This window comes from Rhizobium sp. 1399 (assembly GCF_031455475.1).
Taxonomy (GTDB): Bacteria; Pseudomonadota; Alphaproteobacteria; order Rhizobiales; family Rhizobiaceae; genus Rhizobium.
This window is the reverse complement of the sequence record NZ_JAVDSU010000009.1, coordinates 219,565-272,975: the sequence shown is the minus strand read 5'-3', so window position 1 is coordinate 272,975 and position 53,411 is coordinate 219,565. Positions and strand designations below refer to the sequence as shown.

Below are 53,411 nucleotides of genomic sequence, written 5' to 3'. Positions count from 1 at the left end.
TGCTGGAAGACATCGCTATCCTCACGGGCGGCACTGTCATCTCCGAAGACCTCGGCATCAAGCTCGAGTCCGTCACCCTCGACATGCTCGGCCGCACCAAGAAGGTCTCGATCTCCAAGGAAAACACCACGATCGTCGACGGCGCTGGCGCCAAGTCCGACATCGAAGGCCGTGTTGCCCAGATCAAGGCCCAGATCGAAGAAACCACCTCCGACTACGACCGCGAAAAGCTGCAGGAACGTCTTGCCAAGCTCGCTGGCGGCGTTGCCGTTATCCGCGTTGGCGGCTCGACGGAAATCGAAGTGAAGGAAAAGAAGGACCGCATCGACGACGCTCTCAACGCGACGCGCGCTGCTGTCGAAGAGGGTATCGTTCCTGGCGGCGGCACGGCCCTGCTGCGCTGCTCTATCGTTCTTAACGTCAAGGGCGAGAATGACGACCAGAATGCCGGCGTCAACATCATCCGCAAGGCGCTCCAGTCGCTGGTTCGCCAGATCGCCGAAAATGCCGGTGATGAAGGCTCGATCGTCGTCGGCCACATTCTCAAGAGCAATACAGACAACTACGGCTACAACGCCCAGACGTCCGAATATGGCGATATGATCGCCATGGGCATCGTCGACCCGGTCAAGGTCGTTCGTACGGCGCTGCAGAATGCGGCTTCGGTTGCCGGGCTTCTCGTGACCACGGAAGCCATGATCGCCGATATACCCAAGAAAGATTCCGCAGCAGGCGGCATGCCTGACATGGGCGGCATGATGTGAAGAAGTCGTTCCAGAAGCGCGTTCGCTGACACAAGACGTTGGCTGACACAAGGCAAGGGGGGCTCCGATTGATCGGGGCCTCCGACGTCCGGTTGGGCCGGTCGTCGTGCGCGGCCGTAGCGCTCCGGCAGATCGCGCCATGGCGCACTGGACCACAGCACCCGAAAGATGCCGTTCGTGGGGGAACTCGTGATCGCCGCCTGTGTTGTCGCGCTCGTTGCCTGGGTTGGGGCGCTGAAGCCGTTTCCGGGGTAGGGCACATTGCTGAAACCCCAGACGACATGGGTGCAACGCGGCGCTTGCTGACCTTCTCGCTTTCCGCACGGAATCCAGTTAAACGGGTGGGAACAACACGTTGCGAGGTTGTAAGCGATGGCTGGAAAAGCAGAATATACCGTGTTCCAGGGACGCGCAGGCGATCACAACGACCTGGCCATGCCGGGTGCGAAGGCGATCGGCGAGGAATTGGAACGCCGAACCGGCATTTCTCCTGCAGTGATCGGCACCCCGGAGCCCGCCGTGAATGGCGGATGGCGCGAAGAGCTCGATGCGGCCCTGCCGTCGCTCAGAGAGTTGCAGTCCCGGTTTGACGAGGTGTTGGCCGCAGGCGCGGCGTCGATCGCCGCCACCAGCCGGTGCGCGGTTTCGCTGGCAACCCTTCCAGCCGTTGCGAAGCACCATCCCGCGGCCTGCATCGTGTGGTTCGATGCACATGGCGATCTAAATCCACCAGAGGCCAGCCCCACCGGATATCTCGGCGGGCTGGCGCTTGCGGGGCCACTTGGCCTTTGGAATTCCGGTCTCGGTGCGGGTTTAAGCTTTGATCAGGTTGTTCTCGTCGGTCAACGTGACCTCGATCCGTATGAACTGGATCTGATCGCGAAACACGACATTCCGCATATCAAACCAGGAGCCGATCTCGCGACCGACCTTGGGAGCGCGATCGCCGGCCGCTCCGTCTATGTGCATTTCGACTGCGATGTCTTGGAGCCCGGCATCGTGCCGACAGATTACGAATTCGAAGGCGGCCTGTCGCTGGATGATGTGCGAGCCTGCTGCAAGGTTATCGCAGAACATGGCTTCGTCGGGATGGAAATTGCCGAGTTCCAGAACTCCTGGAAAGCTGGCGGGCCGCCAGTATCGCCGAGCGCTCTGCTCGATGCCTTGGAGCCAGTTTTGACGAAGGGCTCTCACTAAGCGAATGGCAGCTTAGGCCCTGAATCCTATCGCCTCCCTGCTGCGTGGATCATCCTGAAAGCAGACGTGCGAGCTCGCCTTCGATGGTAAGAGCCTGATTTCGTTTCTTGTTTGAACGGCGTGCCGGCTCTTTTGGCAACATGATCGAAAGGCGACATACGGTCAGCCGCCGCGTCTTAAACGTAAGTTTGGATTACGGGCGCCTGAGGGCGGCTGTAGTTGTTAGGGGCCGCCACCAAAGAGCGCTCGAAAACGGAAACGTCTGGAAACGTGAGGTTCGAGCGCCGGATCCATGCTGGTATGCGACATCCGCGTATTACCGAATGGACAGTGACAGGCTGGTGTCCACGCAACACAGGAGCGCGTCATGTCGCAGTTAGAAACAAAAGCCCGTAGCACGGGTCCGCAACAGACAAATATGTCCTCGCAGAACAGTTCGGCTCCCGGTGGAGCAAAGCCCGGCGAGCTGGTTCCGTCGCGCTATGCGCTTGATATCGGCGACATCGAGGTGATGGTGGTCAGCGATGGGGTTCTGCCGCTGCCAACCGCGATGTTGGGACACAACGCCGACCCGAAGGTGCGGGCCGGCTGGCTGGGCGACATGTTCCTGCCGCCGGACGCTTTCGACTGGTCGCTGAACGTGGTCGTGGTGCGTAGCGGCGCACAGACCATCCTCGTCGATGCGGGGCTCGGGATCGACCCGGACTTGAACCTGCCGCGGGCCGGACAGTTGATCAAGCGACTGGAGGCCGCAGGCATCGATCTTGGTTCCGTGACCGACGTTGTGCTGACCCACATGCACATGGACCATGTTGGCGGGCTGCTCGTCGAAGGGGTGAAGGAACGGCTGCGTCCGGACCTGCGCATCCATGTGGCCGCCGCCGAGGTCAAATTCTGGGAGGCGCCCGATTTCTCTCACGTCTCCATGCCGCCGGGCTTTCCGGACGCGCTTCGGGCAGCCGCCAAGCGGTTCGCCAAGGAGTACCAAAACCAGCTGCGGCTGTTCGATGAAGAATACGAGGTGGCGCCGGGTGTCGTCGTCTCCCGCACCGGTGGCCATACCCCCGGGCATAGCGTGGTCCGCGTGGCCTCCGGCGGCGACAAGCTGATGTTTGCCGGCGACGCCGTATTCGCGGTGGGCTTCGAACATCCCGACTGGTTCAACGGTTTCGAACACGACCCCGAAGAAGCGGTCCGCGTTCGGATCCGACTTCTGCGCGAACTGGCGGCGACCGGCGAACTGTTGGTGGCCACGCACCTGCCGTTCCCGTCCATCGGCCATGTGGCGGTCGACGGCGAAGCCTTTCGCTGGGTGCCGATCTTCTGGGACTACTGACGGGGTCGTGTCACGCCGCACCAGCTGAGTGTGGCACATATCCGGCTCAATCAGCGAGGCCCGGCGAATGCCCGGGCCTCGTTTCATTTTGGTGGCCGTATGCCGCTGGAGCCGTTCCGGGGCAGGAGCGCTCGCCTGGCATGACCTCACTTTGTCGGCTCGAAGCGAAGTATGCCGGCGACCCTCGCCTTGGTGCCGGAATCGGAGGGGTGGGAGACGCCATCCATGACCTGCACCTCCGGAAAGTCGAAGGGGCTGATGCCCTCGATGCAGGCGACATTGATGCCGAACTGGTTCGGATTCGAGCGGCGCTGGTGATGGGTATAGATGCCGCAGGTCTTGCAGAAATAATGCTTCGCCGTGCGGGTATTGAATTGATAGAGCGTCAGGTTGTCTTCGCCCTCTACGAACTCGATATCCGCAAGCTCAGCCGAGACGGCGATGGCGCCGCGCATGCGGCAGTAGGAGCAGGTGCAGCGGCGGATCGTATTGAATTCGTCCGCCAACCGGAGCCGGAATTTGACGCGGCCGCAGTGGCAGGCCGCATTATGCTCATGTCTCTCGTCGCTCATGATCCGCTTGTCTCTCTCAATGAAATCCCAAACTAGGCCCAGCGCTCGCAGAAGGCTTCGATATCGCTGGACTGAAAATCGGCGAGCCGTGCCATGATGGTCTCGAACGGCCAGTCCCACCAGGCGATCGCGGCAAGTTTTTCCGCAACGTTTCGCGAGAAGCGCTCGCGCAGGAACCTGGCGGGAACGCCGCCGACGATCGTATAGGGCGCAACGTCCTTGGTCACCACCGCGCCTGCCGCGAGCACGGCGCCGTCTCCAACCGTCACACCCGGAAGCACGATGACGCCGTGGCCGATCCAGACGTCATTGCCGATGATGGCGCGGTCCGCCTTTCGCTCGGCGAAGAAGGAGTGATCGCGCACGGCATCGGCGGAGTAATATTCCGGGCAATAGGTGAAGCGGTGCATCGACGGGCGGTCCATCGGGTGATTGGGCGCGCCGATCCGGACTTCCGCGGCGACGGCGCAGAATTTCCCGATCCTGGCATCACCGACGATGCAGCGCTGGCCGAGATAGGAATAATCCCCGAGTTCGACCGTGTGCAGGGAAGTATTCTCCAGGATCTCGCAGCATTTGCCGATGCTGGAATCCCTCAGGCTTGCCGTCGGGTGGATGACGGTCTCGGCGATCTTGGGGCGGTTTGGCTGGGTGGTCGAGTCCATGGGCAGTCTCCGGATTTCGGTCTGCCTAATCGGGAACGGTGAAGGATATGTGACGCAAGAACGCCGCGATGATCGGCGCACGTGTTCAATGGGCCATGGGTTGCCAGTCCGCCGACCGTGCCGAAGATTTCTGCGCAGAAGGCGTGATCCGCGTCCATTGCGCTCGCGCTATTCCCTCACAGCCCGAAAATGATCTGGCAGGTCGAGGTGTTCGACGGAAAGAACCCGTCTTCGCCAACCGGAACGACCCTGTCGCTCAGCGGCTTCACCCGCGTGATTATTCCGGATTTTGCGGTGACGGCGACGGTGCAGGACACTTCCTGATCATGTTCCGGTGAGAAGATCCGCTTGGTGAGGACCATGTTGCCGATGTATTCCGTCTGGTCATAGGTTCTTGCGGGTATCCGCACCATGCGCGATCGCTGCCAGGTCAGCACGGGCGCTCCGCCTGCAACGCTGCGGTCCGTCGGCGCCCCGAACTTGTCTTCGAATTTCGCGATCGGTTTGCCGCGCCACTGGCTGTCGATCTTGGTATAGGGGGCGGTCAGGGCGGTCCCGAGGTCATCCGAGAGCTTGGCGGCTCCAGCCTGAAGAGATTTGGCTGCGCCGCAGCCGCAAAGCAGCATCGGCAAGGCGGTGACGACAACAAGCTTTTTCAAAAGTCTCATTTCAAAATTCCGACTTCATAATGATTTCGATCACAGGGATTTTGGCCACAGGCATTTGCGATGACGACCGAATAGCAGCCGGCTATTAACAGGCGCCAAAAACTATCGGTAAAATTGAATATCGAAAAATACGTATAACTTCTGGCGGTATAAATGCCTCTGGCCAAGCCCTATGCCCTTGCGTTTGCACAGCCCGGGCGCTTCCTGTGCTCGGCAGGTTTGGCAGTCCGCCTCAAAGCTCAGTCTGCTTCGGGCCCACAGGTGTTGGAGCGTCGCGATACGCCATGCCAAAGGCGGTCATTCATCCGTCCCCTTTGCGACAAAACTCTATGAATTTGGCAAAATCCGCGCATATTCATCCAACGGTATGATACGCCGCCGGAGCAATCACTGCTGTGGATCGAAAGCTCGCAGCCATCCTTTCCGCCGATGTTGCCGGTTTCAGCCGCCTTACGGCGCTGGACGAGGAGGGCACGGTTCGTGCTCTCAACGCGTGCCTCAGCCAGATCGCCGAAATAGTGGGCGAGCATGACGGCCGCATCTTCGGCACTGCGGGTGACGGGTTTGTCGCCGAGTTCGCAAGCGCTGTTCAGGCTATCCGGTGCTCGGTCGAAATCCAGCGACGCCTCTCGAGCAATCCAAAAGACATCCCCGGGGATCGCCGCCTGGAGTTCCGCATCGGCGTCAATCTGGGTGACGTCATTGTGTCGGGTGACGATCTGGTCGGCGACGGCGTCAATATCGCCGCGCGCCTGCAGGAGATGGCGCCGCCGGCAGGCATATGCATTTCCGGGTCGGTACGCGAGCATCTCTATGGCAAGGTGCCGTTCACGCTGACGAGCCTTGGCGAACGCTCTATGAAGAATATCCCGAGGCCGATTTCCGTCTTTCGGGTCGACTGGCAGGAGGCGGCTGAAAGCGGGGAGGCCGGGCCAGGGCTAACGCCGTCACTTGCGCCGCGCTTCGGCAGAGACCAGCCGTCGATCGTCGTCATGCCCTTCGACAATCTCAGCGGTCAGGGCGATGAGTATTTCGTTGATGGGGTCGTGGAGGAAATCACCGCGGCGCTCTCGCGCGTTCGGGAGTTCTTCGTCATCGCGCGCCAGTCCGCCTTCACCTACAAGGGACGCTTCGTCGACGTGCGTGACCTCGGACGGGAACTCGGCGTCAACTACGTGGTCCAGGGTACGGTTCGGCGCGGAGGAGAGCGGCTGCGGATATCCGTGCAGCTGGTCGATACCGAGACGCGCATGCAGTTCTGGTCAGAGCGTTATGAGGGCGCGGCCGAGGACATATTCGAGCTTCAGGACAGGATCGCGGCTCAGGTGACCGGCGCCATCCATCCGGCCATCCAGAGTGCCGAAACCGAGCTGTCGAAGCGCAAGCCGCCCAGCAGCCTGCGCGCCTATGATCTCGTCATGCGCGCCTACCCGTATCTCTGGGGCCAGAGCAAGGCGACGAACGAGCGGGCAATACCGCTGCTTCTGGATGCCATCGCGATCGACCCTGCTTACGGCCGCGCCCACGCATTTCTGGCATGGTGCTACGCCCAGCACCTTGGCTACATCTGGACCGAGGAACCGGAGCGGGATCTGGAGCGGGCTTTAAAATCTGTCGAAGCCGCAGTGGGCTCCATCGATGATGATCCGACCGCCCTGACCGCCGTCGGCGGGGCACTCAGCCATTGCGGCGATCAGGAGCGGGCGGCGGCCTATCTTGAACGGGCGCTGGCGCTCGCCCCGAACAATGCCTGGGCATGGGCGCGCTATGGCTGGGTTGCAAGCTACAAGGGCGAGACTGGCGCTACGGAGCGGTTCGAACGGGCGCTGACGCTGAGCCCGGCGGATCCGCTTGCGTTCAACATGCGCATGGGCATGGCCCTGTCGCTCGCCATGGCCGGCTCCCTTTCGCAGGCCGTCGCAATTGCCCGGGAGGTCGTCAACAAACATCCCGATGTGACCTGGTGCTACCGGATGATGGCGGCCTGGGCGGCGATGAGCGGTGACGTGAAGACGGCCCGGTGGGCTGCGGGCAAGCTCATGGAGATCGAGCCGCATTTTACGATCGAGCGTTATTTGTCGAGGCCTGTGTTTCGGGGGGTGCCGCAATGGGCGGCCCAGACCGCCGAGGGTTTGCGACAGGCGGGCTTGCCTGAGCGCTGAGGGTGTTTTCGATCTTGCGGGAAACCGATGGGACGGGAGCGGACTTCGCGCCTCGTCCACGATCCGCCGGAAGCGACATCGTGTCCCTAGGCGTCGCTACTTTCGGTCATTGCCAGCGACACCGAATGACTTATGTTTCGTCGCTGTATTTTCGTTCGAAAGCGGGAATGTTTCATGTGCCGCGCATTGCTCCGCCTGCCATTCGCCGCCTTCCTTTTTCTTCTCGGCTGGACGGCCGCTCATGCCGATGAAGTTCTGACTTACAAGTGGCAGGGCGTGGACCGCACGGCGATCCTGCATATTCCCAAGGGAGCGGAAGGACACCCCGCACCGCTTGTCATCGTGATGTATGGGTCAGACGACAAGGCCGCCAACTTCCAGAAAAACAGCGGATTTGATGCTGTCGCTGACAGCGAGAACTTCATCACCCTTTATCCGGAAGCGATCGACGGCGCCTGGAATATCAAAAACAGGAAGCCTGTCATCAATGGCGAGCCGGTTGATGACATCGGCTTTTTCCGCACCATGATTGACGATCTGGTGAGCCGGAAGATTGCCGACGGCACAAGGGTCTATGCCACGGGCTTCTCGTTCGGCGCGCTGATGACCTATACGCTGGCCTGCGCGCTTCCTGACAGGATATCAGCGATTGCTCCCGTCGCCAGCGCGATAAACGAAGCGCAGGTCGAAGACTGCAAGCCCGGCCACACCATGCCGGTCATGATGGTGAACGGCACTGATGATGACGTGCAGCGCTACGATGGTTATATCCGCTCCTTCGGCAGGCTGCTTTCCGTTCCGGAGACAACGGAATATTGGCGCCGGATCGACGGCTGCACCGGGGAAAATGCCACGGCGCTGCCGCATCTCGACCCGCATGACCTGACCCGCGCCAGCCTGGTTCAATGGTCCGGATGCCAGGCCGATACGGGGGTTCAGTTGTATCGTATCGAAAACGGAGGCCATTGCTGGCCCCGTCTCGCCAAGTCCGATACCAGCTCCGGTCATGATGATCCGGTAGATGGACCCCGTTTCGGCGGATGCAGCAACGATATCGAGACAGCGGTTGAGGTGTGGAACTTCTTCAGGGAGTTTCACCGTTGATGATCGAGACATTCACCACGGGTTCTCGTGCTCATCAGAACCAGCGGCACCGCGATCGCGTAGAGGGCGATCACCGAGAGCCAGATGCCGCCCGGCCAGTTCTGTCGCGTCACGAAATAGAGGGATGAAAAGCCGAGCGGCGCGATGATCGAGGCGAGGGAGACGGTGGAGGCGAGCACGCCCTGCAGCTCGCCTTGGCGATCGGGCGCGACCGTGCGGGTGGCGAGCGCCTGGAAGGCGGGATTGCCGATGCCGACGAGGGTGAAGACCGGCATGATGGCGAAGATCATCCAGCCCTGGCTGGCCAGTGCCATCACGAGGAGGGCGATCGCGGCGGCGGCGATGCCTGTCATGACCGACCAGCGCTCGCCGAGCAGGCGGGTTGCCGGCCCCGGCAGGAAGGCTTGGCAGAGTGTCTGGCAGATGCCGAAGGCGCCGAGCGACAGGCCGATCCAGAAGCTGTTCCAGCCGAAAGTATCGAAGCCCCAGAGCGCCCAGCAGGTGCCGTAGGATTCGCCGGCGGCGCTGAAGACGAAATAGACCAGCACGATGGGCAGCAGTCCTTTCATCGAGACGATCCATTTCAGCGGCCGCAGCGGGTTCAGCGTGGCGAGATCGATCTTCCGGCGAGACGGTGTGCAAGATTCAAGTGTGCGGGATTCTGGCAGGACGAAGAGGGCAAGCAGCAGATTGCAGGTGTTGAGTACGGCGGCGGCGATGAAGGGCAGGCGCAGCCAGTAATCGCCGAGCAACCCGCCAAGGACCGGGCCGATGATGAAGCCGGCGCCGAACATGGCGTTGAACAGGCCGAAGCGGCGCGCGCGCTGATCGGCAGGTGAAATATCGGTGATATAGGCCGAGGCGACCGACATATTGGCGCTGGTGAGGCCGGCGATGGCGCGGCCGATCAGCAGCAGAGTGAGGGATGGCGCAAAGGCCATGATGGCGTAATTGATCGCGGCACCGGCAAGCGAGATCAGCAGCACGGGGCGCCGGCCGATCGTGTCGCTGAGCGCGCCGAGCACGGGGGCGAAGACGAACTGCATGGCGGCATAGAGCGCCGTCATGAGGCCGACATAGAAGGCGATGTCCTGCGTCTGGGTCACGTCCTGAAGAAGGTGGGGCAGGATGGGGAAGATCAGCCCAATGCCGACGGCATCGAGGCAGATGGCGGTGAAGATGACGACGAGCGGTTTGTTCATGCCAGATTTGTTCATGGGGGAGCTCATGGAGAAATGACGAGTTTGCCGGTGACACGGCCGGCGGCGCTGACGATCTGTGCTTCGGCCGTCTTCTCCAGCGGAAAGGCTTGCTCGATGCGCAGGCGGAAAAGACCCTTGGAATAGAGCCGGGCCACATCGGCCAGCACCCGCTCCGGCTCTTTCGGCGGGCCGTGCGAGAATTTCGCGCCGTACTCCTCGGCCGAGAAATCGGCGACGGAGAGAACGTGGGCGGGATCGCCTGTGATCGCGATCAGTTCGGGGATGATACCGGAGCCGGCGACGTCGATTGCCGCGTCGATGCTATCGGGCGCAAGCTGCCGCACCCGCTCAGCGAGGCCGGGCCCGTAGGCCGTCGGGATGGCGCCGAGTTCCCTGAGGTAATCGTGTTTCTGCGGGCTGGCGGTGCCGATGACGGTGATGCCCCTGATGCGGGCAAGCTGGAGGATGGCGGAGCCGATGCCGCCTGCGGCACCGCTGACCAGCAACGTCTCTCCGGCTTTGACGCAGAGTTCGTCGAGGCTGCGCCATGCCGTCTCCGATATGGCGGGGAGGGCGCCGGCTATCTCGAAGGGCAGGTCATCCGGCTTGTGGACCCAGTGCGTGAGGACGGCATGTTCGGCCATCGTGCCGTTGCCATAACCGAAGACGGCATCGCCGACATAGGTATTGGAGACATCGGGGCCGACCTCATCGACGATGCCGGAGGCTTCGACGCCGAGGGCTGCGGGAAAGTGCACCTCCTCGAAGGCGCGATATTGCCCTTCGCGGCGTTTCCAGTCGGACGGATTGACGCCGGCGGCGCGCACCGCGATCCGCACTTCGCCGGGGCCGGGATGCGGTGCCTCGATCTCGACGATTTCGAGGACTTCAGGGCCGCCATAGCGGCTGAATTGAACAGCTTTCAAGTGTTTGTCCTTTCGGGGGCAGCGGATGCAGGGCACAGCCATGCCGTTCGCGGTCACGAGCACGGCAGCGCGCTTCCACGGGGACAGGTTTAACGGATTTATGCTGTACTTCATCCAAATATGTACTGAGTACAGTAATAGGATCTCGGACACTCGCTGTCAAGATTGATGTACTCAGTACATAAATCCTGCTATTGAGAGCGCCATGCCGAAGCCATCAGATAAAACACCCTCAGCCCCTTCAGATGTGGAAGTCTCGGATTCGGGGCCGCTGGACCGGCGATCCCGCAAGCGCCTCGCCACGCGGCGCGCCATCTCGCTTGCCGCCGACCGGCTGTTTTTCGAGCGCGGTTTCGAGAATGTGACGGTCGATGAGATCGCTGCCGCTGCCGATGTCGGGCGGATGACCGTGTTCAACCACTTCCCGCGCAAGGAGGACATGTTCTTCGACCGCGACGAGGAGGCGCGCGAGACCCTGCGCGAAGCGCTGCGGCAGCGCGACGGCAGTGTTTCACCCATCGAGACCTTGCGCCTGCTCGCGCATAAACTCGTCAGGCAGCAGACGCCTTATCTGTTATTTTCCACGGCGAGCCAGGGCTTCATCGAAACGGTGGAGAACAGCGAAACGCTGAAGGCGAGGGCGCGGGCGATCCGCGACGAGATTGCTCGGGAATTGGCGGTGGCGCTCGCCGAATCCGTCGGCCAAGACCCCGCTGATACGACCGCCAAGCTCGCGGCCGCCATGCTGTTGGCGAGTTGGAGCGTCGCTTTCATCGAGGCGCACCGGACTTTTCGGCAGGGGCGGGATACGGTGAAGGCGAAGGCTGTCTTTCTCGCGCTCGTCGATCAGGGGAGTGCAGGTGTGAAGGCGGCCATGGCGGGCACGGCTTACGCCTGATTCTGCTGGAATAAAAATGGGTGCTCCACGTCTGCGGGGGAGCGTCCTTGTCCTGTGAGCTCGGCTCAACCGACGTCGATACCAAGCGCAAGTCTGTTTTCAGGTGAAGCCGCCGCATCAAGGTCTTGACCGGTCGCGTCAGAAATTTTCGACACTACCTTGTATAAACAGATAGCTTGTTATATCTAATCTTTAGAGCAGAGGTATCCATGACCGACTCGATCCAAGTTCAATTGCGGAAAGGCGCCCTCGACCTATGCGTACTGGCCGTGCTTTCACGCGGCGAGAGCTATGGCTACGAAATCGCCAGCACACTGGTCGATGCCGTCGGCATGGGGGAAGGCACGATCTATCCGCTGATGCGCCGGATGCAGAATGACGGCCTGGTGGCCACCCGTATCGTCGAGTCGAGCAGCGGGCCGCCGCGCAAATATTACCGGCTGACGCCACTCGGCCAGACGATATTCGAAGCTCATCGCCGTGACTGGCGCTCCTTCGCTGACGCAGTCGATAAACTTCTCGAGGATTTGCCATGACGAGGGATGCCTTCTTACGCACGCTGAGACTGGGACTTGCCGGTCTGCCGCCTCAGGAGATCGAAGAGATCGTCGGCGACTACGCCGCTCATTTTGCCGAATCCAATGCCTCTGGCCGCAGCGATGAGGAGGTCGCGGCTGCGTTGGGCGATCCGGCCAGAACTGCCAGGGAATTGCGCGCCGACGCCGGACTGCGCCGTTTCGAAGCGCAGTGGAGCCTGTCGAACCTTGCGGCGGCCGCGATGGCGCTTGCCGGCCTTGCGATCGTCGACATTCTTTTCCTGCTGCCGTTGCTGATCGTAACCATTGCGGTTGCGACCGGCCTTGCAATCGGGCTGGCAGTCATCGGCGCAGTCGGTGTGAAGATCATCTTCACCACGTTGCTGTTCCAGTTCGGTGAACCAGTGACGGCAGTCGTAGCGCGCCTGTTTATCGGCGCCGGGCTTTTGAGCTGCCTGCTGGGTGGCGGTGCGTTGCTGCTGATGGGACTGGGCGCGGGCATTCGCGTGCTTGGCCACTATGCCCGGCTACACTTCCGCCTGGCTCAGGTGGATCAGGGCCGCGTTTGAACATTCATCACAATGCTTGAGGGAACTGGACAATGATCGGAAAATTGGCATTCGTCGCCACGGCGGGAACGATTGGTGCAGCCGTCTTTTTGGCGCTGGGTATCGGGCTTTCCGGCCGGGATTGGACCGATGCAAGGCAATTGTGGAATGCGACGCAGTCCACCTGCGGATCGACCGCCTCTATCAGGCAGAAGATTATTTTACCGCTTGCCGCCGGCGACGGTTTGACGATCGATTTGCCAGCTTCAGTGCGCTATCAGCCCGGAGATACTGCGGAAGCTGTCGTGAGCGGCGATCCAACGCTTCTCGACCATGTGCGGCTCGAGGGCAGCAGGCTGAGCCTGGATTGTGATCCGGGCTGGTTTGCGTCCGGACTCGATGTCAGCGTCTCGGGACCGGCGATTACCGATTGGAAATTGCTCGGCAGTGGCGACCTGACTCTATCGCAGATCAATCAACCTCAACTGCGGCTGAGCATCCGCGGAAGCGGCAGCGTTGCCGCGACTGGAGCCGCCGATACGGTCGGCGTGGATATTTCCGGTTCGGGAGCGGCGCGGCTCAAGGATCTGACCGCCAAGTCCGCACAGATCCTGATCCGCGGCAGTGGCGACGCGCAAATGACCGCAAAGGCGGATGCGGATATCTCGATATTCGGAAGTGGCAATGTCGAACTGTCCGGTAACCCAACCATTCGACGTTCGGAGATAAGAGGCAGCGGCCGCATCGTGCAAGCACCGTGACAAGCGTGGCCTGATGGTACGGCCCTCCCGCCCATCGGCCGGAATCAAAAGGGCGCTCAACCCCTGCGGGGAGCGCCCTTGTCCTGTGAACTCGAACGCGGCTCGACCAACGTCGATACCAAGCGCAAGTCCGTTTTCAGGTGAAGCCGGGATATGATACGCGGCGAGGCGGATTGCAAGGGGCGAAAGCTGGAATCTCCGATATTTCCTGCTTGCGTGTATCGCTGCAACAATCAGCTGGCGGCCGGCGAGTGCCGCGGCTCTGGCGCTGAGCGAGCGGCCGCGGAAATCGGCGGATCGTTCACACGGTGGTCGTTCAGCCGCAGCACTTGGCGGCGCTGGTCGGAGCGCAGCAGGAGGTCGATTGGCTTTGTTCGGCGAGCCACCGATCGCGCGGCTTGCAGCTCGCCGGGCGTGGTGCAAGCTCGACATGGACGGCGCCGGCGCGAAGGGTCGGCATTGCCGCGCAAAAAAGCTGCATCGGCTGCACGCCGTCGCTGACTTCGAATGTCAGCTTGGCCGAATCATCAAGCTTCACATGCTCGGTGACCTTGCGGATGATCGCATGGAATTTGCCTGATGGCATATGGGTGCGATCGTCCTCTTCGATATCCCAAAGCTGAATGAAGATCTCGCTCCAGGCTTCCGGATTGGCCCCGCAGTCCAGCGCTGAGAACTGCCCGGCCTTGACCTCGGTGACATGATAGCTGGGCTTCACCGGGCGGCCGTCATAGTAAAAAACCAGCGGTGAATCCTTGGCGCCGGAGAGGATGCTCATGAGTTCGCCGAGGGTGATATCGTCCTTCTGCATTTTGCTGTTGTCGATCGCGTTCATCTGCGTTATTCCTCGTTTCAATTATTCAAGGATTGTTGAAATATGGATCAACGTCAAGCCCTCATCGCATTCGGCGCATTGTCGCAGGAGACGCGACTGCACATCATCCGCATGCTTGTCGTCGCCGGCCCTGACGGCATGGCGGCCGGCGCGATTGCGGAAAAGCTCGAGGTGTCGCCGTCGAATGTGTCCTTCCATCTGAAGGAACTGGAACGCTCCGGCCTGATCGCGCAGCAGCGGGAATCCCGCTCGATCATCTACACGGCGAATTATGAAGCGCTCGGCGGCCTTATCCGCTTCCTGATGGAAGATTGCTGCTCAGGTCATCCGGAAATCTGCGCGCCTGCCGCTGAGGTTGCGGCCTGCTGCACCCCTAGAATGGAGGAGAAACTGCAATGACCACAGACCGCGTCTACAATGTGCTCTTTCTCTGCACGGGCAATTCGGCCCGTTCGATCCTGGCGGAATCCATCCTCAATACGGAAGGCAAAGGTCGTTTCAGGGCTTATTCGGCCGGCAGTCAGCCGAGGGGCGAGGTCAATCCGCATGCACTGAAGGAGCTTGACGCGCTAGGTTATCCCACAACCGGCTTCCGCTCGAAAAGCTGGGATGAGTTTGCTGAAGCGAATGCGCCGGAGATGGATTTCATTTTCACGGTCTGCGACAGCGCCGCCGGCGAGGCTTGCCCGGTCTGGATCGGCCATCCGATGACCGCCCATTGGGGCGTCGAAGACCCCGCCGCCGTCGAAGGCAGCGAAGTGGAAATAGGCCGCGCCTTCGCCCAGGCAGCCCGTTTCCTCAAGAACCGCATCATGTCCTTCATCAGTTTGCCGCTCGCCTCGATCGACAAGCTCGCGCTGGAATCGCATCTACGCCAGATCGGTTCGCTGGAAGGCGCCAGCATCAAACAGCCCAGGGCAAGCTGATGGGTCTCGATCTTAATCAGCAGCCCTTGGAAGGCCATGACGAAAGCCTGCGCGCCGCACTTTCCGGCGCCGGACTTCCGGTCGATGATCTCACAGATGCCGGCCGTAGCTTCTATCGGTTTTCGCGTGATGGCGAGACGATCGGCTTCGGCGGGCTGGAACTCTATGGCAAGGCGGCACTCCTGCGATCCGTCGTCGTGCTGCCGGATCGGCGGGGTTTTGGTTTCGGCCATGCAATCACGCTCGGCCTGCTCGATGAGGCTCACAGGAAAGGTGCTGATGCTGCCTATCTGCTGACGGAATCGGCCGCTCCTTTCTTTCAATCGCTCGGCTTTCGTCCGATTGCTCGCGATGAAGCGCCAGCCACCATCCTGATGACGCGCCAGTCCGCAAACCTGTGCCCGGCATCCGCCGCCCTGATGGTCCGGAGCCTGCCGGCATGAGTGCGGTATTTCCTCTGTCGCGGCGGTTGGTCGCCGAAGCGCTCGGCACCATCCTGCTCGTGGCAACCGTCGTCGGTTCCGGCATCATGGCCGATAGCCTGACGGACGATACGGCACTTGCGCTGCTCGGCAATACGCTGGCAACGGGGGCAATGCTCGTCGTGCTGATCACCATTCTCGGCCCGATCTCCGGCGCGCATTTCAACCCTGTTGTTTCGATGGTCTTCGCGCTCCGGCGTGAACTGCCAGCCTCGTCGCTTCCGGCCTATATCATCGCCCAGATCGCCGGCGGCATTGCCGGCACGATGCTTGCGCATGGCATGTTCGCACTGCCCTTGCTGCAGGCTTCGGAAACCGTACGATCAGGCGGGGCGCAATGGCTCTCCGAAGCGACGGCAACCTTCGGCCTCGTCTTCGTCATCCTCGCCGGCATCAGGTTTCGCGCCGATGCCGTGGCATGGCTGGTCGGCCTCTATATCACCGCTGCCTACTGGTTCACCGCTTCCACCAGCTTTGCCAATCCGGCAGTCGCGATTGCCCGATCGCTGACGCACACGTTTTCCGGCATCCGCCCGATCGATCTGCCGGGCTTCATCATCGCCGAAGTCCTCGGCGCATTGCTGGCGCTGATGCTCGCGGGATGGCTGCTGATGGATGCCCGCAATCCTGAAACCCTCACCAAGACGGAATCCGCCTCATGACCATTGATGTTACGATCTATCACAACCCGGAATGCGGCACCTCGCGCAACACGCTGGCGATGATCCGCAATGCGGGCATCGAACCATCAGTCATCGAATATCTGCAAAACCCGCCGTCGCGCGAACAGCTAATCAAGATGATTGCGGATGCCGGTTTGAGCGTTCGCGAAGCGATCCGCGAAAAGGGCACACCCTATGCCGAGCTCGGCCTCGACAATCCCGATCTGACGGACGAGCAACTGCTCGATGCGATGCTGAAAGACCCGATCCTGATCAATCGCCCCTTTGTCATCACGCCCCTCGGCACGCGCCTCGCGCGGCCTTCGGAAGTCGTGCTGAACATCCTGCCGGACACACATAAAGGCCCGTTCACGAAGGAAGACGGCGAGCAGGTTCTCGATGCTGATGGTAAGCGCCTTGTTTGAACGCGTGCCGGTCTCTGCCATTATCGCACTCGGCATTACCCAGATCATCGGCTACGGCACCCTCTATTACAGTTTCAGCATTCTCGCTTCCGATATGGCGGCTACGTTCGGCTGGTCGAACGAATGGATTTTCGGGGCGCTTTCGGTGGCACTTTTGACCGGCGGCCTGACGGCGCCGTGGCTCGGCGTGCTCATCGACAGGATCGGGGCAGGGCGGGTGATGACATCGGGCTCGGCCGTTGCCGCAATCGCGCTCGTTGCCTGCGCCTATGCGCCCGGCAAGGCTTCCTATGTCGCAGCCCTCATCGCCATCGAGGTTGCCGCCAATTTCGTGCAGTATGGGGCTGCCTTCGCGCTGCTCGTGCAGCTCAGGCCGCGGGTCGCCTCGCGCAGCATCACCTATCTGACGCTGATTGCCGGTTTCGCCTCGACGATCTTCTGGCCGGTTACCACGGCGCTGCATGCCGCCCTTTCATGGCAGAATGTCTATCTGGTCTTTGCCGCCCTCAACATGGCCGTCTGCGTGCCCCTTCATGCGTGGCTTTCACGGGGTGCGGCCGAGCGGCGGGCAACGGCATCAACAGCTGCGCCGCATGTGGAAGGCATTCTGCCGCCGGAGCGCCGCCGCCTTGGATTCGGCCTGATGGTCACGGGCTTTTCGCTGATGTCGCTCGTCGGTTCGGCGATGCTGGTGCATATGGTGCCGCTCTTGTCAGGACTGGGGCTTGGCGGCACCGCAGCGCTGGTGGGCACCTTGTTCGGCCCCTCGCAGGTCGGTAGCCGGCTGATCAATATGATCTTCGGCAAGGGGCTGCCTGCACTCTCGCTGGCGCTGATTTCGGCAGTGCTGATCCCCGGCGGCGTGCTGGTGCTTCTGCTGACGGCACCATCAGTGGCGGGCGCGATGCTCTTTGCCGTCATTTTCGGCATGGGCAACGGCCTGCTCAGCATCGTCACCGGCACGCTGCCGCTGCAGCTTTTCGGCAGTGATGGCTACGGCAAGCTGCAGGGCAAGATGATGGCGGCGCGGCTGATCCTTTCCGCACTCGCTCCCTTCGTCCTGGCCTTCGGCATGGCAAATATCGGCATTGCGCCATCGCTCGGCATCACTGCTGCCCTCGGAGGGCTCTCCATTATTGCCTTTCTTCTCATCGCAGCGGCGCGGTAGCGGCATCTGCCGAACACCACCTCTTTGTGATCACGGCAGTCGCAATCCTCCCATTATGCTTTGGCATGCCACTTGATGCCCTGCTATTGTCCGTCGTCAATGCGTTGATCCTGACATGTAGATCAGGGCTGAGAACGATGCTCCATCTCTTTGTTTTCACGCGATTCCGGACGCAAAACCGCTGCGCACTTTTGCTGGAACCGCTCTAGGACCATTCCATGCCCGACCGGTCTGAACTCGTTTTATCGGCAGCTCCATCTCACCTCAGATGGATCGGCTTTCTGGCGATGTGCCTCGGCATGTTCATGGCGATCCTCGACGTTCAGGTCGTCGCGACATCGCTTCCGACCATCCAGTCCGCGCTCGATATCCATCCGGATCAGATGAGCTGGGTGCAGACCGCCTATCTCATCGCCGAAGTGGTGGCGATACCGCTGACGGGGTTTCTCACCCGCCTGCTGACGATGCGCTGGCTCTTCGTGACGTCGCTGTCGCTGTTCGTGATCGCCTCGGCGGGCTGTGCCATGAGCGACAGTTTTGGCGGGCTCGTCGCCTGGCGGGTCATTCAGGGCTTTTCCGGCGGCACTCTCATCCCCTCGGTGTTTTCGGCTGTGTTCATCCTGTTTCCCGATGAGCGCCAGGCGCTTGCCACGACGATCGCCGGCGTTCTTGCGGTTCTGGCGCCGACCGTCGGGCCGATCGTCGGCGGCTGGCTGACAGAGACCTATTCGTGGCACTGGCTGTTCCTGATCAATATCATTCCCGGCATTGTGGCGGCACTCGTCGCCATGCGCTCGCTTCCGCGGGAGGGCGTCAACCTCTCCGAGCTGTGGCATCTCGATGCCCTGTCACTGCTGCTGATGGCGGGAAGCCTTGCCGCACTGGAGATCGGCCTCAAGGAGGCGCCGACGAGCGGCTGGACCTCGCTTTATGTCGCTGGCCTTATCGGCCTGTCGGCGGTCTCGGGATTCGTGTTCGCATGGCGCTCGCTGCGCCGACGCATACCCCTGGTCGAGCTCCGGAATTTCCGCGACAGGAACTTTCTGGCCGGCTCGGCAATGAGCTTCATTCTCGGCATCGGCCTCTTCGGCTCGGTCTATCTCATGCCTGTGTTTCTCGCCTTCGTGCGTGGCCACAATGCTCTCGAAATCGGCATGACGATGCTGGTGACGGGCATTGCCCAGCTCGTCACCGCGCCTATCGCGGTGGCCCTGGAAAAGCGGATGGATGCCCGGTTGCTGTCTGCGGCGGGATTTACGCTCTTTGCCATCGGTATCGGCATGAGCGCCTTTCAGGACCCGCAGACCGATTATGACGCGATGTTCTGGCCGCAGATCATCCGCGGCATCGCCATCATGTTCTGCCTGCTGCCGCCGACCCGACTGGCGCTCGGCACCCTGCCGCCGGAGCGCATTCCCGATGCCAGCGGCTTGTTCAACCTGATGCGCAATCTCGGCGGCGCGATCGGCATCGCGCTGATCGACACGATCGTCTATACGCGCTCGGGACCGCTCGGCGACGGCCTCTGGGAGCGGCTGAAGGCGGGGGATGTGAATGCAGCAGCATTCGTGGGTGCGCCGCTGCAGGCGATTGCCGGGCATAAGGGAGAGTTCGATGCGGATACGACATCCATGCTCGATCCGCTGGTGCAGACAGCGGCGAGTGTTCAGGCGATTAACGAAGCTTGGATGGTGGTTGCAGTGCTGACGGCTTGCGCGCTGCTGTGGGTGCCTTTTGCGAAGAAAGTGGCTGCGACGGCGGGGTGAAAGGTTGAAAAACCGCAGGCCGCATCACGGCAAATCAGCGCTCGTAATTTTATCGAGATTGGCGATCAGTCGCGTCAGCAAGGCGACGAGTTGTTCCGTTTCCGCGTGTGAGAAGCCATTGAGCGCCTCACGATTCCCCTGAAACAAGGTCTCGATTGCCTCGGGCATGCGTTCCTGTGCGGCCTCCGTCAACATGATGCGGCTGCTTCGGCCGTCCGCCGGGTCCGGTGTGCGCTCGATCAAGCCATCCCGCTCCATGCGGGCGAGCATTTGCGCCATTGGCGGCTGTTCCACCTTGGCGAAGCGGGCGAGGTCGCGCTGCGTGCTTGCCTTGCCGTTTTTCAGCGCCACCAGAACCGGCAATTGCCCGACGCCGAAGCCGAGCGGTTTGAGACGTGACTCGCTGAGGCGGGCGAAGCCGCGCGCCGCGAGGCTGATCAGATGCCCCGGTGTGGAAAGCACGTCTTCACTCATTCCATTTGCTCCTTGCCTGCCGTTGACCATAAACTATATATGTACATATGTATCTTTGTATGAGGTGTTGGTCAATGTCGGCCCGACCCCCGCTAAGAGATAGAGAGGAAACAGCATGTCGGAAAAACAGACGCAGCTGATCAAACACATCTATGAGCGCTTCAATGCGCGGGATATCGACGGAGTGCTTGCGGTGTTGGCACATGATGTCGCCTGGGCGAACGGCATGGAGGGCGGCCATGTTCATGGGCGCGAGGCCGTTCGGGATTACTGGACACGCCAATGGGCGATCGTCAGTCCGCATGTCGAGCCGGTCGCGTTTCTGCAGGCGGAAGATGGTGCCATAGAAGTCGAGGTAATCCAGAGGGTATTCGATCTCGATGGCCGACCGCTGGACGGGCAAGATCATGGCCTGAAGGACAAGACCGTGACGCATATCTTCCGCATGGAGGGCGACAGGATTATCCGCTTCGACATCGGCGAGGCGGATTAAGCTGGGAAGGGCGGTCATCTCGCGTCGGCTTACGCCACGTCTGCCGCCTCATGACCACTTCCGACTCACGCCGGTCGCCGCGCTATGATCGTCCTCCCGTGCGGGCATCCCATCCGAGCATCGAGACCTCGGCCACGGATTCCAGTTCGCTACGGCTTGCTCCATCGCGGGCGAGGATCGACATGCCGTTCTGGACGGTCTGCACGAAACGGGCGAGGCCGTGAATGTCGGTCGAGGCTGGAATTTCGCCTGCCGATACTGCCTGGGCCAGGCGCAGTTTCAAAAGGTCGAGCGTGACGGCGCGGGCGGTTCGCACCAGTTCACCGAGTTCTGCATGGCCCTCGCTGCCGACCGAGGAGAGGGCCACCATGCAGCCGAGGGGAATATCAACGACGGAGCCGGTCAGGACCGCCGCCGAGTCCATGAGAAGCGCCTTGATGGCTTCGCGCGCCGTGCGGGCGGCGCGAAAGCCTGCCCAGACAAGCGCCTCGTTGGTCTCGTGGTAGTAGTTCAATGCCTCGGCATAAAGCGCCTCCTTCGAGCCGAAGGCCGCGTAGAGGCTTGGCGATCCGATGCCCATCGCCTCGGTAAGGTCGCTGATCGACGTCGCCTCGAAACCCTTTTCCCAGAACAGGCGGGTCGCCTTGGCGAGCGCAGCTTCCCGATCGAAGGCGCGCGGTCGCCCGCGGGTGCGGGTGGCTGTCGTCTCGTTAGCTGTCATATCCTGGGGTTGCGGCGTCTGGTCGGATTTCTGCATCGGTCACTATATAAACCCGCCGGCTCGCCTCGACAATGGCTCCATATATTTTGTGTCGATCGGTACAATATTCTTGACGGGCACGTTCGGCGTCCCTAGCTAATTCTGTGTCGATCAATACAGAAAGGGACGATTGATGACTGAACTCGCTGGAAAACGTGCTCTCGTGACGGGCGCATCGCGTGGGATCGGCGCTGCTATTGCGGTGGCGCTAGCCGAAAAGGGCGCCGATGTCGCCATCACCTATGAGCGCTCGGCCGATCGCGCCGCCGAGGTCGTTCGCGCTATCGAAGGCAAGGGCAGGCGGGGATTTGCAATCCAGGCCGACAGTGCCGATCCGGCGGCCGTGAAGCGCTCGGTGGAAGAGGCGGCTCGCGCGCTTGGTGGTCTCGACATTCTCGTCAACAATGCCGCCATCGCGCTTTACGATACGATCGCAGGCTTCAGCGTCGCGCAGATCGATGCGCTGCTTGACGTCAACGTGCGCTCGCCGGTGCTCGCCGCGCAGGCCGCCATTCCCCATCTGCAAGCGGGAGGCCGCGTCATCAATATCGGCTCGGCCGGCGCCGAACGCATCGTTGGCGACACCGGCACGGTGTATTTCATGACGAAATCCGCGCTGCAGTCCTTCACGCGCGGCCTTGCCCGCGAACTCGGGCCTCGGGATGTTACCGTCAACCTGATCCAGCCGGGATCAACCAATACGGAGATGAACCCGGCAGACGGGGAATTTGCTGACTTCCAGCGCGCCCTGATACCGCTCGGTCGCTATGGCGAGCCGCAGGATGTGGCGGCTGCCGTCGCCTTCCTCGCAAGCCCGGCTGCAAGGAACATCACAGGCGCCATCCTCAATGTGGATGGCGGCTTGAACACCTGAGGGCGCTGACAGTGGCAGGAAGAGGCTGGCCGATGCCGGCCTTTTCCGGATCCTTCAAAGGCGCTGGCAGAGGAGATGCATGCCATAGTTCGCCGCTCGCCTTATCGGCAATGGTCGCCCGCCGATCGGCGCAAGCTGATCCGGTAGTCGGCAGTCAGTCGAGGTGATCCAGAAGGTATTCGATCTGAATGGCCGGCCGCTGGAGGGGCAAAGTCATGGCCTGAAGGACAAGACTGTGACGCACATCTTCCGTATGGAGGGCGACAGGATCGTTCGCTTTGATATCGGGGATGCAAGCTAGGTCGTGAATGGTGGCAGCCGCGTCAAGTTGCGGGTCTGCTGGTTCCCTGAGAAACAATATAGCGCGCTGGCCTACCGGCTGAAGACGACGACACGCTACGACCTTCACCTGCTGAAGGGCGGGCCGATCTCGGAGGTGCGCTGGTTCATCGACGGCCAATTGCTCAAGGACGGCGACGGCAGCGTCACTGTCATGTTCGAGCCGGTGGATGCCTATGTCGGCCCGCCGCAGGACCAGCTTTCGAGCTTCTATACCGGCGGCAATGGAACGCTGAAGTACCGTACTGCCGGCTCTGTCCTGGAGGTGTGGAACGAGGACGGCAACGGGGTTTACTTCGGCAAGGTGCGCGCCGTCTTCGCCTTCGTGGGCGATCCCCCGCCTTTCCGCCAGGACTTTCTCGATCGGGTGACCGCGCAAGCGAGCGTGACGAATGCGGCCGGCGTGGAAATCACCGTGCGCCCAAAACTGCAGCGATAGGCCGCCAAACCCAGGAGGGGAGGCAGCACGAGTAGTTGCTCTCGTTTGCATAAGACTTTTGCCGCAGGAGCCGCTTCGGCCTCAGGCGACGGACCATCCACCGTCCACCAGCAGGTTCGCGCCAGTGATCAGGCTCGCAGCCGGTGATGCAAGGAAGACTACGGCACCCACCACATCATCGGTTTCACCGATCCGACCGAGTGGAATGTGACCGAGCGTCGCTTTGCGATTGTCGGTATCGGATAGAAAAGGTGCTGTACCGTCGGTGTGAATGAACGTCGGCGATACGGTATTTACTGTGACATCGTAGCGTGCCCATTCGGCTGCAAGGCAGCGCGTGAGGTGATTGATTGCCGCCTTGCTCATGCAATAGATTGCCTCGCCACGCAGCGCCACGGTACCGGCCTGTGAGCTGATGTTGATGATCCGGCCCCCATTGCGCTCGATCATGTGACGGCCAACTGCCTGCGTCATCAGAAAGGTGCCCTTGATGTTGACATCGAGTATCTCGTCAAGGTCCTTCTCCTCCACGAGTTCCGCGAGATTGCCCGGAGCCACGCCGACGTTGTTGACGAGAACGTCGATCCGACCGAACGTAGCAAGCGCCGCGTCGACGGCTTGTGCGATATGGGCCTTATTGGGAATGTCCAGTTCGACAGGGAGAACTTTTCGTCCCGCGCCCTCGATTTCGGCAACCAGGTCCGCCGAGGCTGCGACATCACGGACACCCAAAACAATATCGGAGCCTGCTGCGGCACAGGCAAGTGCGCAAGCCCGACCGATGCCACGGCTCGCTCCCGTCACCAAAGTCACCTTGCCCGCAAGGCTGAAGTCCGGCGCGTTCTTCTGCATCATGATGCCTCCCTCGATGAAGCTCATTTATGCCAGCGTCGGCGTGTGGATGCCAGATGTTCTGCGCATACTGAGGAGCTTCCCCAGCGTCTCGGGCAGCCCTTTGCAACACTGTCGCGCGGCAAGACTGTCCGCAGGCGCGAGTGCCTAGAGTGTTTCCGTTTTTCTTCGAATCACGGAAACACTCTATCTCTTTGTTTTCACGCAATTCCGGACGCAAAACCGCTACGCACTTTTGCTGGAATTGCTCTAGATTCCGGCGTACCACTCGTAGCCCCGGTCTTCCCAGAAGCCGCCCTTGCCGCCCCACAGGCCGGCGAAGCTGTCCTTCATCTCGATTCGCATCAGGTATTTGGCATGCTTGTAGCCAAGCTGGCGCTCGATGCGCAGGCGAAGCGGGGCGCCGTGGGCGACCTCCAGATCCTTGCCGTTCATCTGGTAGGCGAGGATTGTCTGCGGGTGGAAGGCGTCGATGAGATCTATGCTCTCGTAGTAGGTTCCGCTGCCGTCCAGCGTCTGTTCGAGCTGATCTGCGCAGTAGAAGACGGCATAGCGGGCCTCAGGCTTCAGCCCCACGCTCTGCAGGAGCGGTCCAAGGGGCGCGCCCGTCCACTTGCCGATCGCGCTCCAGCCCTCGACGCAGTCGTGACGGGTGATCTGGGTGCGCGAGGGCAGCTTCTTCAGATCTGCGAGCGAAAGCTCGACGGGACGCTCTACCAGCCCGTCAATCTTCAGCCGCCAGTCGGCAAAGCCGGTTTCCATCATCTGCGCATAGGCTTCGCTGTCTGGCTGGCTCGTGCCGTTCGGCCGGAATGTCGGCGAGATATCGGCTTCGGAATATTCGCGCGCCAGCTTGTCCTTGGGAACGAGGAGCCGCTGGCTTTTCATCGTCAGCGCCTCGGCCATTTCGAGAACGGACTGGACATTGGCGTTCTGGACGACATCGTCGCAGCCGGTCAGGCCGAATGCACCGAGGCCGGCAGCCGATCCGATCAACAGGCGGCGGCGTGTGATGGAGAAGGTCATCGATCGTCCCTTTCGGTTTCGATCACGTAACGGCCCGTTATCATCGAGCGCATGTTGTTCCAGAGGCCGGACAGGATCACCATGGCGACATGCACGAAAACGAAGAGGACGATCGACCAGGCGCAGATGAAGTGGATCGACCGGGCCGATTGCCTGCCGCCGAAGAAGTCGAGCAGGAAGGGATAGCCGGCATCCATGCCGGGTGACATGGTCAACCCCGTTGCAAACATCAGCGGCAGCAGGATGAAGATGACGACCAGGTAGGCGAGCTTCTGCAGCACATTGTAATGCTTTGCCTTTTCACCTCTGGGGAAGCGCAGGCGCGCGTGGTCGGCGATCTCCTGCCCCAGATGGTGCGGCGAGATCTCTTCGCCGCTCGGCGCCAGATCGCGGCGGAAATGGCCTGACAGAAAGCCGATGAGCGCATAGATCGATCCGTTGATGACGAAGAGCCAGGCAAAGAACAGATGCCAGCGGCGGCCGGTTGCGAGATCCTGATAGCTCGGAATGGTGATCCAGGAAGGGAAGCCACGCTCGGTCGCGTCATCGCCCGTTCCCGAAACGCCGAGAATGCCTGTTGTCGTGATCTGCAGATTGCCGATGCGAAGCACGCCGCGCGTGCCGCCATCCTCATCGACGGCACTTATCGACAGCCAGGACGGATCTGCATCCGCACCGTACTGGCCCCAGTAAAGCGCCGGGTGGGCATTGAAAATCTGCAGCCCGCTCATCAAAAGAAGGCTGAGACAGAGAACGTTGATCCAGTGTGTCACGCGGGTCGCCAGCGAGTGCCGGCGGATGACTGTGGTCATCGGGCCTGTTGGAGTGGCCTGGCTGTGATCGTCGAGTGTTGCCATGATCGTTTTCGATGTCCGGTACCGTCACGCCCCTACAGCATGTACGTAGGCGAAGCGGGATTTGTTACAGGCGTCCCGAAGTTTTTTCTTTGCAGCCGGGAACCTGCCGGCGGGAAAGGCTGGCGGCGCGGCTTTCCGGACATCCGGCCGACGCCGTCACAAGTGCGTGAAGCTGTAACGAATGGCGTTCCACCTGCGAAGAAGAACGAGATGCAGATCATCAGGGAGCACCGCCATGAAACATTCAGTTGCGTTCAATCTTGCGATCATCGCAGCAGTCTTTGCTCTTGGTTCCACCGTTCAGGCCTCCGCTGGGCAGTCGCCTGCAGTCGTCGAACTGTTCACCAGCCAGGGCTGCTCCTCATGCCCTCCGGCCAATGCCAATCTCGTCAAGCTCAGCAACGATCCGAACGTGCTCGCCTTGAGCTTCTCGGTGACCTATTGGGACTATCTTGGATGGAAGGACATTTTCGGGAAGAAGGAATTCACCGACCGGCAGGTAACCTATGAGCCCGCACTCGGCCAATCCGGCCCTTTCACGCCGCAGATGGTGGTCAACGGCCACCAGTCGACCGTCGGCTATGATCTGAACGAGATCTGGCGCGTGATCGCGTCCGAGCCCGCGCCGTCCGGCCCCGGGATCGCGCTAGCCCGGAACGTGGCTGTCATCGACGCTGCGAAGGGCCGGACCGCCGCTGCCGACGTGTGGCTCGTCCGCTATGCTCCGGGCACCGTGCAGGTTCCGGTCGCCAGAGGCGAGAATGCCGGCGAGACATTGCCGCACGCCCATGTCGTGCACGAGTTGACGCGTCTCGGCACCTGGGACGGCAAAATGTTGAAGCTGCCGATCCCGGCCGCAGCTGGCGACCTGAAGAGCGCCATCATCGTCCAGGAGCCGAAAGGCGGCAGGATTCTCGCCGCAACGACCGACTGAAAACCGGCTCACTGCCTGATCCTCCCGCGGTCGACGGTAGTCGATCCGCCCGCGGTCGATTTTCAATCGATCCGCTCGAGATCCCGTGCGAAGCGCTGCCAGTTGCCGACATATTTCTTCGCGGATTGGGTGATCTTGGCGACCGCCTCATCGTCCAGCGTGCGGATCGCCTTGGCGGGCGAGCCGACGATCAGCGAATTGTCGGGGAATTCCTTGCCTTCGGTGATGAGCGCATTGGCGCCGACGAGACAGTTGTTGCCGATCCTGGCGCCGTTCAGGATCGTGGCGCCCATGCCGACAAGGGAGTTGTTGCCGATCGTGCAGCCGTGGATGATGGCGTGGTGGCCGATGGTGCAGTGATCGCCAATCGTGGTCGGGAAGCCGGGGTCTGTGTGGACCATGACGCCTTCCTGCAGGTTGGTGCCTTTGCCGATCACGATGGGTTCGTTGTCGCCGCGCAGCACCGCGCCGAACCAGATGCCGACCTCTTCGGCGAGTTCCACATGGCCGATCACATGCGCGTCGGGGGCGATCCAGAAGGTGCCGTGGGGCGGCAGTTTCGGTTTCAGGCCTCCAAGCGCATAGATCGCCATTTCCGTCTCCTCAGACCACTTTCAGCGAGAGCGTCGCGATGCCGTCGACGCCGCAGGAGATGCTGTCGCCCCTGTTGATGGCGGCGACACCCGCCGGCGTGCCGGTCATGATGACATCGCCGGGGGCGAGAACGAAGAGTTTCGAAAGCTCTGCAATGATTTCCGGGACTTTCCAGATCATCTGGTTTAAGTCGCCATCCTGCTTTTTGACGCCATTCACCTCCAGCCAGACACGGCCGCTGGCGGGATGGCCGAGGCGGCTTGCCGGGACGAGGGGCGAGACCGGTGCGGAATGTTCGAAGGCCTTGGCGAGCTCCCACGGGCGGCCGAGCTTCTTGGCTTCGGCCTGCAGGTCGCGGCGGGTGAAATCGATGCCGACGCCGTAGCCATAGATGCAGTCGAGCGCCTTTTCGGCGGGTATATCGGCGCCGCCGGCCTTCAGGGCCAGCACGCATTCGACCTCGAAATGCACGTCATTCGACAGCGGCGGATAGGGGAAATCCTTGCCGGCGAAGAGATTGTCGGCGTTCTTCTGGAAGAAGAAGGGCGGCTCGCGGTTCGGATCATGGCCCATTTCGATGGCGTGATCGGCATAGTTGCGACCGACGCAGTAGACGCGGCGGACCGGGAAGGTCTCGGCGCTGCCTTCGACGGGCAGGAGAACCGGTTGCGGCAGGGGGATGACGGTGGCGGGAAGGGACATAGCGGGACTTCTTGGCTGATTGATCTGGCGAGTCTGGCGACATCGTAAAGCATGTCGCGCAAAACCGCTCCACACTTTTGCTGGAATTGCGTTACGGGGCCGCGTCCTCCTGCGCGAGGTTGCTGCGCATCAATGCGTAATAGGCCGAAAGCTCTGGAATGGCTTTCGGCAGGGTTTCGAAGGCCGGGTCGGAGACGGTGAGCCGGCCCGCATATTTGGCTTCGAGGAAGGCGCTATGATCCGGGAGTGCCGCGCGGTGCGAGCCGTAGAGCACGGTGAAGACCGGCGAGGGGACGGTGCGGCCCTTGACGATGATGCGGTCTAGCTCGACCACGGTGTAGCGGTCGCTGACGAGGCGGGCGGTTTCTTCACCGAGCAGCAGGGCGACGCCGTAATTCTTCGAAGCACCTTCCAGACGAGACGCGAGGTTGACGCTGTCGCCGAGGCAGGAATAGTCGAAGCGGCGGGTGGAACCCATATTGCCGACGATGCATTCGCCGGTATTAATGCCGACGCCCATTTTGAGGATATGCAGCGGCCGGCCTGACGCGACGGCCTCGCGCTCCAGTTCGCGGTTCAGCGTCGCGATCGCATCCTGCATGGCAATCGAGGCCTTGACCGCATGCAGGGCATGATCGGGGTCATCGAGCGGCGCGTTCCAGAAGGCCATGATGCAATCGCCCATATATTTGTCGATCGTGCCGCCGTGATCCATGACGACATCCGATAGCGGCGTCAGCAGGCGGTTGATCAGCGCCGTCAGCTGCTCGGGATCGTCCTTCATGGTTTCGGCAATGGTGGTGAAGCCGCGCACATCCGAAAACAGGACCGAGAGCGTGCGCCGCTCGCCGCCAAGCTTCAGCTGTGAGGGATCGTTCGACAGGCGCTTGACGAGATCGGGCGAGATATATTGGGCGAAGGCCAGCGTGATCTGGCGCTTCTGGCGGCGCTCCTCGGTATAATCGAAGGCGGCCTGGCCGAAGGCGACGGCTACGAAGGCGACGGTCGGCCCTAGCGGCGAGACGAAGACATGGCCGAAGCGGATGCCGGCATAGCTTGCTGCCGCAAAGGCGAGCACGGCGGCGGCGGTCGCGACCAGCGTGCGCCAGCTCGTGGCCTTCCAGACCGTTACCGCAGCCAGAATGACTGATATGAGGATGCAGATTGCGACCGGCAGCAGGCCGGCTTCCGTGATCGCCAGGCCATGGACGATATTATCGTAGATGGTGGCCTGCACCTCGACGCCCGAGATCAGCTTGCCGGTGTGGACGGTATAGGGCGTGGCATAGGCATCGGCGCCGCCCTGATCGATTTCGGGCGCGTTCTGCAGGCTGAGGCCGACAAGCACGACCCGACCTTTGAAGATATCGGGCGGCAGGAAATTCTTCGGGTCCAGCGCCTGATAATAGGAGACTGTGGGATAGGAGCGGGCCGGGCCGAAGGACTGGATGAGAGAGCCTGCCGGCAGATGCAGCGCTTTGATGCCCGCAGCCTTGGCGAGCTCCATGGCAAAGCCATCCTCATAGGATGGAATATTGCGGAAGATGCCATCGCCATTCAGGGTGATGGAGGCAATGCCGGTGCGTGCGCCGGCATCCGTCATCTGCGGCAGTGGCGTGGTGCGCAGCAGCTGGTCGGCCTGGGGCGTCTTAATCAGCGTTTCATCGCCGGCAAGCACGACATCGGGGCCGACGGCGGCGGTGATGGCCTGATCGTTTTCAGCCGTCGAAGGCTCGGCCATGATGATATCGAGCGCGATGGCTCTTGCGCCGGCGGCGCGCAGCTGTTTGACGAGCTCGGCATGCAGGCTGCGCGGCCAAGGCCACTGGGCGTTGATATCGGCAAGCGCCGGTTCGTCGATCGCCACGATGATCGGGCCATCGGCCGGCGGCGTCGGATCGTCGACGGTGGAGAGATAGTCGAAGGTGCGCAGTTCCGTCAGCGTCCAGGCGGGCAGGCGGGAGATCAGCGAAATGGTGATCAGCGTGACCAGCGCCAACACGAGAAGGCGGATGCTGCGGCTCGAGAAGGGCCAGCCTGGCGGGTGCTGCGACGGGCTGCGCGTCTCGATCGGGCGCTCTGCCTGAAGCCGTTGCAGGGCGGCCGGGCGCGCCATCATCAGAAGCGGATCTTCAAGGTGCCCTTGAAGGCGCGGCCCCAGCCGGGCACGCCGGGCGTTATCTCGAAGTCCTCGTCGAGGAGATTATAGGCAGCGGCTTCGAGCGCGATGCGCTTGTCGAAGGGTTCCCAGATCAGGTGCGCGTCGAGGCTCCAGTAATCGTCGAGCTTGGTGCCGAGATCATCGCCATCGCGTTCGCCGATGTAGTTTGCGGCGACGGTGGCCTTGACCTTGGCCTCGTTGACCCAAGTGAGTGCGATCTGGCCGGAATTCGTCGGAATATAGGGCAGGTTGCCGCCGTAATTCAGGGTTCCCGGATCCTTGTTCTCGGAATCCATATAGGCGTAGGTGGCCGATAGACCGAAACCCGCGCCGAGCGCCACGTTGGCTGTGACGGCAGCGCGGTCGACGCTGCCGCGCGAGAGCGGCAGGCTCTCGACGGCTGGAAGTGCGATCAGTGGCAGGTCGATCGAGAAGTCATGCAATTCCTGATGCTGGTATTCGACCGAAGTGAAGAACTTGTCGGTCCATTCGGCGTCCCACTGGAAGGCTGCTGTATCGGCGTAGCCTTCAGCGCTGACCGAAAACTGATTTGCCTGCAGGCCGAGGATGCCGATGGGGGCAAGGGTGGGAACGCCGAGATCGAGGCTCTGGCGCATGAAGGCGGCACGCAGCCACTGGTTCTGGCTCGGCGCCCAGGCAAGGCCGAAGCGCGGTTCCAGGCGGCTTATATCGACGCCGGCGCCTTCCATGCGGGTGCCAAAGAGAGCGTATTCGCCTTTGAGATCGGGCGTAATGTCGTGCAGCACGTCGATATAGGCTCGGCCGATATTGACGGTGTTGCTGACGGTGTTTGGGCCGTCGGTGGTTTCGGGGAAAACCGGAACCCCGGGAAAGAGCTCATGCAGGCGAGAGGATGTGGTCGTGCTGCCATCGATCCAGCCGCCTTCGATGCCATATCGCCAGGTTAGAGGACCGTTGCCGATGGAATGGCTGAGGGCGCCGATATAGGTTTTCGAGGAGGATTCCTCCGTACCGTCCAGGAAGGGGATGATCTCGGGATCCGGCAGGCCGAACAGCGGCGCATCATCCACTCTCAGGAAATTGTCTGTCTTCGACTTGGTTTCAGAATAGAGGAAGGCGCCGTTCACGACGTTTTCATAGCTGAACGTATGGCTCCAGCCGATACCGGCATTGGTTATCTCGGCGTCGATGAGCCGGTCGGAATATTGCGAGGTCACGATCGCTGGAAGGCCGGCGCCAAAGAGATTGAGGAAATCCGTCAGCGCCGTGCCCTGTGACAGCGCGTTCAGCGTTCCGTCATTCTTGGCATGGTTGACATAGGCCACCACCCGATCGTCGGGCGTTACCGTTGCCGTTACATAGCCGTTGCCGCCGAGCAGTTTGTTGTCGGTCGCATAGCCGCCGAAGCTGCTGTAGGTGCCGTCGAGCGCCAGTTCTTCCCAGGTCAGGTTGCCGTAGAAGCTGATCGGGATGGTCGCGTTCGAATATCCCTGGATATCCGCCTCGCCGGTGCGACGCGTATGGCCGTCGACGCTGTTGACGCCCCCGCCGACCGAGCCTTCGATGAAAGGCACGTCGAACAGCGTTGCCGCGCGCGAACGGCCGGACAGCATGTGCGGAGAGAGCAGCAGGCCCTGAATGAAGGAGGAATAGCTCGACGCATTGGTCCGGTTCAGGATGATATTGTCGTCGCTGAAGCTCGTCGCATTGACGAACGGGAAGATGCTACCCTTGATCGACTGATCGATATAACCGCTGCCTTTGAAGGGATCGAAGACGGCATCGCCATAATAGCGACCCCAGGCATCCAGCCCCTGCAGCCGGAAGGCGTTGTTCAGGGTCGAGCCGGCGCTTTGATTGGCACCGAGCCCACTGAAATCGCCGCCGCGAGCGCGCGAGCGGCGCAGGAATTCCTGCGCGTTGGCGATTGCGCCATCGGCATTGTAATCGTCGATATCGACAGCCGTGCGGAAGGCGGAGATGGCCGGATCGTCATCATCGATACGGTTGGCGTTGTCGAGTGCCTGCTCTGACGGAGGCCGGTCGCCCTTTTCGTAGTGTGCGGCGGCGAGCATCAGCTGTGATTGCGAATGAGCCGGATTGGCGGTGCTGGCGGCGAGCAGATCCTCCAGCGCCTTGTCGCGCTCGCCGGTCTGCAGATAGTAGCGGCCGCGGGCAAGCAGGGCGATATCGAAGGACGGATCGAGGGCGATTGCCGTATCGATTTCGCGCTTGGCCTCCTTCATGCGCCCCTGGTCGAGATAGAGGATCGAGAGGTTTGCGTGTAGCAGCGGGTCCTGCGGGTCGAGCTCGATCGCTTTCTTGAAGGCTTCTTCCGCCTCGCCATTGGCATCACGCGAACTCTGCAGCAGGCCGAGCGAATTCAGCGTGCCCGAGGCGCCGGGCGCCAGTTCGATGGCGCGGTTCAGGTCCGCAAGCGCGCCGTTGATATCGCTCTCATAGGCTGCTTTGTAGCCGGCGCGGGCGGCGAGCGCCATCGGATGATCGGGGTCGAGTGCCAGCGAGCGTTCAAACGCTTCCTTCATCTGCTTACGGTCGTCGATGAGCTGCGCCAGCTGGGCGCGGACCGCCGGCAGCGTCGGGTCATCGGGATAGCGCTGTTCCGCCTTCTTGATGATCTCCAGCGCTGCGCGCGGGTTTTCCAGGAAGCCTGCCGTATAGGCCTGCATGATCGCGCCATAGGGGCCAGCGGTATTTGCCGGCGGCGGTTCGGCATGGGTGGGATCTGCCAGCGAGCGGGCGAAATAGCCGCCATATTGGGCCATGTTGCGGCGGGTCGGATCCAGATGCGGCAGGGCCTTCTGGAAGAGCCTGGCGGCATCGCCATAGCGTTTTTCCGAGCCGGCGATGGTGGCGTCGAGCAAGTCGACGCGGGCCTGCTGGGCTACCGTCAGCTTACGGCCGTGGATGTTCCGCAACGTAGCAGCTGCGGCCTGGCGACCGTCGAAGGCGCTCTGTACTTCGGCAAGCTCCAGCCAGTCTTCGATCGTGCGGCGCGCCGGCGGCAGGGCCAGCAAGCGGCGGCGCTCGGTCGCCATGCGGTCGGCCCGCAGCGGCGAGGTCGGCATCAGGCCGAAGCCGTCGCGCAGGTCCAGATAGAAGAGCATCTGCTCGCGGTCGTCAGGATTGACGCTGATGAGCTTGTGCGGCGCCTGGCCGATAGTGGCGACAGCGCCTTCTCCTTCGTTGACATCGACGCTGCCCTGCGGGTTGCTGAGCGAGACGCGGCCTTCGAGCACGATCATCGAAGTCTTGGCGCCCTCGACGGTCATGGTCCAGTCCGTGCCGCGGATAGCGGCTGCTGCGGCAGGTGTCTCGACCGTCAGGCCCTGGCCGCCGCGCTGCGCGCGGGCCCAGATCGTGCCGGATTGCAGGTTGAGGATCGTGTCGCCGGTCTGAGACATCTTCTTGACCTGCAGCGCGGAATTGCGGCCGAGGCGGATCTGCGTGTGATCGGAAAAGAGGATGGCGAGCTGGCCGGTGGCATTGGTGCGCAGCACGTCTCCATCCAGGAGGTCCTGGTTGAGATCGACGACGCGCCAGTTGCTGACATCGACGAAGCGCACTTCCTCGCCGGTCTTGCGGGCGATGACCGAGCCTGCAACCGGGGTGGCGCGCTGCAGCGGCTCGGCTGCAACCGGAAATGAAAGTAACGTTGACATGAGCGCAAGAGATGTACTTGCGCACAGAAAAGACCTCAGCCCCGACATTTCAGATACCCCCGCATCTTTTTCCCCTTTGGCCAAGCGCGGTGTAAAAGTCAAGCTGGATGCACACGTGTTCTTGCTTTCGCAACCAAGTGTATTATTAGGGAAACACTATTGCGGGGTGGGATTTCCTTTGAGCGAGTTTGAAAATTTTGCGGAGCTGCCCTCCAGCTCTCCGTCGACAGAAGATATTTGCTCGGAATATTTCGACCATATCAAGAAAATCAACGACATATTCTATGATCAGATCAAGATATCGGATCAGAAGGCCGCTTATATCTTTACTTTTATGCTCGCCTTTCTTGTGAGCTCCGTCGAAGTAAGGGCAGTCTTCACCTGGGCGCGCTATGCGCAGGGCACGCCGCAGGCCATTCTCTTCTCCGGGCTCCTGGCCGCAGCCTCGGTCTTTTCGATTCTGTCGGCCATCCTGGTGGTGCTGCCGCGGCGGCTCGACAAATCCACATCGATGTTCTGGGGGGCATGGCCCAGACATCGCGACGCCTTCTTCGAGGCGGCGATCCGGCGCGACGAGCGCTATCTCTTCGACCAGTATGTGGAAAATGCCGACATTCTCTCGCACATCGCCCGCAGCAAATACCGCTTCGTGACGATTGCCTTTCGGGGGCTGATGGTGACGGTCGTGGCTTATGTGTTGTTGCTGGTGGCAGCCTGAGTCCAAGGTCCGGTTTGCCGTCGCTGCCGGCATGACTTCAGCTTTTGGCAAAGTCCGCCGCGGTGAGGGGAACAGGCTTATAGCCGTTGATGTCGGCGATATCGTATTCCTGGCCGAGCTCGGCTGCGACCAGGACTTTTCCGGATTTCGACACCAGCGCCGGGTCTCGCCAAAGTCCCGATATGACGTGGCCGATGAATTGCGGTGACTCGGAATTGGACAGGTCGAAATATTCGGCGTTCTGCATCACGGCTTCGGTGCGCACCAGGCCGGGATAGAGCGCGACAGCGGCGACATGGTGCGGGCGCAGATCATGCGCGAAGTCTGCAGCCATCTTGTCGGCAGCAGCCTTGGCCATCCCATAGATCGCGTTGCCATCGTAGAATTGCCCTGCCCAGAATGAGATATTGACGATCAGGCCGCGCTGCGCCGAGATCATGAGAGGTGCGACTGCACGCGACATCATGAAAGCCGCCCTCAGCGCAGTGCCCATCATCGCGTCCCACCGCCAGAGGGGCTGCTCCCAGAAGGCGCGGGGCCAGGTAAAATCGCCATCCTCAACCATGTTTTCATAGCCGGGCCATGCATTGTTCACCAGAATATCCAGCCTGTTGCCGGCCCTGATCTCTTCGGCCACGCGCTCGGTCTCAGTGTCCTTGCTGTGGTCGCACTGATGAATAACAACACGCCCGGGCAGGTCCGCAGCCTCGAGCTCGAGCCCTTCCAGCGATCCCGCGCGTATGCCTTCAAGGCTCGCCTCGGAACGCGTCCTGCCGGTCACATGCACCGTGGCTCCCTCGGCGAGCAGGGCAAGCGCAATCCCGCGGCCGACACCGCGGCTTGCGCCTGTTACCAACGCGACAACATCTTCCATGTTGGCTAGCCTCCTATACGATGGCTGTTTTCAGGCGCGAGTAGTCAGCGCGCATTTGGGCTGCGGTATATCTGGGGGCAGCGTAAGATACGGTGCCACCGGGCCATTGTGAAGACCAGGGGGCAGCAGCTGTTCTGCCAATGATCGACTGGACGGACTGCCATTGCCGTTATTTCGGCCTGCTTCATCAAAAGGCCAGCACCATGCCGACACGCTCAGCCGAAAGCGGGAAAACGCCAATCGTTTCTCGCCCATGGCGCGCGAGCGACTTCGCGGCGGCGACCGGTTGGCCGCCGCCTGTCCGGTCTAGCGTGTAGCCTTCAGCTGGAGGCGAGAGATGCCTGCGGCCAGGTTCACGCCGGTTCCGGTTTCGCCGCTAAGCGGCTGCAATGCGAAATTCTTCGAATTTCCGCCCACCAGGGCATTTGCCCCGAGGCCGACACCAACGGACGCGCTGGCCGATGCGCCGACATAGGTGCCGGCGAGAGCGCCATCGCCGACGCGCGTGGGCGCGGTGTTGACGACGATCCAGCTGAGAAAGGATTTGCCGGTGACACCGACATCGAGACCGAGCTTGCCGATCGTGCCTGTATAATGCTCGACCTTGCCGGTGTTCTGCTTGAAACTGCAGTCGATCGCCTTGTTCGAGCCGATGATCATGCCGACGCCGCCGGCGACTTCGCAGGAAAGGGTGCCGAGACGTTGCCTCGGCTCATTTACGACCTGCTGGGCGGCATGTTTCGGTTGCTTGTGCTGGCTCGCGGCCTCGGCCACGGGTACGAAACCGAGGGAAGCGGCAGCTGCCAGGATGAGGAGATTCTTCATGAGTGTTTCCTTCCATACTCTTTTGGGGGACCGTGATAAACGCGTTCACTCCCACTTCGTTCAAACGTCGAAAGGAAACGGACCGGGCTGCAAGCCCGATCTGTCGGCAAATGGTTGCTCTAACGGTTCGGATCGATGCCTGTGCCGCTCAGGCGCTGACGGCTTCCGTCGAGCCGGAAAAATCGACCGCGGCGAAGGCTGCGGCGATCACTTCCGGGCCGGCATTCGGCTTTGCGGCATCGGTCGACAAGATCTGGCGGTAGCGGCGTGCGCCGGGCAGGCCGGTGAAGAGGCCGACCATGTGGCGGGCGATATGCTGCAGACGGCCGCCATTGGCGATATGGCGCTCGGCATAGGCCATCATGCGGTCGCGGAGATCGTTCCAATCTGGCTCCGAGGCCGCTGCGCCGTAGAAGCGCTGATCGATCTCGGAAAGGATTGCGGCGTTCTGATAGGCGGCGCGGCCGAGCATGACGCCATCGACATGGGCGAGGTGGGCCTGCGCCTCATCCAGCGTGTGGATGCCGCCATTAATGCCGATGAAGACATCGGGGAAGCGGGCCTTCATGCGGTAGACGATGTCGTAGTCGAGCGGCGGGATCTCGCGGTTTTCCTTGGGGCTCAGGCCCTTCAGCCAGGCCTTGCGGGCATGGATCCAGATCGCGTCGGCGCCGGCATCGAGCACGCGGGTCATCAGCGTGGGCAGGGCCTCTTCCGGCTCCTGCTCGTCGACGCCGATGCGGCATTTGACGGTGACCGGGACCTTGGCGACCTTCTTCATGGCGGCGATGCATTCGGCAACCGTTTCGGGCGTCAGCATCAGGCAGGCGCCGAAGGTGCCGGACTGGACACGATCCGACGGGCAGCCGACATTGAGATTGATCTCGTCATAACCATAGGGCTCGGCAATGCGCACGGCCTCAGTGAGCTTTGCCGGATCGGAGCCACCGAGCTGCAGGGCGACTGGATGTTCGGTGCCATCAAAGGAGAGCAGGCGCTCGCGCGGGCCATGGATGATGGCGTCGGCGACGACCATTTCCGTATAGAGCAGGGCGTTGCGGCTGATCTGGCGGTGGAAATAGCGGCAGTGACGATCGGTCCAGTCGATCATGGGCGCAACGGCGAAGACCGGCGCCTTGAAATAGCGCTGGTTTGCTTCTGAAACAGCCGTCTTTGCCGTGGTCATGATCTCAAGTCTTCTTTCGTCCGGTCGTGGGTCCCGTGGCCTCATGTCGTGGCAGAGGCCCGATCCTGCAAGCTCTCGTTGGCGAAACGCCGGGGCAGGGGCGGCAATGGGACGAGGGCTTATACATGAGGCGTGGCGATAAAGCGAGATGCGGTGTTGGGGCGCCGGCTGTCATCTTCCTGGAGGCTGTCTCCCGCACTTGACCCAGGTGCCGTTTTCCGGGAAGGCAACGGAGGACGATGCTGATATTCTGATCTCAGGATCGAGCAAAGCCAGAAGGCCGCAGGCGCATCCATCCAACCGACCTTGCAAAGCGGATCGATGGTCGCCACGCAGCCGCAGCGAAGGAGTGCATCAGCCTCATGACGGACGATAGCGCAGGGATCAAGGCATTGCTTGCAATGCCCAGGCGAGACAACAGCGCCTATCTGGAAACGCTTCGCCTGGTGCGGGAGGCGTTCGCTGAGGCCGAGGCGGAATTTGGCGGCAAGGTTATTGCGATGACGGACAGCGCCCGAGACGAAGCCGGAAATATCGTCATCATGACCGTGATCAGGCCGGCATAGACAGGCATTGGCGGAATAAAGAGAGGCCCGAGCAGGAATGCTGCGGGCCTTTTTATTGGAAAGCCTGAGAGAGAAAGGGAAGGCGAAACGAGAAGAGGGGCGAGAAGATCGCCTGAATTAGAGAGGCAATTGAACCAAAACCCTTCTGCCGCGTTTTCGCCATATATAGGAGGATTTCGATGGACAACCTGCTTCTGATCGCCACCCTTTGCGGCCTCATGTCTTTCGCCATGGTCTGGCTCCAGACGAGAGAATAGTTTTCTGCGTCAAAGACTTGGCGCTTTCCTGTCTTTTTGCCGGCATCGCTCTTCCCGCGCCGGAATCCCATCTTTTGTACTGACCTGAAACGATAGTCTTGACTTCTCTGAAAATGAGAACAAAATGAGAACAAATAAACGTTCTCATCTATGTTCTGATGGAGAGTTCGATGGCAGCAAGCCCGAGTTATTCAGGAGCAGCAGACAAGGCCATGGCCTTTGCCGCGCAGTTGCGCGCAGACCGCGAGCGCCACGAAGCGCGCAGGCGGGAAGAACAACGCCGCATCGAGGCGATGCGGCCGATCAACAAACATGTGCTGAAGGTGTTTGGCGGGCAGCAGCTGGCGCTGAAGCTGAATAGCTGAGTTATCGGGCCGTCCTTGCGGATGCCTGCGCGAGGCTCAGAGGGGCGACTGGGCGAGGATTATTATCGCATCTAAGGAATAGGCGTCGCTGGTCCGGTCGCCCGGCCATGCTGAATATAAAAGCGGTTGGGCAAGGACGGCTATCAAACGATGCCGATACCGCGCATTCGGTATCGGCCGCCGCCATGAGCTGCGCGGTTGCTACCGGATGCAGATGCCGGTTATTTGCGTGCAACGCTTTCTCCGGTCGCATCAATGATGATGCTGGCTCCTGCCTCATCGATAACGATGCTGGACGGCGGCAGGCCCTGAATGGCGAAACGGCTTTCAAATTCGGTATTCCCGGTTTGCCGCAGGATCTGCTGCCTGTCCTGCATGATCCTTATCGCTGTCAGCAATGCGTCTTCGCGGCGCATGCCGCGTCTGAAGAGGGCAAGTGCCTTGCTGGCAGCCTGTGCGAACAGCTCCGGCGCTGCGGCTTCGTCATATCCGGCGCTTTTGAGTACGCGTGAAAGCAGGTTTATATCGTCGCCGTCGAGAAAGGTCTGATGGATGGAGGAAGACATCGCGTCCTCCTTTCGGTCGGGGCCAGGGTGTGGATGCCCTTAACCAACAGCGCCCGGAAAGATGGCTGCTGACCAGCCAACATGCGCCTGTTTTACCAGCGCGGCAACGGGCGAAAACCAAATAAAAATAAATGTAACCTTGTTATGAACACAAACATAGCCTATCTCTTCAAAATCGAATTTGCTTCGTTAGCTTCGTTTTTGCGCAAAGGCGCATTGGCTAATCTTTCCTCTCAAGCTCGACCATTTACGGCCCGCATCCAGCGGGCGCAGTAATTCTATGCGATTGAAAGGAAAATCGTTATGAATACAGGTATTGTAAAGTTTTTTAACACGGCAAAGGGCTTCGGCTTCATCTCGCCTAAGGATGGCTCGCCTGACGTGTTCGTTCATATTTCTGCTGTCGAACAGTCCGGCATGTCCTTCCTGCGTGAAGGCCAGTCCGTGAGCTTCGATCTGGTGCAGGACCCCCGCAGCGGCAAGAACGCCGCGCAGAACCTCGCCTCTGAATAAACAATCGGCTCGCACCCCCGCTTTGACCACGGATGTACTGGCACTGCGGACTTGCGAACCCTGGAAAGGTCGGGCCAGCCCCGGCCTTTTTATTTGCGAGCAACTTTCCGGGAGAGAACAATGAGCAAGACAGACGCAGCACAGCTGCTTCGACGTGCCGAGCGCCAGCTGGCCAACACCAGCGGCGGCGGGCACCTTGGAGGCACGAATTTCGGTCAGGCGCTGGACGCCAAGACGTCGTCAGCCAAAGACAAGAACGATAAAAGCCGCAAGCCACAGCGCGGAAGATAAGCCCGGCGGGCCACCCGCCAGGTCAAAAAAAAGCGCTCAGCCATACGAGGTGGCTGAGCGCTTTTTTATTGCCGCCGCACTGGGTCTACAGCTTCTCATAAAAAATCCGCGGCCGCGCCTCAATATCCAAAAATTCGGACTATCAAGATTAAAGGACACCGGCTTTGCAGCCGGTCGACCGGCGCGTCAACCGCAGGCCAGTCCATCCCCGCCGACAGCAGCGGCTCAATGCTTGCTGTTGTTGCGAGCCGGATGGGCCATCTGGAAATTGCCAAGGAGCGTGATCGCCTCCATGACGACAGCGTTGGTCGTCGGCGAAGGATCATGCGCCAGTATCTGCGCATCGGCGCGCAGGCGCTCGGCCAGACAATCCATGGCCTTGTACGCCTCGTCGCCCTGCTGGCGGGCAATCACGGCTGAGAATTGCAGCGCGTCGCTCAGAAGCTTGAGGGTCTCCAGGCGTTCTTCGAGCGACATATCGTTTATCGGAGGCTGGGTGGTCATGGCCGTAAAAGCCGTGCTTGCGGGGTCATGGGAGATGACACCGGCTTACTGATACCGCGAGCGGCGGACGGCAGGCTTGGGTTTGGGTTTTGCTGCGACAGGCTCGCCCACTTCCTGAAGGCTGCTTGCCTCACGCTCCAGCCGCAAGGCGCGCAGCTTCGCCGTCTTTGCATCGCGCTGGCGCGCTTCGGTCGCCATGATTGCATAGGCCGCGTGAGGCGGTTCCTCGGCCTTGCGGGCGGGCGGGCGGCCCTGTTGTTTGAAAAAGCGCTCTTTGGTGGCGGCCATGGGGTTTCCTAACGCCGGTGGACAGGCCCGCAACGGGCTTGTCGAGAGAGGGGATTTGGCTCGGCGCCGACGCGCGCTAGGACAAACTTTATCCTATCCAAACTAGGCTTTCGGCGGGCTTTTACAAGGGCCGCCGCACCCCCTCCGGATGCGGCTCGGCGCTTCCCTCAGGTCGACTGTTGGGGGAAAGCAAGCGACCTCGGGCGATCGGGGTCGACTGGAGGATCGCAAGCGACCTCGGGGTCAATGCAATGTCGACTTGTTGCCCGAATGGCTCAGCTCAAAGCGCCCGAGCAGGTTCATGGCTTCGGCAATGACATCAATGGCGACCTCGGAGCGATCGGTCGATATTGCAGCACCATCGCGCAGCAGCCTGTCGGCCAGTTCCTCCAGCGGCTTGCAGAGCATGTCGCCTGCCTGCCTGGCGACGATCGCCGAAAAATGCAGCGTCTGGCTCAGCCGCCGCAGCGTATCGGCGCGCTCCTCCGTACTCATCTCTTCAATACGCTTCGGTTTTTTCATGCGCTCTCCTTCGAAAGGTGGCGCATCCAGATGGCGACGCGGTCGCCGAACAGGCCATTAGGGTAATCTAGAGCATTTCCGTTTTTATTCGAATCATGAAGATGTTCTATCTCTTTGTTTTACGCAGTTCCTGACGCAAAACCGCTGCGCAGTTTTGCCGGAATTGTTGACGCCGGCAATCACGCCCGCTTTGTCGTCAGAATAGGAGGCGTGAAGGGCAGGGGTGACAGGCGGTCAGCCTATCGGCCCTGGAAGATCTTGATCAGCTTCGGGGTGTAGCGGCCATTTTTGATGTCGAGCGTATCCTGATAGGTTATGCTGCCGGAAACGATCGCTTTCGTGTATCGGCTGCAGGCAACTTTCGGAGCGTCCTTTTCTGCCACGCTCATCACGACAGCGGCGTTATGGCGGGCCTTCTTGTCGGAAAAGCCGAGGCGCCTTATGCACTCGTCCAAAAGCCCGTTTCTCTCACGCTCGCTGCCTCGCAACACTCTGACGGCTGCATCATATTGCTTCTCGGTCGGCACGCAGCCGGTGAGCAATCCGGTGGCGATCAGTGTCATTGCAATATAGGCGCGCATGATTATCCCTTAATATAGTGCCACAAGCGCCGTATCCTTATTTTGATTCTCGTTACGCGGGAAATATACTTTGATTGCTTCCGTGTTTTTTCTATCACTGGTTTGAAGTCGGTCGAGCTGTCGGCGAGGCAGCCGGCAGTTTTTCAGCAGTTCATGGTGCCTCTGCCGTTTGTTGATAGGCTCTCGCACGCTCCTTCGCCCGCACCGCCTTCACAACCAGCACACCCGCCACGACCAGCCCAGCCAACATCACCCCACCAAGCACCAGCAAATTCGGCTCCGCGGGCAGCGCCGCGCCAGTTCCCGCACCACCTGACGCCGACACCGCAATCGCGGCACCCGCCTTCCGCAGCGTAACGGCCGTCTTCTCCGCCTTGCTTGCCTCATCCGCTAGCGCTGCCTTCACATCCACGCCCGGCTGCCCGCGGAGATACATCGCCACGGCCTTCGCCTCGATCTTCGCCACGCGCGCGGACCAGCCCTTGCCGTAGGTTTTCCAGATAGCGAGGCTTTGCATGAAGCTCAGTCGTCGGGCGCAGAGGGCCTTGATTTCCTTGGTGCCGGCGGTTGCGGCCTTGGCGCGGGTGATGGGGCCGAATTTGCCGTCCGCTGGAGCGCCGATCACCGTTTGGGCGTCGCGCAGCGCGCGGGCGGGGCCGGAGTTGACGGCGTAGTCGAAGGTGGCGAGGTCGAAGCCTGGGGGCAGGGTGTCGCCGCCGATCTTGTCCCAGTATTTGGCCTTGTAGATGGGTTTGACGTCATTGAGCGTCAGGTTGCGGATGTCGAGATTGGGGAAGGCGGCGGCCGAGATGCCGTATTTGGTGCCTTTCAGCGTGCCCTGGCCGATCTTGCCGCCGGTCCAGTTGCCGGGATCGGTGCGTTCTATGGAGAGGCCGCCTTCGGAGTGCAGGGTGATCGAGAGGCAGTCCGGGAAATTCGCGCTGGTCATGCCGCGTTCCTTTTTGGGTGGATCGCGACAAGTTTCTGATGGCAACAGTTGTGCCTGTTGCATGACGATATCTGGGGGACGCCTGGCAATCAGGCTTACTCACGCACTCTCTCCGGGGCGATCGGGATGGCTCCCATCGCCATTTGAGAGAGGATGACAGCCGGGTTTAACCGGAGCGCTCCCGGGATTTTCTGCAGGCGGGTTTCGGATCGAAACGTCGGCGAGTGCCCTGATTTCCCCACGGACGAGTGACCGCCGCCTCCGTTACAGGAGAACAGAGTGGGGCGCGGCGGCCGGCTTTTGAGGGCCTGTAGCAGAACCACGAGCCTGAAAGATCGTTCCAAAAAAAAGCCTAATCAAATAGGGCTATGGGACGGTTCGCAGGACTGGAATGTCGCGCCGGGAAAGCCTGTGCAAGGCAGGCAAGTTCTTCCATGACGGTCGACAGACGATCACCGTTGCCTTTTGCGACCGGGGGCGGAAAAGTGCAGCGTTTCGCTCAGCAACAGCCGAGCCTCGAAGCTACAGGCCTTACGGCTCCTGCAATTCGCCTCTTTCGCGAAGCTTCAGGATGCCGAGCTGGATGACCTTTATGAGATCGGCCTGCAGGGGGCCGTGACTCTCCTGATATTCTTCCAGGGTCGGCTTGGTGACGGTCACATAGGCAAGCGCCGACACGTGATCATCCTTCACCGCCTGGGCGCCGAGATCCCAGATGCGGTCAAACAATATGCGGTCGAGATCCTGGCGTGACATGCTATTTCTCTTCCATTCCATATCTTCTTATTGGCCATATCTTCTCATTGGCCATGTCTTCTTGCCGGCTTTGACGCTGACGCCGCGGCAAGAGCGGACTGCAGGCGATCAGCCAAAAAACAGCGGCCGAGGCTCAGCAAGCGCGACACTGACGGCAAAGCCCACCACGTGATGTGGTTCTCGGTTGGGTACCGGGCGCTCGCGGTTCGGAACGAGCCTGCCGTAGGGGGTGGGCGGGCTTCAGAAAGCACAGCTTCGCGGGCTGGATAGAAGAGCCGACCACCTATGCACATGGTCACATCTCCTAGCGGAAGGCGAGTCAATTTTTACGCGAGACTGTTATGGCCGTTGATCGAAAATCCGGCCGCTCCTCGCCTCAGAAGACGTCGGCGTAACTGGTCGATCCCATCAGCGTGCTTTCCTTCAATATCACGCCATGCGCCACCGTGCCGGTCGCAAACCGCACCAGGCGCACATCGGGCATGGATTTCAGGCGCTGGGAGAAGGTGTTGACGGGCGGCAGGAAGCTTTCGCGGTAGCCCTGGTCGATCGCCCATTTGCGGAAATCCTCGAAGAGTTTTGCGGTGCGCAGCCAGCCGCCGGCGGGCTCGGTCTGCGCCGGCTCGACACGGATATCGAACCATTCGTTGAGCGGGTCGAGCAGCAGCCAGGCGTTCAGCGCTTCCTTCGAGCTTTCGGGCATGGTGTAGCCGCCGTTGCGCTTCAGCCGTTGGCCGCCTGACACGGCGAAACCGAGCAGCAGTTCCAATTCTTCCCTTGCGATGCGCTCGGCAATATCGGGGATGACCTCATGCTCGGGAATGCTGCGGTTGAACTGGATGACGACGAGGCGGCGGCGGAGCCCCCGGTCGATACCGCCATTGAAGCGCGGCAGGGTGTTGGTGGTGAAGCAGTGCAGCGCGCGGGGAATGAAGCTCTGGACATCCTTGTAGAGGCTGCGGCCCTCGATCGGGTTGCCGGTCACGGCCGCCTTGAATTCCTCGCCTGAAATGGCCGCCGCACTCAGCTCGTCGGCGACGTTCGCCGCCTTGCCGGCGAGATTGATGATGCGCTTCTCATCATTGAAGAAGGCGGGCGAGATGGAGGAGACGGCGCCTTCAGGCAGCAGCGCGCGGAAGAGCGCGGCGATGGTGGATTTGCCGTTGCTGGCGGTCTCGCCGAGCAGGATGAAGGCCTTCGGCTGGCGGATGCGGGTGGCAAGGCCGAAGGCGGCAGCACCCAGCATTTCGGCTACGAGGCTGATCTTGTCGGCGGCATCAGGGTCACCCTGAAAGGCGCCGTAGAGCAGCTTGTGCAGCAGCGAGCCCTCGGGCGGATGGCTTTCGGTGTACAGGTTATAGTCCGCGGCGATCGTGAAGCGGAAGCGGTCATCCGGGTCATGGGCGCGGCAGATCACCTTGCCGGTCTCATCCAGCGTGATGGTGCAGTTCAGTGCGTTGACGCCGATGGCGGGATTGCCGAAAAAGCCGGCCTCGGCAGTGCGCGTGCCGAACTCGTTGACGATGCCGTCAATCATGTGCCTGCCGAGCTTCAGCGGCTTTTCCTTCGGGCCTATGCCAATAGCATCGAAGGCATGCATGGCAAGGCGGATCTTCTGTTCGGGAATGGGGCGCCAGGCGGAGGGGCCATAGGCCCAGAATTTGCCATCGGCACGGACGATCCGTCCGCCGCAGGCCTTTGCCAGATGCTCGTTGAAGATGCGCGCCAGCCAGACTTCCGAGCCGAAAGGCTGGCTCGGAAACCATTCCGGCATGCTGTCTATGCCATCGGCGCCCGGCGGCGGCGCTTTCGGTACGTGCTGGTCCTGCTCTTCTGCCGATGTCGGCGGCTCGGCCGGGGCCGGCGCATGGCGGCGGATGGTGGCGCGCATGAAGGCATCGAGCTCAAGGCGCGTCCAACCGGCATCGACGGCATCGGCACTATCCCAGCCGCGGCAGGGAAGGTGACCCGCCTGCCAGTCGGAATAGGTGAAATACCTGAGATCAGAGGCGGCTCCAGCATCGGTAAAACCTGCCAGCCGGACGCGCGCGCCTAGGGCGGAGAGAATGGCGGCGATCTCGTCTGCCGTCGAAAGGCCGGGCGCATCGAAATCCGGCCAGATCACCACATCGCGGCCTCCGAGCGGCGACCAGTCTGTGTGTTTGACGCCCTGCGTGCCACCGGCCCAGGAAAGTACGGTGCGGCCGGATTTCTGTGCCAGCCGGTCGCGGCATTTCTCGCCTCGACGACGATGACCTGCTTCGTCTTGCCGAGATTATCCAGCCCATAGAGCGGGCGCGGCTTGGGAAAGGGGTAGCGGCACCAGGTCTCTTTTCCGTCGGGCAGACGGGCGAACATGACCATCGGCGTTTCCTTGGCCCCATCGGGCAGGTCATGCCGCAGCACATAGCCGATCAGCGCGCCATCGGCCTGCCGATAGGGAAAGACCATGGAGGGAGAAAATGAGCCCCATTCGGAGCGGTCGCCCTTGCGCTTGGGATTGTAGAGGCGGATGCGGGCGCCTGATCTGACAGGCTCGGATGGAGGCGGAAGGGGCGTGATGCCCTCGTAGGGGTCGCCCATCTGCGGTGCGCGTGGCGTGATGTTCGGCCTGATATGGCTGACGCCATCGAGGATCCGAATGGCTTCCGCGAGATCGACGCCCTTGATCTGCCGCACGAAATCCAGGACATCGCCGCCGGCGCCACAGCCGAAACAATGGAAGCGCTCAATGCCATCCTGCCCTCTGAAGATGGTGAAGGAGGGCGTCTCCTCGGCATGGAAGGGGCAGCAGGCCTGATGCTCATGCCCGTTCCTCTGCGGCCTGCAGCCATAGCGCGCCGCTGTCTCGGACAGCGACACATCGCGGCGAAGCCGTTCGAGATCTGATGGCATGTTGTGGCTCTTGCAATGATGTTGTCATTATCGCAACGCGGCCGGCGCGATACGGGCGGCGGCCGTGGTCTTTTCACGTATCTGGGGGATTTAGCGGGCGGTGGTGCTGGGGAATTTGCCTTCCAGCACCAGCCGGTAGCCGCGGCGATAGCCGACATTGGCAATCCCGATGCCGGAGCCTTCGAGCTTCTGGCGCAGGTGGCAAAGGGCGACCTTGAAGGCGAGGTACATCCTGTCCGGCGAGGGGCCGCCATCGGGATCGTCGATATACATGGCGGTGAAGATGCGCTCGGTGATGACGGGCAGGCCCTTGCCCTTCCAGACCGCCTCGAAGATGCGCCCTTCCATCGGCGTGATGCCATAGTGATCGATGACGATCTCGGGGGCGGGAATGGTGACCGGCTGCTTGCAGCAGGGGCAGAGCAGCGGCTTGGTGATGGTGAGCGGGCCAGCCGTCTGAGGGGTAGCGGCAGGCGGGGTGGCGGCTTTCCCGGCCGGTCGTGTCGTGATGGTCTGCATGTTCATCCTCACTGGTTTTCTAGTGCGAGCCGCCTCACCGGGCGGGCCGCGATGTCGTGACGTTGCGAACTGATTTCGGATGCCTACGGCTGGGCCATCACCATCGCGCGGATGCGGTCTTCGAAGAGGGCAAGGCGGCGCAGCCGGTTGGCGAGATGCACGAGGTCGTCGACCGCTTCGTCATCGATGAGCAGCAACGCCTCGCCGGCGGCCGCCCCGCCATGCATGACGCAGCGCCCGATCAGCGCATCGATCAGCTCCGATTGCGCCAGCATGGAAAGCGGCTCTTTACGCATCCTCCTCCTCCGGCATCAGATCGGAGAGGGTGAGCGAAACACCATGGCGTCTTGCCGCCTGCAGAAGCATCAGCTGGTCGCGACCGTTGATGAGGCCGCGCTCATCGCGCAACGCCCGCGAAATCTTGGAGCGGTGGCGCTTGAGCTCGGCTGCGAGCTCGCTCGGCGTCAGCGCCAATTTGGCGGCAACCTTCTGCCAGGGCGTCGGGGCCTTTGCCATGCTGATCTTCCCTCCTGTCATGCGGCTCTTGTTGTTGGAGTTGAGATTATGTTGTCGAAATCGCAACGTCAATCTCAAATAGGAAAAAATACCTATCTTTTGCGTCCCTGCCTTTGAACGAACGTTTTTCGGCGGAAAGGCGGGTCGTGTTGCAACTTGAGCAGATCAACCATGTCAAAGGTTGACGGTAAAAAGCCCGGTGCAGTTGCTTGCGCCTCGTTGCGTTTTTTGCAACAAATAAGCAACGCTGCATATGTGCATGGGGACGCTGATGGCTGAGATCGATGGCAACTGGTTTCACAACCAGCTTGATGACAGGGGGCAATCGCTGCGCGCGCTCGCCCGTCATCTCGGCAAGGATGCCTCCGCCGTCTCCCGCACCTTCTCGGGCAAACGCAAGATGACGATGGAGGAGGCCGCCGAGATCGCGTCCTTCCTCGGCGTATCCGTGACCGAGGTCATGCACCATGCGGGAATCACGCGTGAAGGCGAGGGGCTGGGGCCGAAGATCCTGCTCTCGGCCGTGATCGGCGAGGATGGCGAAGTCCGTTCGCTTCCCGAGCCGCAGCCGCTGCCGCAGGCCGTGCTCGACAAGGCGCAGCTCTCGATCGGCGCCGGCCGCAACCGGCGGATCATCGCTGCCCAGGTGCGGGCCTCCACCGGCGCGCTGTCGATCTGGGACGATGCCGTGCTGCTCTTTGCGCCGACCGATGGCATCGAGCCCGGCGCGATCGGCGCGCTTTCGATCTGCTGCCTTTCCGGCGGCAAGCAGATCCTCGCCAAGCTCGACCGCGCCCGCAAGACCGGCGAGGCGAGGGTGGTTTCGCCTGATGGCGGGATCGGGGAGGCGGTGCTCACGACGGCGACGCCGGTGCTGGTGATGATACCGTAGGGGGCATGATGGTGGACGGCCCCCGCCGCTGGAGGTGCATGTCTCGCTTACAGCGATGTCGTCTCGGCCATGCTTCCTCTGAACTGCCGCTGACGCATTCCGCGCTCAATGACCTCCCTTGGAAATAATCCGCCCAGCGCTAATTTATGGTGCAGAATGGCCGGTCATCAGCCTCAGGCGATCAGCTATCGATGCATCTGGGTTCAGCCATTTTCTGGCGGCTGATGGGGATAGGAGCGGCGTTGAAGGCGGGTTGGATGGACATTGAGTCAAATGGCTCCGTTCGGGCGGGAATGGCGGAGCGTGATAGTGAACATCCCTACCGGGCTCTCTTCGATTCCATCGATGACGGTTTCTGCACCATAAAGGTGCTGTTCGATGACGAGGGCGGCGTGCGGGACTATCGTTTCCTGCTCACCAACCCTGCCTTCGAGCGGCAGACGGGGCTGATCCAGGCCGACGGACGGACGATGCGGGAGCTTGCGCCCGATCACGAGGAATTCTGGTTCGACATTTACGGCCAGGTTGCGCTGACGGGCGAGCCCGTTCGTTTTGCGCATCAGGCCGATGCGCTCGGCGGGCGCTGGTACGAGGTCCATGCTTTCCGCATCGGCGTGGTCGAAGAGCGGCAGGTCGCCATCATCTTCCGCGATATCAGGGACAAGAAGCAGGCGGAAGCGGCGCTGCGCGAAAGCGAGGTGCAATATCGAGCGCTGTTCGATTCCATCGACGAGGGCGCCTGCATCATCGAGCGGCTGCCTGTCGGCGCCGATGGGCTGCGCGACTATCGCTATATCGCCATGAACAAGGCGATGCAGGCGATGTTCGGCATCGCCGATCTCAGCGGCCGCACGATCCGCGAATTCTTCCCCGACGAGGTGGAGGACTGGTACGACGATTACGACCGGGTGCTGACGACGGGCGAGCCCGTCCGCTTCGTGCGGGAATCCGAGCCGCAGGAGATGGTGCTGGAAATGTTCGTCTCGCGCATCAGCGAGAAACCACCGCGGGTGCTTGCCGTGATGCAGGATATCACCAAGCGCAAGCGGGCGGAGGAGGCGCTTCGGCGCAGCGAGGAGCGTTCACGCGCGCTCGTCAATGCCAGCTCCGATGTCGTCTTCCGCATGAGCCCGGACTGGCAGGAGATGCGCCAGCTCGATGGCCGCGGCTCCCTCTCCGATGTCGAGGGGCCGACGGTGCGCTGGATGGACGATCATCTTTTTCCCGAGGATCTGCCCCAGATCCGCATGGCGATTGCCCACGCCATCCGCGAGCGGCGGCCCTTCGAGCTGGAACACCGCGTGCGCCGGGCCGATGGCGAAGTGGGCTGGACCTTCTCGCGCGCCATTCCGGTCTTCGATGCCAGGGGCGAGATTGCCGAATGGTTCGGCATGGCCGCCGACGTGACCGAGCGGGTGCACGCCCGCCAGCGCCAGCAGATGCTGAACCACGAGCTCGGCCACAGGCTGAAGAATGTGCTGAGCCTTGTGCAATCGATCGCCAACCAGACCTTTCGCCAGGCCGACAATCTCGCGGAAGCTGCCGAGACCTACAGCTCGCGCCTCGTCTCGCTCGGGCGCGCGACAGATATCCTGACGGAGACCGCTTGGGCGGATGCGAGCCTGCACAGCCTCGCCCAGGCCGGGCTGATCTCTGTCGGCGATTTCAGCGAGCGCATCCGCATCTCCGGCCCCGATCTCGACCTTGCGCCGCAACAGGCCCTGATGCTGACGCTGACGCTGCACGAGCTTGCGACGAACAGCTTGAAATACGGGGCGCTGAGTCTTGAGACGGGGTTGGTGGAGCTGACGTGGGGCGTGAAGAAGGATGCCGGTGGCGAAGGGCAGTTCACGCTGGAATGGCGGGAGAGCGGCGGGCCGGAGATCAGTGCGCCCAAACGCGAGGGATTTGGGACGCGGATGATCGGGCGGTTGCTGCCGGCTTCGTTTCAGGGGAAGGCGGAGTTGAGTTATGAGGCGGCGGGGTTTGAGTTTCTGCTGGAGGCGCCATTGGGCGAGGTGATTAAGGTTAGGCGGTGAGGGATCTTTTTTGCAGGTTTCGAATAACCTCAGTTCAATCATTGTTGGCTGACGTTGAGCGCTGTTCAGCTTCAGTTTCGTAGTTGCGAATGAGCTCGTCATAGGATCGTTTGGTGGCGCCGAGATCGATATTCATCGGAATAAAGGCATCGCATCTTCCAAGCAATTTTTGCCGATCCCAATTCCACACCTCAAGAACACCGTTGAGTATGTAGTCTCGGATAAAGCGCATAATTATTGCGCAGCCTCTCGCCGCCCTTTCTGATCCATCGTCGGCTGCCATTAGCCCGTGGGTAACGTCGATCTGTAGTCGCTCCTCTGTGAAATTTAACCGCAGCATCATCGCTGTGAGATTGTCATCCGAGGTGCACTGAACGTCGGTGCAGCCATCGGCAGTCGCCACTATTTCTGCGCGAAGTTTGCTGAGTGTCGCGAACCCTTCGCTGCCCGCCAAAGTTACTGTAAGCCTCGGGAGTGACGGCCAAAGAGCCCGCGGAAGTGAGCCGTCTGTCTTTATGGTAGCGACAGCGTTTTCACCAAAAATCGTTTTGAAACCTTCCAGTTCGTAAAGATGTTCTTCCCAAATTGTTTGGCTGCTCTTGACGCCGAAATGGTGCTCGATCGCGTACTCCGCTAACGCCTGTGCGACGGGCAAATCTTGCCGCATACGTCGCATGTCAGCCGGATTTTCAGGATTCGCGGTGTTGCTGAAGGCGTGGGCCACAGCGCAGCGGTTGGACCCGTACAGGTATGCGCCCAGCTTTTCGCCCGCGTTTTGGAGGAATGAGATTCGAGTCTTAGCTCTACGGTTATCTTTGATTTTATGGATGGTTTCGTCGATCCAAGCCACTTGATCCCCGCCATGTTGCATAAAGATGTTGAGGATTTTGAAGAAGCTTAGACATGCGTAGGCAAGATTGTTTAAACCGAGCCCCTCACGATAAAATCCGAGTGCCAGACGGGCCTTGGCATCGGCGGGATCAGGTACATAAGGATGCAGGAAGTCGCGGGCGGCAATATACGGTCCATTGAACCCGCCCATGGATCTCGGGATGTTCCCTCCGCTCCACTGTTCGATCTCGATAGACTGCCCGTGTGCCCAAGCCAACGAGCTGAGGAAATGGCTGATCAACAACTGCCCAACGTCTGCATCTTCGCCAGGGCCTAAACAAACTGCGGCGGCCGGATACATTACCCCGGCATCCCCTCCAGCTTCGGCCCACGGTATGAGCAAGATGGTGCGCTGACGGAAGGCCACTTCCGTTGTTACGCATGGCCAAGCCATTTGCGAACGAACACAGGCTACAATCCAGTTACCCCTTACGCCGAGGGGGCCATTGTATAAATTCTGCACCTTGGGAATGCCGGCCTTTTCGAACATTGTAGCCCTTATACGGTTGGCGCAAAAGACTGCTGCTGCAACCCGTGGCCACCCATCGCGTTGTGCTCTGATACCTTCTTTGCTTTAGTGTGAGTAAATAATCGATTCTCCGCAAGGTTGTGGGTTCCTGCATGGGAGAGGCGTCGATCCCTCGACTAGGCGTCGTTAGATGTAATCCTTCCCACTGTCGGATTAGCGGGCTGCGACCAGTGCCTAGCTGCATTGATCGATAACAATGTCGGGCACGGCGGTTGCGCCCGACATCCTCGCTCGATCCGATCCTGCTCAGGCCGCAGGCGTCGCGACCGCAGGCTCCGACGCCAGCGCCTTGCGTAGCTGCTCTTCCTGCTCCGGCGAGAGCGAGGAGCGCAGGATGGTGGCGTGTTCGCCCTTGAATTCGGCCAGCACCTTTTCGGGCTGCACCTTGCGCAGCAGCAGGAAGAGGGCGGAGCTGTTGACCGGGATGGTGTCGGCGAGTTTCTTGATGAGGTCGTCGTCGATGCCGTAATCGGTCATCGAGCCCGCAAGCGCGCCGGAGCCTGCGCCGAAGGCGCCGCCGAGGACCATGCCGGCCAGCGGATTGAGGAAGAGCAGGCCGACGAGCGAACCCCAGAGCGCGCCGGAGAGGCCGCCGCTTGCAGCACCGGCGGCCGTGAGATTGACGCTCTGCTTGAGGCGCACCTTGCCGGCGGGGTCGCGCACGGCGATGACGGCATCCTCGAGATCGACGAGATATTCCTTCTCAAGCTGGACGAGCCGATTGAGCACGGCATCCGCCTTGTCGGCGGTATCGAAACCAAGCACCACGAGTTCTGACATGGCTTTCCCTCCTGTTGGACCACAGATGCGGCAGATAGGCGCTGGCGGCGCTCTGTCCATAAGGCGGCCGCCATTTGCTAGGGCTTTTTGCTTAGGCAATTCCGGACGCAAAACCGCTGCACACTTTTGCTGGAATTGCTCTACCACTCGCATGTGAGAGGGCGATGAAGGATGGAGCCGGTGCCGTCAGTTGAAGCCGCGCACCTCGACCGGCGCGCGGCAGGCGATTGCCGCCTTGCGGCCCCAGGCGAGCGCCTCGTCCATATCGGCCGCTTCCAGCACCCAGAAGCCGCCGATATGTTCCTTGGTTTCGAGGTATGGTCCGTCGGTGACGAGCAGCTTGCCGTCTGGCTGCGCGCGCACCGACATTGCCTTGCTGACCGGGTTGAGGCCGCCGACAAAGAGCCTGACGCCGGCGGCCACCATCTCTTCGTTCAACACGTCGATATCGCGCATCGTCGCATCGTCTTCCTTGCAGGGGGCGTAATCGTCGGGGAGGTGGATGGCGACGAGATATTGGGGCATCTGTTTCTCCTGTGATGTCAGGCTGGCCGGCTGGCCTGGCTTCATTCTACAGACGAATGGGCGGAGCGGAATTCGACAGGTCGTTCGAGAGATTTTGGATCCTGCGGGCGGATCGGCTATAGGGGTTCCTGCTTCCGCATTCCGCCCGGCGGCGGCGCCCGCTGCCGCCAAACCCCACGCAAAGGTCTTCTTATGCCGCTTCTCGATGCGAATTTAGCCTTTCCCGTCACCCATCCCGATGGCAGGGTTTCGAAGACGACGATGTACCTTAAGAATGTCATCGATCATCCG

Annotated in this window: 61 protein-coding genes and 1 pseudogene (1 of these 62 running past the window's edge); 29 read left to right on the top strand and 33 right to left on the bottom strand. The window is 61.3% G+C overall.

The window, feature by feature from the left end:
- The 3 genes from groEL to J2X71_RS26260 all read left to right on the top strand — a co-directional run.
- Window positions 1–764, top strand: a 764-nt coding sequence (groEL, locus tag J2X71_RS26270) for a chaperonin GroEL (RefSeq protein WP_310386679.1), incomplete at its 5' end; no start/stop codon positions are given.
- Window positions 765–1,136: 372 nt separating this feature from the next.
- Entirely contained in the window at window positions 1,137–1,961 is an 825-nt protein-coding gene (locus J2X71_RS26265) for an arginase family protein (protein ID WP_310386677.1), read from the top strand.
- Window positions 1,962–2,379: 418 nt separating this feature from the next.
- Window positions 2,380–3,297, top strand: coding sequence for an MBL fold metallo-hydrolase (locus J2X71_RS26260; RefSeq protein ID WP_310386708.1), 918 nt, complete (start codon window positions 2,380–2,382; stop codon window positions 3,295–3,297).
- Between the two features lie 146 nt (window positions 3,298–3,443).
- On the opposite strand, the gene J2X71_RS26255 is transcribed toward J2X71_RS26260, so the two are convergent.
- From J2X71_RS26255 to J2X71_RS26245, 3 genes are all read right to left on the bottom strand, one after another.
- Window positions 3,444–3,869, bottom strand: coding sequence for a GFA family protein (locus J2X71_RS26255; protein ID WP_310386675.1), 426 nt, complete (start codon window positions 3,867–3,869; stop codon window positions 3,444–3,446).
- Between the two features lie 32 nt (window positions 3,870–3,901).
- Window positions 3,902–4,534 carry a DapH/DapD/GlmU-related protein gene (locus J2X71_RS26250; protein ID WP_310386674.1) on the bottom strand — a complete coding sequence of 211 codons (633 nt, stop codon included), beginning with the start codon at window positions 4,532–4,534 and terminating at the stop codon, window positions 3,902–3,904.
- A gap of 176 nt (window positions 4,535–4,710) precedes the next feature.
- A complete protein-coding gene (locus J2X71_RS26245; protein WP_310386672.1) occupies window positions 4,711–5,202 on the bottom strand; it encodes a hypothetical protein in 492 nt (163 codons plus the stop codon).
- A gap of 395 nt (window positions 5,203–5,597) precedes the next feature.
- On the opposite strand from J2X71_RS26245, the gene J2X71_RS26240 reads away from it, so the two are divergent.
- Together J2X71_RS26240 and J2X71_RS26235 are read left to right on the top strand one after the other, a co-directional pair.
- Window positions 5,598–7,364, top strand: coding sequence for an adenylate/guanylate cyclase domain-containing protein (locus J2X71_RS26240; protein WP_310386670.1), 1,767 nt, complete (start codon window positions 5,598–5,600; stop codon window positions 7,362–7,364).
- A gap of 174 nt (window positions 7,365–7,538) precedes the next feature.
- Window positions 7,539–8,468: a PHB depolymerase family esterase gene (locus J2X71_RS26235; RefSeq protein ID WP_310386668.1), complete on the top strand. Its 930-nt coding sequence runs from the start codon at window positions 7,539–7,541 to the stop codon at window positions 8,466–8,468.
- Here J2X71_RS26235 and J2X71_RS26230 read toward each other — a convergent pair.
- Window positions 8,459–9,670 carry a TCR/Tet family MFS transporter gene (locus J2X71_RS26230; RefSeq protein ID WP_310386706.1) on the bottom strand — a complete coding sequence of 404 codons (1,212 nt, stop codon included), beginning with the start codon at window positions 9,668–9,670 and terminating at the stop codon, window positions 8,459–8,461. The genes J2X71_RS26235 and J2X71_RS26230 overlap by 10 nt on opposite strands.
- A 23-nt stretch (window positions 9,671–9,693) precedes the next feature.
- On the bottom strand, window positions 9,694–10,596 hold the full coding sequence (locus J2X71_RS26225) for an NADP-dependent oxidoreductase (RefSeq protein ID WP_310386666.1): 903 nt from the start codon (window positions 10,594–10,596) through the stop codon (window positions 9,694–9,696).
- Between the two features lie 205 nt (window positions 10,597–10,801).
- Here J2X71_RS26225 and J2X71_RS26220 point away from each other — a divergent pair, with 205 nt between their 5' ends.
- The 4 genes from J2X71_RS26220 to J2X71_RS26205 all read left to right on the top strand — a co-directional run bounded on the left by J2X71_RS26220 (window position 10,802) and on the right by J2X71_RS26205 (window position 13,339).
- Window positions 10,802–11,494, top strand: coding sequence for a TetR/AcrR family transcriptional regulator (locus J2X71_RS26220; RefSeq protein WP_310386665.1), 693 nt, complete (start codon window positions 10,802–10,804; stop codon window positions 11,492–11,494).
- 209 nt (window positions 11,495–11,703) lie between these two features.
- Window positions 11,704–12,030, top strand: a complete 327-nt coding sequence (locus tag J2X71_RS26215) for a PadR family transcriptional regulator (protein WP_113323948.1) — start codon at window positions 11,704–11,706, stop codon at window positions 12,028–12,030.
- On the top strand, window positions 12,027–12,599 hold the full coding sequence (locus J2X71_RS26210) for a DUF1700 domain-containing protein (protein WP_113323947.1): 573 nt from the start codon (window positions 12,027–12,029) through the stop codon (window positions 12,597–12,599). The genes J2X71_RS26215 and J2X71_RS26210 overlap by 4 nt, the downstream gene beginning before the upstream one ends.
- A gap of 32 nt (window positions 12,600–12,631) precedes the next feature.
- Window positions 12,632–13,339 (top strand): GIN domain-containing protein, encoded by a 708-nt coding sequence (locus J2X71_RS26205; RefSeq protein WP_310386662.1) that lies wholly within the window; start codon window positions 12,632–12,634, stop codon window positions 13,337–13,339.
- Window positions 13,340–13,655: 316 nt separating this feature from the next.
- On the opposite strand, the gene J2X71_RS26200 is transcribed toward J2X71_RS26205, so the two are convergent.
- The gene (locus tag J2X71_RS26200) at window positions 13,656–14,174 is read right to left on the bottom strand and encodes a DUF6428 family protein (protein ID WP_310386660.1); all 519 of its coding nucleotides are present in this window, start codon (window positions 14,172–14,174) and stop codon (window positions 13,656–13,658) included.
- A 42-nt stretch (window positions 14,175–14,216) separates the two neighbouring features.
- Here J2X71_RS26200 and J2X71_RS26195 point away from each other — a divergent pair, with 42 nt between their 5' ends.
- The 7 genes from J2X71_RS26195 to J2X71_RS26165 all read left to right on the top strand — a co-directional run bounded on the left by J2X71_RS26195 (window position 14,217) and on the right by J2X71_RS26165 (window position 19,603).
- On the top strand, window positions 14,217–14,573 hold the full coding sequence (locus tag J2X71_RS26195) for a metalloregulator ArsR/SmtB family transcription factor (RefSeq protein ID WP_310386658.1): 357 nt from the start codon (window positions 14,217–14,219) through the stop codon (window positions 14,571–14,573).
- On the top strand, window positions 14,570–15,100 hold the full coding sequence (locus J2X71_RS26190) for an arsenate reductase ArsC (RefSeq protein ID WP_310386656.1): 531 nt from the start codon (window positions 14,570–14,572) through the stop codon (window positions 15,098–15,100). Before J2X71_RS26195 ends, J2X71_RS26190 begins: the two co-directional genes overlap by 4 nt.
- Window positions 15,100–15,543 carry an arsenic resistance N-acetyltransferase ArsN2 gene (arsN2, locus tag J2X71_RS26185; RefSeq protein WP_310386654.1) on the top strand — a complete coding sequence of 148 codons (444 nt, stop codon included), beginning with the start codon at window positions 15,100–15,102 and terminating at the stop codon, window positions 15,541–15,543. Before J2X71_RS26190 ends, arsN2 begins: the two co-directional genes overlap by 1 nt.
- Window positions 15,540–16,244 (top strand): MIP/aquaporin family protein, encoded by a 705-nt coding sequence (locus tag J2X71_RS26180; protein ID WP_310386652.1) that lies wholly within the window; start codon window positions 15,540–15,542, stop codon window positions 16,242–16,244. Before arsN2 ends, J2X71_RS26180 begins: the two co-directional genes overlap by 4 nt.
- A complete protein-coding gene (gene arsC / locus J2X71_RS26175; protein ID WP_310386650.1) occupies window positions 16,241–16,669 on the top strand; it encodes an arsenate reductase (glutaredoxin) in 429 nt (142 codons plus the stop codon). The genes J2X71_RS26180 and arsC overlap by 4 nt, the downstream gene beginning before the upstream one ends.
- Entirely contained in the window at window positions 16,644–17,837 is a 1,194-nt protein-coding gene (gene arsK, locus J2X71_RS26170; RefSeq protein ID WP_310386649.1) for an arsenite efflux MFS transporter ArsK, read from the top strand. Before arsC ends, arsK begins: the two co-directional genes overlap by 26 nt.
- 218 nt (window positions 17,838–18,055) lie before the next feature.
- A complete protein-coding gene (locus J2X71_RS26165) occupies window positions 18,056–19,603 on the top strand; it encodes a DHA2 family efflux MFS transporter permease subunit (protein ID WP_310386647.1) in 1,548 nt (515 codons plus the stop codon).
- A 24-nt stretch (window positions 19,604–19,627) separates the two neighbouring features.
- Here the strand turns inward: J2X71_RS26165 and J2X71_RS26160 are convergent, their stop codons facing one another.
- Complete coding sequence (locus tag J2X71_RS26160) at window positions 19,628–20,077, bottom strand: MarR family winged helix-turn-helix transcriptional regulator (protein WP_310386645.1); 450 nt, start codon at window positions 20,075–20,077, stop codon at window positions 19,628–19,630.
- A gap of 115 nt (window positions 20,078–20,192) precedes the next feature.
- On the opposite strand from J2X71_RS26160, the gene J2X71_RS26155 reads away from it, so the two are divergent.
- A complete protein-coding gene (locus J2X71_RS26155; RefSeq protein ID WP_310386643.1) occupies window positions 20,193–20,570 on the top strand; it encodes a nuclear transport factor 2 family protein in 378 nt (125 codons plus the stop codon).
- Between the two features lie 82 nt (window positions 20,571–20,652).
- Here J2X71_RS26155 and J2X71_RS26150 read toward each other — a convergent pair whose 3' ends face one another.
- Window positions 20,653–21,327 (bottom strand): TetR/AcrR family transcriptional regulator, encoded by a 675-nt coding sequence (locus tag J2X71_RS26150; RefSeq protein WP_405049756.1) that lies wholly within the window; start codon window positions 21,325–21,327, stop codon window positions 20,653–20,655.
- A gap of 136 nt (window positions 21,328–21,463) precedes the next feature.
- Between J2X71_RS26150 and J2X71_RS26145 the strand changes: the two genes are divergently transcribed.
- From J2X71_RS26145 to J2X71_RS26135, 3 genes and pseudogenes are all read left to right on the top strand, one after another.
- Window positions 21,464–22,204: an SDR family oxidoreductase gene (locus J2X71_RS26145; RefSeq protein WP_310386640.1), complete on the top strand. Its 741-nt coding sequence runs from the start codon at window positions 21,464–21,466 to the stop codon at window positions 22,202–22,204.
- Between the two features lie 154 nt (window positions 22,205–22,358).
- A pseudogene (locus tag J2X71_RS26140) lies at window positions 22,359–22,505 on the top strand (ketosteroid isomerase); the annotation flags it as partial.
- A gap of 3 nt (window positions 22,506–22,508) precedes the next feature.
- Window positions 22,509–22,982: a hypothetical protein gene (locus J2X71_RS26135; RefSeq protein WP_310386638.1), complete on the top strand. Its 474-nt coding sequence runs from the start codon at window positions 22,509–22,511 to the stop codon at window positions 22,980–22,982.
- Between the two features lie 81 nt (window positions 22,983–23,063).
- Here the strand turns inward: J2X71_RS26135 and J2X71_RS26130 are convergent, their stop codons facing one another.
- The 3 genes from J2X71_RS26130 to J2X71_RS26120 form a co-directional block, all read right to left on the bottom strand.
- Window positions 23,064–23,834 carry a glucose 1-dehydrogenase gene (locus J2X71_RS26130; protein WP_310386704.1) on the bottom strand — a complete coding sequence of 257 codons (771 nt, stop codon included), beginning with the start codon at window positions 23,832–23,834 and terminating at the stop codon, window positions 23,064–23,066.
- 249 nt (window positions 23,835–24,083) lie between these two features.
- Window positions 24,084–24,860: a molybdopterin-binding protein gene (locus J2X71_RS26125; protein ID WP_310386636.1), complete on the bottom strand. Its 777-nt coding sequence runs from the start codon at window positions 24,858–24,860 to the stop codon at window positions 24,084–24,086.
- Window positions 24,857–25,717 (bottom strand): cytochrome b/b6 domain-containing protein, encoded by an 861-nt coding sequence (locus J2X71_RS26120; protein ID WP_310386633.1) that lies wholly within the window; start codon window positions 25,715–25,717, stop codon window positions 24,857–24,859. The genes J2X71_RS26125 and J2X71_RS26120 overlap by 4 nt, the downstream gene beginning before the upstream one ends.
- 235 nt (window positions 25,718–25,952) lie before the next feature.
- On the opposite strand from J2X71_RS26120, the gene J2X71_RS26115 reads away from it, so the two are divergent.
- Entirely contained in the window at window positions 25,953–26,651 is a 699-nt protein-coding gene (locus tag J2X71_RS26115; protein ID WP_310386632.1) for a DUF1223 domain-containing protein, read from the top strand.
- Between the two features lie 62 nt (window positions 26,652–26,713).
- Here the strand turns inward: J2X71_RS26115 and J2X71_RS26110 are convergent, their stop codons facing one another.
- The 4 genes from J2X71_RS26110 to J2X71_RS26095 form a co-directional block, all read right to left on the bottom strand.
- Complete coding sequence (locus J2X71_RS26110; RefSeq protein ID WP_310386630.1) at window positions 26,714–27,244, bottom strand: gamma carbonic anhydrase family protein; 531 nt, start codon at window positions 27,242–27,244, stop codon at window positions 26,714–26,716.
- A gap of 10 nt (window positions 27,245–27,254) precedes the next feature.
- Window positions 27,255–27,947 (bottom strand): fumarylacetoacetate hydrolase family protein, encoded by a 693-nt coding sequence (locus J2X71_RS26105; RefSeq protein ID WP_310386628.1) that lies wholly within the window; start codon window positions 27,945–27,947, stop codon window positions 27,255–27,257.
- A gap of 91 nt (window positions 27,948–28,038) precedes the next feature.
- Window positions 28,039–30,066, bottom strand: a complete 2,028-nt coding sequence (locus J2X71_RS26100) for an adenylate/guanylate cyclase domain-containing protein (RefSeq protein ID WP_310386626.1) — start codon at window positions 30,064–30,066, stop codon at window positions 28,039–28,041.
- On the bottom strand, window positions 30,066–33,773 hold the full coding sequence (locus J2X71_RS26095) for a FecR domain-containing protein (protein WP_310386625.1): 3,708 nt from the start codon (window positions 33,771–33,773) through the stop codon (window positions 30,066–30,068). The genes J2X71_RS26100 and J2X71_RS26095 overlap by 1 nt, the downstream gene beginning before the upstream one ends.
- A 178-nt stretch (window positions 33,774–33,951) precedes the next feature.
- On the opposite strand from J2X71_RS26095, the gene J2X71_RS26090 reads away from it, so the two are divergent.
- Entirely contained in the window at window positions 33,952–34,491 is a 540-nt protein-coding gene (locus tag J2X71_RS26090) for a Pycsar system effector family protein (protein ID WP_310386702.1), read from the top strand.
- A 37-nt stretch (window positions 34,492–34,528) separates the two neighbouring features.
- On the opposite strand, the gene J2X71_RS26085 is transcribed toward J2X71_RS26090, so the two are convergent.
- The 3 genes from J2X71_RS26085 to dusA form a co-directional block, all read right to left on the bottom strand.
- Window positions 34,529–35,365: an SDR family NAD(P)-dependent oxidoreductase gene (locus J2X71_RS26085; RefSeq protein WP_310386623.1), complete on the bottom strand. Its 837-nt coding sequence runs from the start codon at window positions 35,363–35,365 to the stop codon at window positions 34,529–34,531.
- Window positions 35,366–35,671: 306 nt separating this feature from the next.
- The gene (locus J2X71_RS26080) at window positions 35,672–36,190 is read right to left on the bottom strand and encodes a DUF992 domain-containing protein (RefSeq protein WP_310386622.1); all 519 of its coding nucleotides are present in this window, start codon (window positions 36,188–36,190) and stop codon (window positions 35,672–35,674) included.
- 148 nt (window positions 36,191–36,338) lie between these two features.
- On the bottom strand, window positions 36,339–37,376 hold the full coding sequence (gene dusA / locus J2X71_RS26075) for a tRNA dihydrouridine(20/20a) synthase DusA (protein ID WP_310386620.1): 1,038 nt from the start codon (window positions 37,374–37,376) through the stop codon (window positions 36,339–36,341).
- Window positions 37,377–37,738: 362 nt separating this feature from the next.
- Between dusA and J2X71_RS26070 the strand changes: the two genes are divergently transcribed.
- Both J2X71_RS26070 and J2X71_RS26065 read left to right on the top strand, forming a co-directional pair.
- Complete coding sequence (locus J2X71_RS26070) at window positions 37,739–37,942, top strand: hypothetical protein (RefSeq protein WP_113325332.1); 204 nt, start codon at window positions 37,739–37,741, stop codon at window positions 37,940–37,942.
- A gap of 469 nt (window positions 37,943–38,411) precedes the next feature.
- Window positions 38,412–38,564 carry a hypothetical protein gene (locus J2X71_RS26065; RefSeq protein WP_246778895.1) on the top strand — a complete coding sequence of 51 codons (153 nt, stop codon included), beginning with the start codon at window positions 38,412–38,414 and terminating at the stop codon, window positions 38,562–38,564.
- A gap of 221 nt (window positions 38,565–38,785) precedes the next feature.
- Here J2X71_RS26065 and J2X71_RS26060 read toward each other — a convergent pair whose 3' ends face one another.
- Entirely contained in the window at window positions 38,786–39,130 is a 345-nt protein-coding gene (locus J2X71_RS26060; RefSeq protein ID WP_310386616.1) for a hypothetical protein, read from the bottom strand.
- 303 nt (window positions 39,131–39,433) lie between these two features.
- Between J2X71_RS26060 and J2X71_RS26055 the strand changes: the two genes are divergently transcribed.
- Window positions 39,434–39,643, top strand: a complete 210-nt coding sequence (locus tag J2X71_RS26055) for a cold-shock protein (RefSeq protein ID WP_007826441.1) — start codon at window positions 39,434–39,436, stop codon at window positions 39,641–39,643.
- Between the two features lie 120 nt (window positions 39,644–39,763).
- Window positions 39,764–39,934: a hypothetical protein gene (locus tag J2X71_RS26050; protein ID WP_310386614.1), complete on the top strand. Its 171-nt coding sequence runs from the start codon at window positions 39,764–39,766 to the stop codon at window positions 39,932–39,934.
- A gap of 225 nt (window positions 39,935–40,159) precedes the next feature.
- Here J2X71_RS26050 and J2X71_RS26045 read toward each other — a convergent pair whose 3' ends face one another.
- From J2X71_RS26045 to J2X71_RS25995, 11 genes are all read right to left on the bottom strand, one after another.
- Window positions 40,160–40,411 (bottom strand): hypothetical protein, encoded by a 252-nt coding sequence (locus tag J2X71_RS26045; RefSeq protein WP_310386612.1) that lies wholly within the window; start codon window positions 40,409–40,411, stop codon window positions 40,160–40,162.
- Window positions 40,412–40,483: 72 nt separating this feature from the next.
- Entirely contained in the window at window positions 40,484–40,726 is a 243-nt protein-coding gene (locus tag J2X71_RS26040) for a hypothetical protein (RefSeq protein WP_310386611.1), read from the bottom strand.
- Between the two features lie 243 nt (window positions 40,727–40,969).
- Window positions 40,970–41,248 carry a hypothetical protein gene (locus J2X71_RS26035; RefSeq protein ID WP_025669006.1) on the bottom strand — a complete coding sequence of 93 codons (279 nt, stop codon included), beginning with the start codon at window positions 41,246–41,248 and terminating at the stop codon, window positions 40,970–40,972.
- Window positions 41,249–41,487: 239 nt separating this feature from the next.
- Window positions 41,488–41,829 carry a hypothetical protein gene (locus tag J2X71_RS26030; protein ID WP_310386609.1) on the bottom strand — a complete coding sequence of 114 codons (342 nt, stop codon included), beginning with the start codon at window positions 41,827–41,829 and terminating at the stop codon, window positions 41,488–41,490.
- A gap of 151 nt (window positions 41,830–41,980) precedes the next feature.
- The gene (locus tag J2X71_RS26025) at window positions 41,981–42,778 is read right to left on the bottom strand and encodes a glycosyl hydrolase 108 family protein (protein WP_310386607.1); all 798 of its coding nucleotides are present in this window, start codon (window positions 42,776–42,778) and stop codon (window positions 41,981–41,983) included.
- A 531-nt stretch (window positions 42,779–43,309) separates the two neighbouring features.
- On the bottom strand, window positions 43,310–43,534 hold the full coding sequence (locus J2X71_RS26020; RefSeq protein ID WP_113325344.1) for a hypothetical protein: 225 nt from the start codon (window positions 43,532–43,534) through the stop codon (window positions 43,310–43,312).
- Window positions 43,535–43,910: 376 nt separating this feature from the next.
- A complete protein-coding gene (locus J2X71_RS26015) occupies window positions 43,911–45,662 on the bottom strand; it encodes a DUF5906 domain-containing protein (RefSeq protein WP_310386605.1) in 1,752 nt (583 codons plus the stop codon).
- A complete protein-coding gene (locus J2X71_RS26010; protein WP_310386603.1) occupies window positions 45,656–46,429 on the bottom strand; it encodes a CHC2 zinc finger domain-containing protein in 774 nt (257 codons plus the stop codon). The genes J2X71_RS26015 and J2X71_RS26010 overlap by 7 nt, the downstream gene beginning before the upstream one ends.
- A gap of 90 nt (window positions 46,430–46,519) precedes the next feature.
- Entirely contained in the window at window positions 46,520–46,948 is a 429-nt protein-coding gene (locus J2X71_RS26005) for a hypothetical protein (protein WP_310386601.1), read from the bottom strand.
- 83 nt (window positions 46,949–47,031) lie between these two features.
- Window positions 47,032–47,244 (bottom strand): hypothetical protein, encoded by a 213-nt coding sequence (locus J2X71_RS26000; RefSeq protein ID WP_310386599.1) that lies wholly within the window; start codon window positions 47,242–47,244, stop codon window positions 47,032–47,034.
- Window positions 47,237–47,464, bottom strand: a complete 228-nt coding sequence (locus tag J2X71_RS25995; protein WP_310386597.1) for a hypothetical protein — start codon at window positions 47,462–47,464, stop codon at window positions 47,237–47,239. The genes J2X71_RS26000 and J2X71_RS25995 overlap by 8 nt, the downstream gene beginning before the upstream one ends.
- A gap of 271 nt (window positions 47,465–47,735) precedes the next feature.
- On the opposite strand from J2X71_RS25995, the gene J2X71_RS25990 reads away from it, so the two are divergent.
- Both J2X71_RS25990 and J2X71_RS25985 read left to right on the top strand, forming a co-directional pair.
- Window positions 47,736–48,356: a helix-turn-helix transcriptional regulator gene (locus J2X71_RS25990; RefSeq protein ID WP_310386596.1), complete on the top strand. Its 621-nt coding sequence runs from the start codon at window positions 47,736–47,738 to the stop codon at window positions 48,354–48,356.
- Window positions 48,357–48,613: 257 nt separating this feature from the next.
- On the top strand, window positions 48,614–50,395 hold the full coding sequence (locus J2X71_RS25985; protein WP_310386594.1) for a PAS domain S-box protein: 1,782 nt from the start codon (window positions 48,614–48,616) through the stop codon (window positions 50,393–50,395).
- 34 nt (window positions 50,396–50,429) lie between these two features.
- Here J2X71_RS25985 and mauJ read toward each other — a convergent pair whose 3' ends face one another.
- From mauJ to J2X71_RS25970, 3 genes are all read right to left on the bottom strand, one after another.
- Window positions 50,430–51,776: a methylamine utilization protein MauJ gene (gene mauJ, locus J2X71_RS25980; protein WP_310386592.1), complete on the bottom strand. Its 1,347-nt coding sequence runs from the start codon at window positions 51,774–51,776 to the stop codon at window positions 50,430–50,432.
- Between the two features lie 285 nt (window positions 51,777–52,061).
- The gene (locus J2X71_RS25975; protein WP_113325352.1) at window positions 52,062–52,595 is read right to left on the bottom strand and encodes a DUF1269 domain-containing protein; all 534 of its coding nucleotides are present in this window, start codon (window positions 52,593–52,595) and stop codon (window positions 52,062–52,064) included.
- Between the two features lie 186 nt (window positions 52,596–52,781).
- Entirely contained in the window at window positions 52,782–53,120 is a 339-nt protein-coding gene (locus J2X71_RS25970) for a YciI family protein (protein ID WP_113325353.1), read from the bottom strand.
- Between the two features lie 192 nt (window positions 53,121–53,312).
- Between J2X71_RS25970 and J2X71_RS25965 the strand changes: the two genes are divergently transcribed.
- A protein-coding gene (locus J2X71_RS25965) for a CatB-related O-acetyltransferase (RefSeq protein ID WP_310386587.1) crosses the window boundary here: on the top strand, window positions 53,313–53,411 show its start. It continues 534 nt past the right edge of the window; only the first 99 of its 633 coding nucleotides appear in the window; its start codon is at window positions 53,313–53,315; its stop codon lies beyond the right edge, outside the window.

Excerpts from the sequence above, each read along its gene's own strand:
- J2X71_RS26265 (WP_310386677.1), top strand. The coding sequence starts at position 1,137 with ATGGCTGGAAAAGCAGAATATACCGTGTTCCAGGGACGCGCAGGCGAT.
- J2X71_RS26260 (WP_310386708.1), top strand. The coding sequence starts at position 2,380 with ATGTCCTCGCAGAACAGTTCGGCTCCCGGTGGAGCAAAGCCCGGCGAG.
- J2X71_RS26255 (WP_310386675.1), bottom strand. The coding sequence starts at position 3,869 with ATGAGCGACGAGAGACATGAGCATAATGCGGCCTGCCACTGCGGCCGC.
- J2X71_RS26250 (WP_310386674.1), bottom strand. The coding sequence starts at position 4,534 with ATGGACTCGACCACCCAGCCAAACCGCCCCAAGATCGCCGAGACCGTC.
- J2X71_RS26245 (WP_310386672.1), bottom strand. The coding sequence starts at position 5,202 with ATGAGACTTTTGAAAAAGCTTGTTGTCGTCACCGCCTTGCCGATGCTG.
- J2X71_RS26235 (WP_310386668.1), top strand. The coding sequence starts at position 7,539 with ATGTGCCGCGCATTGCTCCGCCTGCCATTCGCCGCCTTCCTTTTTCTT.
- J2X71_RS26230 (WP_310386706.1), bottom strand. The coding sequence starts at position 9,670 with ATGAACAAACCGCTCGTCGTCATCTTCACCGCCATCTGCCTCGATGCC.
- J2X71_RS26220 (WP_310386665.1), top strand. The coding sequence starts at position 10,802 with ATGCCGAAGCCATCAGATAAAACACCCTCAGCCCCTTCAGATGTGGAA.
- J2X71_RS26215 (WP_113323948.1), top strand. The coding sequence starts at position 11,704 with ATGACCGACTCGATCCAAGTTCAATTGCGGAAAGGCGCCCTCGACCTA.
- J2X71_RS26210 (WP_113323947.1), top strand. The coding sequence starts at position 12,027 with ATGACGAGGGATGCCTTCTTACGCACGCTGAGACTGGGACTTGCCGGT.
- J2X71_RS26205 (WP_310386662.1), top strand. The coding sequence starts at position 12,632 with ATGATCGGAAAATTGGCATTCGTCGCCACGGCGGGAACGATTGGTGCA.
- J2X71_RS26200 (WP_310386660.1), bottom strand. The coding sequence starts at position 14,174 with ATGAACGCGATCGACAACAGCAAAATGCAGAAGGACGATATCACCCTC.
- J2X71_RS26195 (WP_310386658.1), top strand. The coding sequence starts at position 14,217 with ATGGATCAACGTCAAGCCCTCATCGCATTCGGCGCATTGTCGCAGGAG.
- J2X71_RS26190 (WP_310386656.1), top strand. The coding sequence starts at position 14,570 with ATGACCACAGACCGCGTCTACAATGTGCTCTTTCTCTGCACGGGCAAT.
- arsN2 (WP_310386654.1), top strand. The coding sequence starts at position 15,100 with ATGGGTCTCGATCTTAATCAGCAGCCCTTGGAAGGCCATGACGAAAGC.
- J2X71_RS26180 (WP_310386652.1), top strand. The coding sequence starts at position 15,540 with ATGAGTGCGGTATTTCCTCTGTCGCGGCGGTTGGTCGCCGAAGCGCTC.
- arsC (WP_310386650.1), top strand. The coding sequence starts at position 16,241 with ATGACCATTGATGTTACGATCTATCACAACCCGGAATGCGGCACCTCG.
- arsK (WP_310386649.1), top strand. The coding sequence starts at position 16,644 with ATGCTGATGGTAAGCGCCTTGTTTGAACGCGTGCCGGTCTCTGCCATT.
- J2X71_RS26165 (WP_310386647.1), top strand. The coding sequence starts at position 18,056 with ATGCCCGACCGGTCTGAACTCGTTTTATCGGCAGCTCCATCTCACCTC.
- J2X71_RS26160 (WP_310386645.1), bottom strand. The coding sequence starts at position 20,077 with ATGAGTGAAGACGTGCTTTCCACACCGGGGCATCTGATCAGCCTCGCG.
- J2X71_RS26155 (WP_310386643.1), top strand. The coding sequence starts at position 20,193 with ATGTCGGAAAAACAGACGCAGCTGATCAAACACATCTATGAGCGCTTC.
- J2X71_RS26150 (WP_405049756.1), bottom strand. The coding sequence starts at position 21,327 with ATGCAGAAATCCGACCAGACGCCGCAACCCCAGGATATGACAGCTAAC.
- J2X71_RS26145 (WP_310386640.1), top strand. The coding sequence starts at position 21,464 with ATGACTGAACTCGCTGGAAAACGTGCTCTCGTGACGGGCGCATCGCGT.
- J2X71_RS26130 (WP_310386704.1), bottom strand. The coding sequence starts at position 23,834 with ATGCAGAAGAACGCGCCGGACTTCAGCCTTGCGGGCAAGGTGACTTTG.
- J2X71_RS26125 (WP_310386636.1), bottom strand. The coding sequence starts at position 24,860 with ATGACCTTCTCCATCACACGCCGCCGCCTGTTGATCGGATCGGCTGCC.
- J2X71_RS26120 (WP_310386633.1), bottom strand. The coding sequence starts at position 25,717 with ATGGCAACACTCGACGATCACAGCCAGGCCACTCCAACAGGCCCGATG.
- J2X71_RS26115 (WP_310386632.1), top strand. The coding sequence starts at position 25,953 with ATGAAACATTCAGTTGCGTTCAATCTTGCGATCATCGCAGCAGTCTTT.
- J2X71_RS26110 (WP_310386630.1), bottom strand. The coding sequence starts at position 27,244 with ATGGCGATCTATGCGCTTGGAGGCCTGAAACCGAAACTGCCGCCCCAC.
- J2X71_RS26105 (WP_310386628.1), bottom strand. The coding sequence starts at position 27,947 with ATGTCCCTTCCCGCCACCGTCATCCCCCTGCCGCAACCGGTTCTCCTG.
- J2X71_RS26100 (WP_310386626.1), bottom strand. The coding sequence starts at position 30,066 with ATGATGGCGCGCCCGGCCGCCCTGCAACGGCTTCAGGCAGAGCGCCCG.
- J2X71_RS26095 (WP_310386625.1), bottom strand. The coding sequence starts at position 33,773 with ATGTCAACGTTACTTTCATTTCCGGTTGCAGCCGAGCCGCTGCAGCGC.
- J2X71_RS26085 (WP_310386623.1), bottom strand. The coding sequence starts at position 35,365 with ATGGAAGATGTTGTCGCGTTGGTAACAGGCGCAAGCCGCGGTGTCGGC.
- J2X71_RS26080 (WP_310386622.1), bottom strand. The coding sequence starts at position 36,190 with ATGAAGAATCTCCTCATCCTGGCAGCTGCCGCTTCCCTCGGTTTCGTA.
- dusA (WP_310386620.1), bottom strand. The coding sequence starts at position 37,376 with ATGACCACGGCAAAGACGGCTGTTTCAGAAGCAAACCAGCGCTATTTC.
- J2X71_RS26070 (WP_113325332.1), top strand. The coding sequence starts at position 37,739 with ATGACGGACGATAGCGCAGGGATCAAGGCATTGCTTGCAATGCCCAGG.
- J2X71_RS26065 (WP_246778895.1), top strand. The coding sequence starts at position 38,412 with ATGGCCTTTGCCGCGCAGTTGCGCGCAGACCGCGAGCGCCACGAAGCG.
- J2X71_RS26060 (WP_310386616.1), bottom strand. The coding sequence starts at position 39,130 with ATGTCTTCCTCCATCCATCAGACCTTTCTCGACGGCGACGATATAAAC.
- J2X71_RS26055 (WP_007826441.1), top strand. The coding sequence starts at position 39,434 with ATGAATACAGGTATTGTAAAGTTTTTTAACACGGCAAAGGGCTTCGGC.
- J2X71_RS26050 (WP_310386614.1), top strand. The coding sequence starts at position 39,764 with ATGAGCAAGACAGACGCAGCACAGCTGCTTCGACGTGCCGAGCGCCAG.
- J2X71_RS26045 (WP_310386612.1), bottom strand. The coding sequence starts at position 40,411 with ATGTCGCTCGAAGAACGCCTGGAGACCCTCAAGCTTCTGAGCGACGCG.
- J2X71_RS26040 (WP_310386611.1), bottom strand. The coding sequence starts at position 40,726 with ATGGCCGCCACCAAAGAGCGCTTTTTCAAACAACAGGGCCGCCCGCCC.
- J2X71_RS26035 (WP_025669006.1), bottom strand. The coding sequence starts at position 41,248 with ATGAAAAAACCGAAGCGTATTGAAGAGATGAGTACGGAGGAGCGCGCC.
- J2X71_RS26030 (WP_310386609.1), bottom strand. The coding sequence starts at position 41,829 with ATGCGCGCCTATATTGCAATGACACTGATCGCCACCGGATTGCTCACC.
- J2X71_RS26025 (WP_310386607.1), bottom strand. The coding sequence starts at position 42,778 with ATGACCAGCGCGAATTTCCCGGACTGCCTCTCGATCACCCTGCACTCC.
- J2X71_RS26020 (WP_113325344.1), bottom strand. The coding sequence starts at position 43,534 with ATGTCACGCCAGGATCTCGACCGCATATTGTTTGACCGCATCTGGGAT.
- J2X71_RS26010 (WP_310386603.1), bottom strand. The coding sequence starts at position 46,429 with ATGCCATCAGATCTCGAACGGCTTCGCCGCGATGTGTCGCTGTCCGAG.
- J2X71_RS26005 (WP_310386601.1), bottom strand. The coding sequence starts at position 46,948 with ATGCAGACCATCACGACACGACCGGCCGGGAAAGCCGCCACCCCGCCT.
- J2X71_RS26000 (WP_310386599.1), bottom strand. The coding sequence starts at position 47,244 with ATGCGTAAAGAGCCGCTTTCCATGCTGGCGCAATCGGAGCTGATCGAT.
- J2X71_RS25995 (WP_310386597.1), bottom strand. The coding sequence starts at position 47,464 with ATGGCAAAGGCCCCGACGCCCTGGCAGAAGGTTGCCGCCAAATTGGCG.
- J2X71_RS25990 (WP_310386596.1), top strand. The coding sequence starts at position 47,736 with ATGGCTGAGATCGATGGCAACTGGTTTCACAACCAGCTTGATGACAGG.
- J2X71_RS25985 (WP_310386594.1), top strand. The coding sequence starts at position 48,614 with ATGGACATTGAGTCAAATGGCTCCGTTCGGGCGGGAATGGCGGAGCGT.
- mauJ (WP_310386592.1), bottom strand. The coding sequence starts at position 51,776 with ATGTTCGAAAAGGCCGGCATTCCCAAGGTGCAGAATTTATACAATGGC.
- J2X71_RS25975 (WP_113325352.1), bottom strand. The coding sequence starts at position 52,595 with ATGTCAGAACTCGTGGTGCTTGGTTTCGATACCGCCGACAAGGCGGAT.
- J2X71_RS25970 (WP_113325353.1), bottom strand. The coding sequence starts at position 53,120 with ATGCCCCAATATCTCGTCGCCATCCACCTCCCCGACGATTACGCCCCC.